Source organism: Cupriavidus taiwanensis (assembly GCF_900250075.1).
Lineage (GTDB): Bacteria > Pseudomonadota > Gammaproteobacteria > Burkholderiales > Burkholderiaceae > Cupriavidus > Cupriavidus taiwanensis_C.
In genome coordinates, this window is sequence record NZ_LT977070.1 from 2,752,555 (window position 1) to 2,807,729 (window position 55,175).

Consider the following 55,175-nt stretch of genomic DNA (forward strand, 5'->3'; position numbering starts at 1 on the left):
CAAGCTGCCCGAGCCCAATGCCATGACCCTGGCCACGGTCGACGCCGACGGCCAGCCCTCGGCGCGCATCGTGCTGCTCAAGGGCATCGACGACCGCGGCTTCACCTTCTTCACCAACTATGAAAGCCGCAAGGGCCTGGACCTGGCGGCAAACCCGCGCGCCGCGCTGCTGTTCCACTGGGTCCAGCTGGAACGCCAGGTGCGCGTCGAAGGCCGCGTCGAGAAGGTCTCCGACGACGAAAGCGACGCCTATTTCGCCACGCGTCCGCTGGGCTCGCGGGTGGGCGCCTGGGCTTCCGCGCAGAGCCGGGAGGTTCCCGGCCGCGATGTGCTGGAGCAGCGCGAGCAGGAATACCGCAGCAAGTTCGGCGAAAACCCGCCGCGCCCGCCCTACTGGGGCGGCTACCGCCTGGTGCCGACCGCACTGGAATTCTGGCAGGGCCGGCCGTCGCGTCTGCACGACCGCATCGCCTACCGGCTCCAGCCGGGCACGGGCTGGCAGATCGTGCGGCTGTCGCCCTGAGCCGGCCGGCGGACGCCGCGCGCGTCCGCGCTGATGCCTCTACGTCTCTCCCGGGACGACCGCAGGGTCTTCCGGGGGTGCGCTGCACGGGCTGCGGAATTGGACTAAAGTGAGACAGGCGTCGCTTGGCTACTCTTTTCTTGCAGCGCTCGCGATGGATCGGGCAAGGTTTGCGCGCAGTTTCTCCTTGCCGGATGCGTCCGCCGAAGCGTGTGCCGCAACCATCGGGAGGTAAAGCGCATGTTTTTCAAGCAAACCCTGGAAAAGCAACTCGACAACTGGATCGCCGACCTGCGCGAGAACGCCAATCTCCCGGTCAGCCTGCGGCTGTGGAATGGCACCGAATACCCGCTGGGGCAATTCGACAAGCCGGTGGTGACGCTGACCGTGCGCGAAGCCGCGGCCCTGCCGCTGCTGCTGACCCCAAGCCTGGACAACCTGGGCGAGGCGTACGTCCAGGGCAAGATCGATTTCGAGGGCCGGCTGGCGGACATCATCAAGGTGGGCTACGGCTTCTCGGCCGCCGCCACGCGCCGCGCCGGCGGTGCCCTGTACAAGGTGGCGCAGCACTTCTCGCATACCAAGCAGGAAGACAAAGAGTCGATCCAGTACCACTACGACGTCTCCAACGACTTCTACCAGCTCTGGCTCGACCCCAACATGGTCTATTCCTGCGCCTACTTCGAGCACGGCGACGAAGACCTGGCCACCGCGCAGCTCAAGAAGATCGACCATATCCTGACCAAGATCCGGCTGCAGCCGGGCCAGACCCTGCTCGACATCGGCTGCGGCTGGGGCGCGCTGGTGCTGCGCGCGGCGCAGAAGTTCGGCGCGCGCTGCGTGGGCATCACGCTGTCGCAGAACCAGTTCGACCTGGCCACCGAGCGCGTGCGGGCCGCGGGCCTGTCCGACCGCATCGAGATCCGGCTGCAGGACTACCGCGACACCACCGGCACCTTCGACCGCATCACCAGCGTCGGCATGTTCGAGCACGTGGGCAAGAACAACCTGGCCGGCTATTTCGGCCGCATCCGCGAACTGCTGGCCGACGACGGCTTCGCCATGAACCACGGCATCACCTCGCCCGACCCCGACAACGGGGCGACGCCGATGGACGGCGCCGAATTCATGGACCGCTACGTGTTCCCGCAGGGTGAGCTGCCGCATATCGGGCTGGTGCTGCGCACGCTGCAGCAGGGCGGCCTGGAAGCCTTCGATGTCGAGCTGCTGCGCCGGCACTACGCGCGCACGCTGCACCACTGGGCCGACAACTTCGAGGCGCGCGGCGACACCATCCGCAGCATGGTCGGCGAGAAGAAATACCGCATCTGGCGCGTCTACCTTGCCGGCTGCGCCCACGCCTTCGAGACCGAGAAGATGTCGATCTACCAGGTGGTGTGCCACAAGTCCGGGCTGCAGGCCGACTCGCTGCCGTGGTCGCGCCGCTATATCTACGAACAGCCCATCGGCCGCAACGACTGAAGGCAACCGAAACGATTGACTGAAGACCTCTTCGGCGGGCTGCCCCTGCCCGCCCCCGCAGCCCCTCCCGGGCGGCCAGCGGCGCCAGCCGGCGCGGCCACCCAGCCCGACGCCCCAGGCAGACCGGCGCGCGGCAAGAGCGTGCAGCCGGTTACGGCAGCGCCGGCGCTGCAGGCGCTTGCTGCGCAACTGCCGCCCCACCTGTATTTCGGCACCTCGTCGTGGGCCTATCCCGGCTGGAACGGGCACGTCTACGACGGCGAGTACAGCGACAGCCTGCTGTCGCGCAAGGGCCTTGCCGCCTATTCGCGCCACCCGCTGCTGCGCGCCGCCGGCATCGACCGCGGCTTCTACGGGCCGATCCCGCTGGCCGATTACCTGTCCTACGCGGCGCAGGCGCCGGAGGGCTTCCGCTTCCTGGTCAAGGCCCCGGCCAGCGTCTGCGACGCGTGGCTGCGCGGCCCGGACGGCGCCGGCCGGCTCGCCAACGCCGCCTTCCTGGATGCGGAGATCGCGGCGCGCGACTTCATCGTGCCGGCCACCAGCGGCCTGGGGCACAAGTGCGGGCCGTTGCTGTTCCAGCTGTCGCCGATGGGGCCGCTCGCCGACAGCGCGGTATTCCTGGAGCGGCTCGACGCCTTCCTCGGCGCACTGCCGGCGCTCGATCCGGCGCTGACGCCGCATGCAGCCTATGCCGTCGAGCTGCGCGACCCGGCCCTGCTGACGCCGCGCTATATCCGGCTGCTGCGCCACCATGGCGTGCGCTTCTGCCTGTCGGCGCGCGACCGGCTGCCGCCGGTGCCGCGACAGGCGGCGGCGCAGGCGCTGATGGACGAGGCCGCGGCGGGCCCGCTGGTGCTGCGCTGGATGCTGCATGCGGGCCGGCCCTATGCCTACGCGGAGAAGCGCTATGCGCCGTTCGACCGCATCGTCGACGACGATCCCGACACCCGCCACGCGATTGCCGACGTGGTGGCGCGCACGCTGCGCGCCGGGCAGCCCGCCATCGTCATCGTCAGCAACAACGCCGAAGGCTGCGCGCCGCTGAGCTGCGAACGGCTGGCGGAGGCCATCGTGGCGCGGCTGGAGCGCTGAGCCCGCCGCCGCGCCGGCGCACGACTTTACTTGCGCACGACTTACTTGCGCAGCTTCGCGCCGAACTGCTTGCGGAATTTCGCCAGCTTGGGCGAGATCACGAACGCGCAGTAGCCCTGGCTGGGATGGTCCTGGTAGTAGTTCTGATGGCCGGCCTCGGCGCGCCAGTACGGCTGCTCCGGCTCGACCTGGGTCACGATCGGCGCATCGAACGCCTTGGCGGCGACCAGCTCGCGCATCACGTATTCGGCCGTCGCGCGCTGCGCCTCCGAGTGCGTGAAGATGGCCGAGCGGTACTGCGGCCCGACGTCGTTGCCCTGCCGGTCCGGCGTGGTCGGGTCGTGGATGGCGAAGAAGATCTCGAGGATCTCGCGGTAGCTGATCACCGACGGATCGAAGCTGACGCGCACCACTTCGACGTGGCCGGTGTCGCCTGCGCAGACCTGCTGGTAGGTCGGGTGGTCGACATGTCCGCCGGTGTAGCCGGACTCGACCCCGACCACGCCTTCGACCTGCTGGTAGACCGCCTCCAAGCACCAGAAGCATCCGCCGCCCAGCGTGGCGGTTTCCAATCCATGTTCCATTTGCGCCGCTCCCTTGCGTAATCGTCTGTCTTGCCAGGCCTCAAGCATAAGCGCAGATCGACGCGCTTGCAGCGGATTCAGCCGGGCTCGCGGCGCGCCTCCAGCAGCGCGCGCAATTGCGGCTTGAGCACCTTGCCCAGCGCGCTGCGCGGCAGGTCTTCCATCAGCACCACCTCGCGCGGCAGCTTGAAGCGGGCGATGCGCGCGGCCAGCAGCTCGCGCAGCGGCTCGGCCGCCAGCGCGCCGCGCGGCGCGCCCGGCGCCGGCACGATCACCGCCACCGGCACTTCGCCCCAGCGCGCATCGGCCACGCCGACCACCGCGCATTCCTGCACGCCGGGCAAGCCGGCCAGCACGTTCTCGATCTCGGCGGGATAGATGTTCTCGCCGCCCGAGATGATCATGTCCTTGCCGCGGCCCACCACCTCGATGCAGCCGTCGGCATCGCGGTGCGCAAGGTCGCCGGAATGGAACCAGCCGCCCGCCAGCCCGTTGTCGATCAGCCCACTCTCGGGCTGGTTCCAGTAGCCCGCCATGACGTTGGCGCCGCGCACCCACAGCTCGCCCACCGCGCCCTGCGCCACCTCGGCCCCGTCGGGGCCGGCCAGGCGCACTTCGGCCTCGGGCTGCGGCCAGCCGGCGTAGCCGGGACGCGCCATGGCCTGTTCCAGCTTCAGCACCACCGACACCGGCCCGGTCTCGGTGGCGCCATAGACCTGCCCGAGCGGCACGCCGCGGGCGTGGAAGGCGTCGATATACGAGCGCGGGATGGTCGACGATCCGGCCATCACCCCGCGCAGCGCCGCCAGGTCGGCATCGGCCCAGCCCGGGTGCTCCAGCACCGCGCGCAGCGTCGCCGGCACCATCAGCGACAGGCTCGGCCGCGCCCAGGCCACCGCGTCCAGCCAGGCCTGCGGCGCGAAGCGGTCATGCAGCGTGACGCGCGCGCCGGCCAGCAGCGCCGGCAGGGTCTGGATGCACAGCCCGCCGACATGGAACAGCGGCAGCACCGACAGCACGTGGTCGTCGGCGCTCATGCCGTGCGCCCACCAGCTGGCGCGCGCATTGGCCAGCAAGCCAGCCTGGGTATGCACCGCGCCCTTGGGCTTGCCGGTGGTGCCGGAGGTATAGGCCAGCAGCAGCGGCGCATGCTCCGGCACGGGGGCATGGACCACGCCGGACGGCGCCGGACAGTCGACCAGGCGGTCGAGGTCAGCCACGCGGGCATCGCCACAGGCCTCGCGCGCCAGCGCTTCATGGTCCGGATCGTGGAACAGCAAGGCCAGTTGCGCGTGATCGCAGATCGCCCGCAACTCGGCCGGTGCCAGCCGGTAGTTCAGCGGCGCGAAGATGGCGCCGACGCGGGCGCAGGCGAACAGCAGCACCAGCTGCAGCTCGTGGTTCAGGCACAGCGTGCCGACCCGGTCGCCGGGGCGGATGCCCCAGGTCGCGGCCAGGTGGGCGCTGGCGCGCTCCACGCGCCGCCACAGCTTGCCGTAGGTGTAGGTGCGGCCCCGGTAGTGCAACGCCGGCCGGCCCGGCGCCGCGTCGGCATGGCCATGCAGCATGGCCGGCAGCGCGCCCAGGCCAGCGGCACCGGCGCGGATGGCCCGGCGGGGGGCGCTCATTCGTCGCGCTCGCCGGATTCGTACAGGGTCTCGCGGCCCATGCGGTCGAGGATCAGCTCGGCGGTCCACGGCAGCATCAGCGCGCCGCAGCGCGAATCGCGATAGAGCCGCTCCAGCGGCAGGTCCTTGAGCATCGACTGGCCGCCGCAGGTGCGGATCGCCAGCCGGGCGATATCGTTGGCGCCTTCCATCACCGTGTAGTGCGCGGCGTACAGGCGCAGGCGCTCGTCCTTGGACGGATTGGGCTTCGCTTCGTGGATCGCGCGCCAGAAGAGCGAGCGCATGGTCTCCAGCTGGATTCGCATCTGCGCCACCGCGATCTGCTTGGTTGGATACATGCGCCGCTTGACCGGCGGCTGTCCCGGAACCTCGCCGCGCAGGTACTGCACGGTGAAGTCGTACGCCGCCTGCGCCACCCCGAGGTAGGTCGGCGACAGCGTGAAGAACATCGCCGGCCAGGTCTGCGCGGCGCGATAGTAGACCCCGCGCGGCATCAGCTGCTCGTGGTCGGGCACGAACACATCCTTGAGCAGCAGCGTGCGCGATACCGTGCCGCGCATGCCCATCGGGTCCCAGTCGCCGGTCACGGTGAGGCCGTCCGCCTTTCCGGGCACGGCGATGTAGAGCGTGTCGCGCATGTCGGGATGCTGGTCGCCGCGATCCTCGGTGCACAGGATGCCGTAGTAGTTGGCCGCGCCGGACAGCGAGGCGAAGATCTTGCGACCGTTCAGCACCCAGCCGCCGTCGACCTTGCGCGCCGTGGTGCCGAACGGCGCCTTGCCGGCGGCCGCCGCCGAGCCTTCGGAGAACGGCTGTGCGTAGACCGCGCCGTCGCGCACCACCCGCGCGAAATGCAGCTCGCGGCGGGCCTGGTGTTCGTCGCGCTGTGCCGGGGTCATGTCGATGCCATCGGACAGCACGCCGGTCCACATGGTCGAGCAGATATGCATGTTGTAGGTGAGCGCGGTGGCGCCGCAGAAGCGGCCGATCTCGGCGCCGACCATGCAGTAGGTGGCAAAGTCCGCGCCCGCGCCGCCAAACGCCCGCGGCACGCACAAGGCCAGCAGGCCGGCCTCGCGCAGGTCGTCATAGTTGGCGAACGGGAAGCTGGCCTCGCGGTCCCAGGTGGCGGCGCGCGGCGCGAAGCGCTCGCGGCCCAGGCGGTTGGCCAGCGTCAGCCATTGCGCCTGTTCCGGCGAGAAGTCGGCCGTACCGACGGCGGGAATGAAGTCGAGCTGGCCGGATGGCATGTCGCGTCTCCTTTTTGTCCTGCTCGCGCCGGATGGGGAACGGGGGCGGCGCGGCGGTTGTTGTGTTGGCGTGGCCGGAAAGCGGCGCGCTTCAGTGCACGGGAAAGTGCCGGCGCAGGAACTCCAGCACCGCGTCGTTGAACAGCTCTGGGCGCTCCATGCCGGCCAGGTGGCCCACGTCGGGCAGGCAGCGGTACTCGGCGCCGGCAATGCGTTGCGCCATGCGCTGCATCACCTCGGGCGCGGCGTTGGTGTCGTGCTGGCCGGCCAGCGCCAGCACCGGCACCGCGATGCGGGGCAGCGCATCGCGCTGGTTGAAGCGCACCAGCGCACCCAGCGCGGCGCGGTAGGTCGGTGCCGGCACCGCCGCCATCACCGCGGTGGCGAAGGCCACGGCCTGCGCGTCGGCATCGGGCGCGACCATGGTGCGCACCAGCCCGGCCGCCATCTGCGCCATGGTCTTGCCGGCATCCAGCGGCGCGGTGCGCGCGGCGATGAACTCGCGCTGCCACGGGCCATCGCCCTTGCCGAAGGCGGGCGAGGTGCCGGACAGCACCATGCCGTCGACCAGCGCTGGCGTGGCCGCGCTGGCCTGCTGCGCCACCATGCCGCCCATGCTGTGGCCCAGCAGCACCACGCGCCGGCCGGCGTCGCGCTCGAACAGCAGCACGGGCGTCAGCGCCTGCGCCAGTCCGTCGAAGTCATAGGGATCGATCAGGGCACTGTCGCCATAGCCCGGCATGTCCCACGCCACCGCATGGTAGCCGGCCTGCGCCAGGGCCTCGCCCTGCGCGGGCCAGGCGGCCTTGCCGCCGCCGATGCCATGCAGCATCACCACCGCCACCGGCCCGTCGCCCCAGGCCAGCGTGGCGATGCCGTTGGCGTGGCGCTGCATCGTCGCGGCGGCGCTCATGCGGCCACCTCCACCAGCGTGCCGGCCTCGACCTCGTTGCGGCCGTCGAGCGAAATCGTGCAGTGTCGCAGCGGCAGGTCGAAATGGCCCAGCGTATGCCGCCCGGCGACCTCGTTGGCGCCGGTCGAGAACAGGAAGTTGCCGGCGAACGCGCGCAGCTCGGTGCCGTTGCAATCGCGCTTGTCGTAGAACGTCATCGCGTCCCAGCGCGCCATCCGGTTCAGGCCCCAGCCCACGTGCGAGACCGCATAGGCATCGCGCGTGCCTTCGCGGTCGGCCCAGGCCTGGTAGTAGCCGCGCATCATGTCGGCGTCGACGCCCTGGCCTTCGACCGCGACGATATAGTCGTCCTCGATATGGCACACCACGGTGTCGCGCAGGTAGGTCTTGAAGGTCAGGTTGACGTCGCCCGGCGCCAGCACCAGCGTGCCGTTGACCTGGCGCCCGGCCGGGAACGCCAGGCACAGTCCGCCAGGCCAGTGCGAGACCTGGCCGTGCTTGTTGCAGAAGCCCCAGACACCGCCCACGCGCGCCTCGGCCAGGCCGATGCGCAGCTCGGTGCCGGCGGCCGAATGCACGCGCATCTCGCGCGCGCCGCGCAGGCGCTTCATCGCCGCGCGCACGGTGGTCTCCAGCGACGGATCGGGCTGGCAGCGTTCCAGGATCTCGGGGTGCTCGTTGCTGACCATCAGCATGCGCGGCACCACGCCGTCGGCGCCGCGCAGGATCTGCGGCAACTCAGGCGCATGCAGCAGGCCTTCGACGGTGCAGTCGAGCACCAGCTGACAGCGCGACAACGCCGCCAGCACCGGGGCCAGATTCTGCAAGGCATCGCTGGCACCGGTCGAGCGCACCGGCGCTGGCGCCGCAAGCGCCGGGCTCGGCACCTGGATCCGAACCGGCGTGGCGCCAAGGCCCTGCACGGCCAATTCGGCCAAGGCCACGTTGACAGGGCGGGATTGGGACTCCGTTACAATTCCCACGACATCCCCGTGCCGCAGGGCACAGAGTTCCAGCGTGCGGCGGAACGCCGCCAGCCAGCGGTGTTCGATCTGCTCGATGAGCATGCGCTTGTCTCCTGCTGCTTGTTGCTTGTTATCGGCTTCTTGTTCTATGGGGCCCGGGCCGCCCAAGCTTTGTGGAGCGGCCAGCGCCGGCGGCGCCGGACTTGAACTCGCCGCCCCTGGCGCGAATAATATATATGAAATTTCATGAACTCCAGTGGAGCCCCCATGGGCATGCCTGAGGCCCAGCCACGGATCGCCAGCGTAGCCGCCGCCCCGGACTTCGATGCGATGCACTTCCGCCGCACCCTGTCGCAGTTCGCGACCGGGGTCACGGTGATCACCACGCGCGCCAGCAACGAGTCGGTTGCGGCCGGCGCGCCGCCCTTTATCGGCATTACCGCCAGCTCGTTCAACTCGGTATCGCTGGAGCCGCCGCTGGTGCTGTGGAGCATGGCTACGCGCGCCAACAGCCTGCCGATGTTCCGCGACGGCACCCACTACATCATCAACGTGCTGTCGGCCTCGCAGCTGGACCTGTGCCAGCGCTTCGCCACGCTCAAGGGCGACCGCTTCGCCGGTGTCGACTACCGGCTCTCGGCCACCGGCCTGCCGATCCTGTCGAATGCGCTGGCCTGGTTCGAATGCCACAACCGCAGCCGCTACGACGAGGGCGACCACGTCATCTTTGTCGGCGAGGTGGAGCGCTGTGGCGTGCTCGATGGCAGGGACGGCCCGCTGATATTCCAGGGCGGCCAGTTCACCACCACTACCCCGCTCGATCTCTGACCCCCACTGAGCCATCATGGCGGACCTGCCGGCAGTGCCCTCGCCCCAAACCTTCGTCGACGGCTACCTGGCCTACCTGCTGGCCCGCGCCAGCCATCTGATCTCGGGCGAATTCCATCGCGAGGTCGAGGCCAGCGGCCTGTCGGTGCAGGAATGGCGCGTGCTGGCGACGCTGGCCGACCGCCCCGACTGCACCGTCGGCGCGCTGGCGGAAATCACGCTGACCAAGCAGCCCACGCTGACCAAGCTGGTCGACCGCATGGCGCAAGACGGCCTGGTCCGGCGCCGCGCCGGCAAGGCCGACCGCCGCCAGGCGCTGGTCTCGATCACGCCGCGCGGCCTGGCGCTGGTGCAGCCGCTGCTCGAGCGCGCCGCGCAGCACGAGCGCGCGGTGCTGGACGACTTCGGCGCCCGCCAGGGCGCGCAGCTGAAGGAAACCCTGCGCCAGCTGATCGCGCTGCACACGCAGCGCTAGGCTTGTTCAGCGACCTTCAGGATCGCCAGCGGCGAACTGTCCACCTTGATCCGCTGCAGCACGATATTCGAGCGGATATCCATCACGCCCGGTGTGCGGTACAGACGGTTCACGATGAAGTCCGAGTAGTGCTTCAGGTTGCGCGCCTGCACGCGCAGGATGTAGTTGCTGTCGCCGGTGATGATGTACGCCGACAGCACTTCCGGCCACGACTGCACCGCGGCGATGAAGGTGTCGTGCCAGCCCTCGACGTCATGGCGCATCGACACCTGCACGATCGCCTCCAGCTCCAGCCCCAGTTGCTCGGCATCGAACCAGGCGCGATAGCCGCCGATCACCCCTGACTCTTCCAGCAGCCGGACCCGGCGCAGGCACGCCGACGGCGACAGCGCCACGCCGTCGGCCAGGTCCTGGTTGCTGATGCGGCCGTTCTCCTGCAGGCAGGTCAGGATGCGCAGATCGGTGGGATCGAGGTTCATTCGAATTTCCTTCGACTATTTGGCAATTTTTCGCATTATATGCGAAAGATGGACCGGATGACGGGCCATTTAGCAAGCCTCTTGCCCCCGATTTTGACTATGATTCCCGACATCGAGGCACACAGAAACGGCGCCCGCAGACGGCGCCGCGCAACCCATGACCGCCCCCAATCCCGACCCGCGCCGACTGTGGGACATCAGCCCGCCGCTGTCGCCCGCCACGCCGGTGTGGCCCGGCGACACGCCGTTCCAGCAGCAGCCGGCCTGGCAGATCGACGCACATTGCCCGGTCAATGTCGGCCGCATCACGCTATCGCCGCACACCGGCGCGCATGCGGACGCACCGCTGCATTACACCGCCGACGGCGCCCCGATCGGCGCCGTGCCGCTGGCGCCCTACCTGGGCCGCTGCCGCGTCATCCACTGCATCGGCGCAACGCCGCTGGTGCAGCCCCATCATGTCGCGCACGCGCTCGAGGCGCTGCCGCCGCGGGTGCTGCTGCGCACCTACCGGCAGGCGCCGCAGGTGCAGTGGGACCCCGGCTTTTGCGCGGTGTCGCCGGACACCATCGCGCTGCTGGCCGCGCACGGCGTGCAGCTGGTCGGCATCGACACGCCCTCGCTCGATCCGCAGGACTCCAAGACCATGGACGCGCACAACGCGGTGCGCCGCCATGGCCTGGCAATCCTGGAAGGCATCGTGCTGGACCAGGTCGATGCCGGCGACTATGAACTGATCGCGCTGCCGCTGCGCTTCGCCGCGCTGGATGCCAGCCCGGTGCGCGCGGTGCTGCGCAGCCTCGACTGAACCTTTTCCCGACACCCGCCTGGCCTTTCTGCACGACATGACGACCATTGACCGCGAGCACTGTATCCGGCTCGACCAGCAAGACCCGCTGCGCCCGCTGCGCGACCAGTTCGCGCTGCCCCAGGGCGTGATCTACCTCGACGGCAACTCGCTCGGCGCCCGCCCGCGCGCCGCCGCCGCGCGCGCCGCCCAGGTGGTGGCCGAGGAATGGGGCGACGGCCTGATCCGCAGCTGGAACACCGCCGGCTGGTTCGACCTGCCGCAGCGCCTGGGCAACAAGCTGGCACCGCTGGTCGGCGCGGGCCACGATGAAGTGGTGGTCACCGACACCACCTCGATCAACCTGTTCAAGGTTCTGGCCGCGGCGCTGCGCGTGCAGCAGACGCGCGACCCGGCGCGCAAGGTGATCATCTCCGAGGCCAGCAACTTCCCCACGGACCTGTATATCGCCCAGGGCCTCGCCGACCTGCTGCAGCAAGGCTATTCGCTGCGGCTGGTGGACTCGCCGGCCGAGATCGACGCGGCCGTTGGCGCCGACACCGCGGTGCTGATGCTGACCCACGTCAACTACAAGACCGGCGAGATGCTCGACATGACCGGGCTGACCGAGCTGGCCCACGCGCGCGGTGCGCTGACGGTGTGGGACCTGTGCCATTCGGCCGGCGCCGTGCCGGTCGAGCTGAAGGCGGCCGGGGCCGACTACGCCATCGGCTGCACCTACAAGTACCTGAACGGCGGCCCGGGCTCGCCCGCCTTCGTCTGGGTCGCGCCCGCGCTGCGCGATGCCTTCTGGCAGCCGCTGTCGGGCTGGTGGGGCCATGCGGCGCCGTTCGCGATGGATCCGCAGTACCGCCCGGTCGAGGGCGTGCGCCGCTTCCTGTGCGGCACGCAGCCGGTCACGTCGCTGGCAATGGTCGAGTGCGGGCTGGACATCTTCGCGCAGACCAGCATGCAGGTGCTGCGCGCCAAGTCATTGCTGCTGACCGACCTGTTCATCGAACTGGTCGAAGCCCGCTGCGGCCACCACCCGCTGACGCTGGTGACCCCGCGCGAGCATGCGCGCCGCGGCAGCCAGGTGAGCCTGGAGCATCCGGACGGCTATGCCCTGGTGCAGGCCCTGATCGAGCGCGGCGTGATCGGCGATTACCGCGAGCCGCGCATCGCCCGCTTCGGCTTCACGCCGCTCTACACCAGCTTCGCCGAGGTGTGGGATGCTGTGGAAATTCTGCGCGACGTGCTGGACCGCGGCGCCTATCGCGACGCGCGCTTCCAGACGCGCGGCCAGGTGACCTGACCGGGAGCGCATCATGAGCGATTTCAAGGGATGCCCCTTCTCCGGCGCGGCGCCGGCAACCACCCCGCAAGGCGACGGCTGGCACGGCGCGCAGATGGATTTCGCCAGGGACATGAGCTATGGCGACTACCTCGGCCTGGACCAGATCCTGAGCGCGCAGCATCCGCTGTCGCCGGACCACAACGAGATGCTGTTTATCGTGCAGCACCAGACCACCGAGCTGTGGATGAAGCTGATGCTGCACGAGCTGCGCGCGGCGCGCGAGTCGGTCAGGGCCGACAGCCTGCCGCCCGCGTTCAAGATGCTGACCCGCGTGTCGCGCATCATGGACCAGCTGGTGCAGGCGTGGAACGTGCTGGCCACCATGACGCCGCCGGAGTATTCGGCGATGCGGCCCTACCTGGGCATGTCGTCGGGCTTCCAGTCCTACCAGTACCGCGAGATCGAGTTCATCCTGGGCAACAAGAACGCGGCCATGCTCAGGCCGCATGCGCACCGGCCGGAACATCTGGCGCTGGTCGAAGCCGCGCTCAAGACGCCGTCGCTGTACGACGAGGCGATCCGGCTGATGGCACGGCGCGGCTTTGCCATCGACGCGGATTGCGTCGAGCGCGACTGGACCCAGCCGACCGCGTACAACGCCTCGGTCGAGGCGGCGTGGCTGGAGGTCTATCGCAACCCCGGCGCGCACTGGGAACTCTATGAGCTGGGCGAGAAGTTCGTCGACCTGGAAGACGCATTCCGGCAATGGCGCTTCCGCCATGTGACCACGGTCGAGCGGGTCATCGGCTTCAAGCGCGGCACCGGTGGCACCGAGGGTGTCAGCTACCTGCGCAAGATGCTGGACGTGGTGCTGTTTCCGGAATTGTGGAAGTTGCGGACCGATCTTTGATCCACGCGGTCCCCGTGCGCAGGGACCGTGCTACGGCCGGCGGGCTGCCTCAGCCCGCCGGTTCGGACAATCTTGCCGCCAGCGTCTGCAGCGCCGGCGCCAGCGTCTGGTGGAACACCGCCTCGTCCACCGCCCCGTAGGAGGCGCTGCAGCTCAGCATGTGCAGCTCCTTCTCCCCCACCGGCCGAAACGCCACCGCACAGGCATGGATGGCCGGATGCCAGTCGCGGAACGATGCGGCATAGCCGCGCTGCTGCGCCTCGGCCAGCGCGGCGCGGGTGGCGGCCTCCTGCTGCTTCCATTGCTCCGGGAAGGCCTGGCTGAACTCGGCCATCACGCGCTCGCGGCGCGGCGCCGGCAAGGCGGCCAGGTAGGCCCGCCCCATCGAACTCGACACCAGCGACAGCCGCGAGCCGACCCCCAGTCCGAGCATCACGCCGGCGTCGTTGCGGATCGACTCCAGGTAGATCACCTCCATGCGCTCGCGCTTGCCGAGCGACACCGAGACCCCGTACGACTGCGCGAACGCCAGCATGTGTGGGCGCGCCAGCGACACCACGTCCGACGCCGACAGGTAGGCATAGCCCAGCGCCAGCACCCCGGCATCGAGCGCGTACTTGCCCAGGCTCTCGTCATAGCGCAGGTAGCCCAGCTGCACCAGCGTACCCGCGAGCCGGCTCACGGTGGCCTTGGGAAAGCCGGTGCGCCGCACGAATTCCTGGTTGCCCAGCATCGCCTCGCCGGTGCGGAAGCAGCGCAGCAGTTCCAGGCCGCGTGCCAGCGCGGTGACGAAGTTCGGGTCGCTGTCGCGCACGGGTGCCGCGGCAGGCTCCTGGGAAAGCGTCGGATCGGGCTGGGGGTTGGGATTGAGGTTGGCCAAGGTTCGCGGCTCCAGTCGGCGCTTGTTCGTTCATCGCACAAAGGCGCGGAGGTTCAGGGTTTTGCCTGTTGCGTGGCAAGACCATTGCGATATACTAATTCAACGGAACACAGTTCCGCAATGCGGAACATCAAGGATCCCGAAAAAATCCTCCGCACGGATCACCGACCGATCACCAAACCCGTTACGAATGACGGAATCCGCCGGCGCGGACCGTGGCACACCAGCCGCCCGCCCGGCGCTTCCCCTGCGCTACCGAAGGAGACCTGCATGGCTGCCAACGCCGAATTCCACTGGGCCGACCCCCTGCTGCTGGACCAGCAACTGAGCGCCGACGAGCGCATGGTGCGCGACGCCGCCGCGGCGTACTGCCAGGACAAGCTGATGCCGCGCGTGCTGCAGTCGTTCCGCAACGAGAAGACCGACGTCGAGATCTTCCGCGAGATGGGCGAACTCGGCCTGCTCGGCCCGACCATCCCCGAGCAATACGGCGGCCCGGGCCTGAACTATGTCAGCTACGGGCTGATCGCGCGTGAAGTCGAGCGCGTCGATTCGGGCTACCGCTCGATGATGAGCGTGCAGTCGTCGCTTGTGATGGTTCCCATCTACGAATTCGGCACCGAGGCGCAGAAGCAGAAGTACCTGCCCAAGCTGGCCACCGGCGAATGGATCGGCTGCTTCGGCCTGACCGAGCCCAACCATGGCTCCGACCCGGGCTCGATGGTCACCCGCGCCAAGAAGGTCGACGGCGGCTACGAGCTGACCGGCGCCAAGATGTGGATCACCAACTCGCCGATCGCCGACGTGTTCGTGGTCTGGGCCAAGCTGCAGGGCGATGACGGCAAGGAAGACATCCGCGGCTTCATCCTGGAAAAGGGCTGGAAGGGTCTGAGCGCCCCGGCCATCCATGGCAAGGTCGGCCTGCGCACCTCGATTACCGGCGAGATCGTGCTCGACCAGGTGTTCGTGCCGGAAGAGAACATCATGCCGGGCGTGAAGGGCCTGAAGGGTCCGTTCACCTGCCTGAACTCGGCCCGCTACGGCATCGCCTGGGGCGCGCTGGGCGCCGCCGAATTCTGCTGGCACACCGCGCGCCAGTACACCCTGGACCGCAAGCAGTTCGGCCGCCCGCTGGCCCAGACGCAGCTGGTGCAGAAGAAGCTGGCCGACATGCAGACCGAGATCACGCTGGGCCTGCAGGGCTGCCTGCGCCTGGGCCGCATGAAGGACGAAGGCACCGCGGCGGTCGAGATCACCTCGATCATGAAGCGCAACTCGTGCGGCAAGTCGCTCGACATCGCCCGCGTGGCGCGCGACATGCTGGGCGGCAACGGCATCTCGGACGAGTTCGGCGTGATCCGCCATGTGGTCAACCTTGAGGTGGTCAACACCTACGAAGGCACGCACGACATCCACGCGCTGATCCTGGGCCGCGCCCAGACCGGCCTGCAGGCCTTCTTCTGATCGCAGCATAAAAAAGCCCGGCGATGAAGCCGGGCCAAGCACACTACCAAGGAGACGACGAGGCTGCCCCCGTCGATACAACAGCTGCCTTGCACACGGCCCCGCCCTGGCGGGGCCGTGTTCATTTGTTGGGCTGGGGCGTCAGGCGCAGGTACGGACGCACGGCCTGATAGCCCTTGGGGAATTTCTCGCGCAGCACGGCTTCATCCTTCAGCGACGGCACGATGACGACGTCGTCGCCGTCCTGCCAGTTGCCCGGCGTGGCCACGCTGTGGCTGTCGGTCAGCTGCAGCGAGTCGATCACGCGCAGCACCTCGTTGAAGTTGCGCCCGGTGCTGGCCGGATAGGTGATGATCAGGCGCACCTTCTTGTTCGGGTCGATGATGAACAGCGAGCGCACCGTCAGGGTTTCGTTCGCGTTCGGGTGGATCATGTCGTAGAGCTGCGACACCTTGCGGTCGGCGTCGGCCAGGATCGGGAAGTTGACCTCGGTCGACTGGGTCTCGTTGATGTCCGCGATCCAGCCGCGGTGCGAGTCGACGGTATCCACCGACAGCGCGATCGCCTTGACGCCGCGGCGCGCGAATTCGTCCTTCAGCCGTGCGGTGAGGCCCAGTTCGGTGGTGCACACCGGGGTATAGTCGGCCGGGTGCGAGAACAGCACGCCCCAGCTGTCGCCAAGCCACGCATGGAAGCGGATGCGGCCTTCGCTGGAATCCTGCTCGAAGTCCGGCGCGATATCGCCAAGTCGCAATGCCATGTCCTGTTCTCCTGATTTCACGGTGGAACCAGAGTAACCGGATTGATATCCAACCCAAACGAATATAAAGTCACTACAAAATCACTCGTAGTCATATAGACATTCTCTGACATTCATCACGCCCGCTTTCGTGCATGCTGCCAATACTTGGGCGTCCGACCCCGCAGCAACCCTGCAGCGAACCTCGTTCCGGGTGCGTTGCCTTGAAAGGGCGACGTGTCGCCACATATGCTAAGTATCAGACCGACAAATGCCGTTAGCCTCGGAGCGTAGAAAATGTCAGAATCCGCACAAACCGAACCAACCGCCCGCAAACAGGAGAAACTGATGAGCGATGTCAAGACCGTGCTGTCCGACGCCGAGGAACTGCTGAAGCAAGCCGCCTCGACCACCGGGGAAAAGGCCGCCGAACTGCGCGAGCGTGGCATGGGCCTGCTCAAGCAAGCCAAGGAAAAGGCCCAGGACCTGCAAGACGCCGTCGTAACCAAGAGCAAGGCCGCCGCGCGCGCCACCGACGACTACGTGCACGACCACCCGTGGCGCGCCGTGGGCGTGGCGGCCGGCGTGGGCCTGCTGATCGGTCTGCTGCTCAACCGCAAGTAAGCGCTGCAAATCCGGCGCGGCACGCCAAGGCCGCGCCATCGCGGCAACTCGCCCGGCGGGTTGCCAATGGCCGGGGCGCCCGGTGTGCCGGTAACGCTGTCGCGGTTGGCCCGTCAGGGCCAACCGGTCGTTGCCGACACGACCTGGCGCCGTCATCCGGCCCCGCCAGCTGGACAGGTGCGTACGGCCATGCCGGCGCACCGCTCTTTCACGCCGGAGCCGCATGAGCGAAGCCACCCCTTCCCCCAAGTTCCTCGACGCCGTGCGCAACCTCGCCGGCTCGCTCGTGGCGATGGTGCAGACGCGCCTGGAGCTCGCCAGCGTGGAGCTGGCCGAGGAGCGCACGCGCTTGCTGAAGGTCGCCCTGCTGGCATTGTTCGGGCTGGCGTTCTTCGGGCTGGGCCTGGTCACGCTGACCGCCCTCATCGCGATCCTGTTCTGGGACACCTACCGCTGGCAGGCCCTGGGCGCGCTGACGGTGCTCTACCTGGTGCTGTGCGCCGTCTGCCTGGCGTACGCCCGCAACGTGCTGCGCAACGCGCCGCCGATGCTGGAAGCCACCCTCGCCGAAATCGACAAAGACCGGGAGATCCTGCGCCGATGAGCACACTCGACCCTGACGACGCCACGCCCGCACGCGAAGGCGGCGAATACCCGCGCGCGCCCCGGTTCACGCAGGAGGTGCGCCTGCCGCTGGCGGTGCGCAAGGAACTGCTGCTGACCCGCGCCGCCCTTGAACGCCACGATTGCCGGCAGGCGCTGCACGCGGTGCGCGGCGGCGTGCACCGCCTGGGCACCGTCAGTGCCTGGCTGCCGCGGATCGCGCGGCCGGGCTCGTGGATGAAGGTGGTCGGGTTGACCAAGGACTACCCGCTGCTCAGCACCGCGGTGACACTGGCGTTGCCGCTGGTCAAGCGCGTGCCGGTGCTGCGCCTGACCTGGAAGCTGTCCAAGCTGGGCCTGGTCGCCGGCGCGGCCTACTGGGCCTACAACACCTGGCGCGACGCCAAGGGCCAGGCGGTGCCGCCGGCCAACGTGCCGACGCCGGCCCCGGCCGGCACCCCGCCCGCCGCCGACACCGGCTTCCGCGATCCACTGATCCCCTGACCCTCCTGCCGGCTCACCCGGCCAGCGCCAGCGCCGGCCGCGCGCCGGCTTCGGGGGCGGCCGGCGCGAACGGCACCGGCGGCGCAATGTGATAGCCCTGCGCCAGGTCCACGCCCAGCTCGCGCAAGCGCGCGAGCATCGCCTCGTTCTCGACGAATTCCGCAATGGTCTGCTTGCCCATGGCGTGGCCGATGCGCTGGATCACCTCGACCATCACCAGGTTGACCGGATCGGCCAGCATGTCGCGCACGAAGCTGCCGTCGATCTTCAGGTAAGCGGCGGGCAAGTGCTTGAGGTAGGTGAACGACGACATGCCGGCGCCAAAGTCATCCAGCGCGAAGCGGCAGCCAAGCTGCTGCAGCTGCATGATGAACGCCCCGGCCTGCGCCAGGTTGGCAATGGCCGCGGTCTCGGTGATCTCGAAGCAGACGCGGTCCAGCGCGATGTCGAAGCGCAGCGCCTGCTCGCGCACGAAATCCGGGAACTGGATGTCCGCCAGCGACGCGCCTGACAGGTTGATCGCGCAGGTCGCGATCTCGGCCTGGCGCCCCGCCAGCGTGGCAAACGCGGTCTCGACCACCCAGCGGTCGATCATCGGCATCAGGTTGTAGCGCTCGCAGGCCGGCACAAACGCCATCGGCGGCACCAGCCGGCCGCGCTCGTCGACCATGCGCAGCAACAGCTCCACATGGCGCCCCGCCGCCGGCAGCGTGCCCGGCTGCACCGGCACGATCTCCTGCGAGAACAGGCAGAAGCGTCCGGCGGCCAGCGCCGCGTGCACGCGGCTGACCCACTCCATCTCGCCTTGGCGCGCCTGCACCACGCTGTCCAGCGGATGGTAGACCTGGACGCGGTTGCGCCCGCCCTCCTTGGCCACGTAGCAGGCCGCGTCGGCCGCGCTCAGCGCCTCGGCCACGCTGCCGGTGTGCCGGTCCAGCGTGACCAGGCCGATGCTGACCCCGACCGCGAAGGTGCGCTGCCGGTGCGCAAAGCGGAAGCTGGCAATGGCGTGGCGCAAGCCCTCGGCCACGCGCTCGCCGTCGGCGCTGCCGCACTGCTCGAGCAGCACGCCGAACTCGTCGCCGCCCAGCCGCGCCAGCATGTCGCTGCGGCGCAGCTGGCCGCGCATGATCTCGGCCATCTGCCGGATCAGCTCGTCGCCGGCGGCGTGGCCGCAGGTATCGTTGACCACCTTGAACTGGTCCAGGTCCAGGTACATCAAGGTATGCGGGGTGCCTTGCGCGCGCGCACGCTCGATCGCCGCGGCCAGCCGGCGCTCGAACTCGGCGCGGTTGACCAGGCCGGTCAGCGCGTCATGGCTGGCCTCGTACGCCAGGCGCGCGGCATGCGCGCGTTCCTGGCTGATGTCATGCAGCACCACCACCACGCCGATGGCCAGCGCGGCACGGTCGCGGATCAGCGCCACCGAGGGCTTGACCGCGAGCGCCTGGCCGGGCTGCCCGGCGTCGTCGCGCCGCACCAGCTGGGCCGAGCGGCTGTGCCAGCGCTGGCGCAGCGCCAGCGGGACGATATCGGGCAGCGGCGCCAGGCTGTCCTCGTCGCGCAGCACGCAGACCTCGCTCAGCGGCAGGCCCCGGGCCTCGGCTTCGCGCCATCCGGTAAGGGCTTCGGCAGCGGGGTTGAGCGACTGCACGCGGCCCCACACATCGGCGGTCACCACGGCGTCGCCGATGGCCTGCAGCGTGACCTGGGCGCGCTCCTTTTCGGCAAACAGCTGGGTCTCGTAGCGCTTGTGCTCGGAAATGTCGGTCAGCGAGCCCGCCATGCGCGCGCGCCGGCGCCCCGCGCCGCGCACCAGCCGGCCGCGCGCCCGCACCCATAGGTAATCGCCGGCCCGGTTGCGCAGGCGAAATTCGGCGTCGTAGGGCTCGCCGCTGCGCAGGTGGTGCGCCAGCTTGGCCTCGAACGCCGCCAGCTCGGACGGATGCAGCAGGCCCAGCACGGTTTCGCGCGCATGCGGCAGCTCGTCGGCGCGGTAGCCCAGCATCTGCGCGCAGCGCGGCGAGAAATACAGCTCGCCGCGGCCAAGATGCCAGTCCCACAGGCCGTCGTTGCTGCCTTCGACCGCGAGCAGCAGCTGCTCTTCACTTTGCGCCAGGGCCTCGCGCAACCGGCGCTCGCGCCGCAGCGGCCCGACCGACAGCAAGATCGCCGACATCAGCAGCGCCGCCGCCATCACCGCGCTGCCGGTGGTGAGCAGCCGCGTGACCCGGCGCGACGCCTGCCCCAAGTGGCCCGAAAAGGCGCGCTCCAGCGGCGTCAGCCGGGCGTCGATCTGCGCGATGTTGCGCAGCACCGGCGCAACGCAGGCGTCATCGCAGTCGGGCCGGGCGGCCAGGCGCCGCAGTGCCAGCGCCTGCTCATGCAAGGCAAAGATCTCGAGATCGCCCTGCGCCCACACGCGGATGGCGGCATCGACTTCATGGATCTGGCGGAAATTCCGGTACAGGCGCACCATCCGCGGGATGTCTTCGGGGTCATTGCCGCCGGCGAGCAGGCCCTCGTGCACGCGTTCCAGGTCAGGCTCGGCACGGTCCAGCTCCAGGCGCGCGCGATGGTCGCCGAACGGGATCGCGATGGACGCAAGGTAGGCGTCGAAATCCGCCGGATCGCGGTCCTCGCCGTAGCGCAGCAGGTGCAGCACGGCGTTCTTCTGGCCCTTGGACCACTGGCTCTCGCCCGCCACGAAGGCGCGCGCGGCCGACAGCAGGTCCAGGCTGGCGATGCTGAACAACGCCAGCGCGACCACCACCGGTACGAACGGCCAGATGATGCGCAGCACATGCCCGCTGGCCGGCAAGGAAACGCCTGCTCGCCGCATAGGTCTGGTTCGAGGGGCCGTGTCTCGCGGCCGTTCCGAGGGCCCGCGGTCCACACGCCGCGGTCAGACCCATTGTGCTGCGCTGGCCGGGCGTGCGTCTCTACCTCGAACTAGTTAAAGCACCCCCCACCCTCGGGGCATGCCGGACGGAAAAAATGCAAAAAGGGCCTGTGACGTGCGCCACAGGCCCTTCGTAATGCTGGTGGGTCGTGCGTGACTCGAACACGCGACCAACGGATTAAAAGAATTCAAGCCTATTCCCAACCCGTTGATTGCAAAGGATTTTTCGATGATCGCATCTGGTAGCGAATCGGATAAACCGGGGCACGTCCCCACGAATCTCCCCACGGTCGCCATGCCCGTCCCTGTCGGTCCCAATGACACGGCGGCGCAGCGCGAGTGGGAACACTTCCAGGTCGCCAAGGGTATCGAGCGCTATCGCCGGTCCCTGGTCCGCACCAAGCGCGACGGCTCGACCGTCGCCAAGGGCCTGGAAGAAACTACGCCAGGGCACAGGATTGCGACCGAACTCATCGGCCCAATGGTGGCGGCGGTACAGGAAGCACAGAAGGGCTACGCCGGGGCGCTCCAAGACCCGAAGCTCTGCAAGCTGCCGGTCGAGATGACCGTGCTGTCCATGCTCCCTGCCGAGACCATCGCGGCGTGCGCCGTCCTGACTGCCCTGGCGGTAGGAAATGAAGCATCGTACACATCGGTCCGCGTGAACTGCGCGTTGCGAATTCGCCACGAACTTGAGTACCAGGAGTGGCGCCGGGCCGAGGCCGAGAAGGAAGCCGAGCGGAAGGAATTGGGCGAGGACGGGATCAACATGTTCAAGCTCATGCTCCACCGCAACAAGGGCGAGGTGAACAAAAAGGTCTTCGACAAGTGGTCCAAGAAGGCCGGGACCCTCATCAAGCTCGAATGGACCCACGCCCAGAAGATTCAGGTGGGCGCCGCCGTCATGGACCTCCTGGTGGGGTCGAACGGCTGGTTCCAGGTCTGGCTGAAGTCCGAGGGCGGCTCCAAGCACCCGAAGACGATGTTTGGCATGACCGAGACCGCCCTCGCCCTGACGTCCGCTCTGGGCGCTCAGTGCGAACTCCAAAGGCCGTTCATGGCCCCGATGATTTGTGAACCCGCCGACTACGAGTTCATTGCCGATCAACCTGCTGATAAGTGAAGCGTTTCGCCCACATGAACACACGCAACCAAACGCCCGTGACCGTCCTGGTCGGGCCAACTGCCATCGCCGGGTCGTGGACCCACATGATCCGCGCCGACATCCCGGCCATCCGCGTAGGCGACCCGGCCTGGGTCCACGAGGCGGCCAAGGCCATCGCCCTCAGCCTCACCGAACACTTCGAATCCAAGGAACAAGCATGAAGACCAAGCAAGCAATCGCCAAGCTCATCGCCAATCGCAAGAGCGACATTCGGCCCCACGCATTCGAGACCGGGAACGGCGCCGTGATCGAGGTGGTGCTGGATGGGACCGCCTCGCGCCCGGCAAAGCTGACCTTGGACGGGGAATGGGTCTCGGTGCAGGACCTCCGAGAGCTCTCCAAGCTCGCCAAGAAGCTGGCCGAGGCCCTGGAGGCCGCCGGCGCAGACGCCGACGCCTGACCCGCCCGCATCACCGCAACACCTGGGGAGGCTCCGGCCTCCTGTAACCCGAACGACTGAGACGCTGAGATGACGAAACTGAACGGTGGATACCTCACCCTGAAGACGGACGCTGTGAAGGCCACGGAATACTCGAACGCCCACACGTCCGCCCTCGACCGCCCGATGACCGGCGCACACCTGGAAGCACTGAACTGGATTCAGAAGACTCGGTGGCGCGTCAACCGCAACGTTCTCGCAGTGGCCCTGGGCCTCAAGGAGCGAGGGTGGGCGGTCGAGGGATGGCCCTCGGCTGAAGAGATTCCGGCGCCGGTATGGCAAGGCCCCGGCGAGATGGATCGTACGACCGACGATGGCAAGGCGTTCCTCCGCGAGCGCGAAGAGGTCCACTACCAGAACGCCCGGAACGCCGGGATTCGCAAGAAACTCTGGGACATGCTCGGCATGGCCGAGGAACTTGCAACCTTCCCCGCCATCTGGTTCCCGCACTACGCGGACTTCCGGGGCCGGTTCTACCCGCGCCCCCAGGACCTCCACACGCAGGGCGACAGCCTGGTGAAGGGGCTCCTGGAGTTCTCGGAGCCGCAGGCCCTGGGCGACAACGGCCAGTACTGGACCTACGTCAACGCCGCTAACTACTACGGCGAAGACAAGCTCCCGCTGGACGACCGCGCCCGCTGGACCGCCGACCACATGATGGGCATCCTGGCCGCCGCCGAGGACCCCTTCGGGGCAGGCTTCGAGTTCTGGTCCAAGGCGGATAGCCCCTGGGAGTTCCTGGCCGCCTGCTATGAGCTCAAGCGCCTCCGGGACTGGCTGGCCGTCGGCAACCTGCCCGAGGACTTCCAATCGACCCTGGTCTGCCGCTACGACGCCACGTGCTCCGGCATCCAGCACCTCGCAGCCCTGATGAAGGACGAGGTGTCGGCCCTCCAGGTCAACGTGGTCTCCCAGGGTCCTGGCATCCGCGCCGACATCTACACGAAGGTGAAGGACGCCGTGGTCAAGCTGGTGAACCTGGACCGCGTGGACTCCCGCTTCCGGGAAGCCGCCGAGCTCTGGGTGGACCGCGTGGTCCGTGGGACCGTCAAGCGGGCCGTCATGACGACGCCCTATGGCGTCTCGGAGCGCGGCATCCTGAACCAGATCATCAACGATGGGTTCGCGGACCACGTGGAGAAGGGCAAGGCCCGCTACGCGGCGGCTGAGTACCTGACCCAGAAGATCGTCTCGGCCCTGGACGAGTCCATCGACGCCCCGCGCCGCGCCATGGCGTACTTCCGCGAGGTGGCGAAGTTCCTGGACAAGAAGGGCCTCCCCCTGGTCTGGGACACCCCGAGCGGCTTCACGGCCAAGCAGGCGTACTACAAGACGAACCAGAAGCAGGTGCGAACCCTGCACGGGGACGTCCTGATGCGCTTCGAGATGCCCGAGGCCGGCTTCGCGCCGGGCAAGCAAGTCCTGGGGGCCGCGCCCAACGTGGTCCACTCGTTCGATGCGGCTCACCTCGCGCTCGTGGCCGTCGCCATGAAGCGTGAAGGCGTCCGTGACCTCGCGTTCGTGCATGACTCCTTCGGGTGCCATGCTGGTAACAGTGACCTCCTGCTGCGGGTCACCAAGGAGCAGTTCGTCGCCATCTACAACCGGGACACCCTGGAAGAGTGGCGGCAAAGCGTCATCAAGCATTCGGGTTGCCCCGACATCCCTGAAGTACCTCCCCTCGGCTCGCTGGACGTCACCAAGGTCCTTGAGTCCGAATTCTTTTTCTCCTAACTGAAGCGTTTCGCCCACATGAAAAAGCTGCACTACACCTCCTTCGCCGCCCTGATCGCCGCCTTCAACTCGGGCAAGCGTTTCCAAGTTAGCCGTGACGGCCGCATCGAGACCGTCAGGAGCATCTCGATCAACCGCTACAACGAGAGCCGGATTGACGTTCGGACCGTCGAGACGCCGGGGTCCTACGGGCGATTCCGCCCCGATGGCACGAACGAATCGGAGCCGAACTGGTTCCTGATCGAAGTCCCGGTGGAGGCCGCCTTCCCGTTCTCGTCGGCGGACGCCCTGGTGGCCGCCTTCAATGCCGGCGTGAAGTTCGAGGTCGTCAATGCGGGCGGTAAGGTATCGCCCGTCACGAAGATCGAGAAGACCGGCCTCGGACGCGCCGGCTTCTATGTCGAGGCGAAAGGTGACGGCCCCTGGTCGCAGTTCGACCTCCGTGGCAACAACGACTGGCTGAGCGACAAGCTGCGCGTGAAGGTGGAGATCACCGATACCGCCAGCGCCGCCCCTGGCCTCCAGGTGTTCAACGCCGATGGCGCGAAGGTCATGGAGATCGGCGCCCGCTTCGGCCTGAACCCTCTGCGCGTCACCGAGTCCGGCTCGGTCACCTCGGCGCCCGCTCCTGCGCCGGCCCCGAAGCGTGCCGTGGACTTCCCGAACTGGCTGGACGAACTGGCGAAGGGCACGAAGTTCTACTGCCCCGCGACCAACGAGGACGTCACGGGCATCAACGTGAGCGCCAAGGGCTTCCAGGTCATGCTGGCGAAGGTCGGCGTCACCGGAGCTACCCCGCGTCACTCGACCAACTACCGCCTGAACGGTAGCCACAAGCACGTCAGCGCCCGCTCGCTGGTCGTGAAGCCCGAGCCGGTCGCTGCGCCGGCCCCGCGCGTCGGCAAGTCGTCCCGCGCCGCCATCTTCAAGAACCGCCTGAACGGGCAACTGTTCGTGGTCCGCGAAGGCGAGGTCCTGCCCCCGATCCGTGGCGTCCGCGACGCCGCCCTGGTCGGTGAAACGACCATCGTGGAGTAATCCACGTCATCCCCTGGCCCCTCTTCGGAGGGGCTTTTTCATTTCTACATCACAACGGAAGCAAATGGCTGACGCTAAGAAGAAGTCCAAGATCATCGAGAAGGCCGTGACCCCGAAGGGCACGCTCATCTACGCATGGGTGGACAAGCCGGACAACTCGGAGTACGGCAAGGGCAAGTACAAGTGCGGCATCCTGCTGGAGAAGGGCGTCAAGGCGAACGACGAGTTCGCCAAGAAGCTGAATTCCCTGCACAAGGCCGCCAAGGGCAAGAGCGACGCTCGCCCGGCCAAGGACGGCGACGAACTGGCCGAGGACAACGAGAAGAAGGAAAAGCTGCGCGGGTATTGGGTCATCACGGCCAAGTCGCAGAACAAGCCGTCGCAGAAGGCCGCCGACGGCAAGACCGACCTGAAGGAAACCGCCCGCTCGGGTGACTTCGGTCGCCTGTCGGTCGCCATCGCGGAGTACGACGCAGGCGCCAACAAGGGCGTCACGCTGTACCTGAACGGCCTGAAGCTCCTGGAGCGCCGCGCCGGCCACGATCTCGGCTTCGAGGACGAGTCGGACGACTACGAGAACGACGCCGCCGAAGGTAGCGACACCTCGGAAGACGACGACGGCGACAACGGCGGCAACCAAGGCGCTGGTGACGACTCGGACTTCTGAGGTCCGCCTGGACGTGGTGCCCCTGCCGGCGCCGCGTCCTCGCGTGTTCCAGAACCGGGCTTACATGCCCGCGTCGTACACCGCGTTCTGCAAGGAAGTCGCAGCCGCACTCCCGCAGACCGATGAACCCCCGCTCGACGGCGAACTGAAGATGTTCATTGAGTTCGTCTGCAAGCCCATTGCGAAGTCGAAGTTCACCACGCCTGCGGGCGACCTGGACAACCTCGCCAAGGGCGTCATGGACGTGCTCACCAAGGAAGGCTGGTACGGCGACGACCGCCAGATCATCCGCCTCGTGCTGTCCAAGCGGTTCCCCGAAGCCGGCGAAGTCCCGCACATGAAGTTCCAACTGTGCCGGATGCTGCCGCAGACCTGTCGTCTCTTCCCCCTCGAATCCGAATGATCGCCATCCTCATCAAGTTCCTGCAACGCCTCGCGCAGGCCCTGGACAAGCTCGCCCAACGCGAAGCCGCCAAGGCCGAAGAGAACCTGAAGCAAGCCGCCGAGCTCGTGGCGCGTGCCAACGAGCACCGCAAGACCTTCGGCCACGCCTCGCGCACTGCCAGCGCACTGAAAGACCTCGTGTCGTGATCGACGTCCGTCCCATGGACGGCCGTCCGATGCCCTGAACCCTGAAAGGAAAGACCCCATGCTGCCCCGTTTCCCCGTCACTGCCCCCGTCGCCCCGCGCGGCCCGCTGTCCCCCCAGGCTCGCCTCGTGCTGAAGCACCTGCAAAGCGTGGGGTCGATCACCAACGTCGAAGCGAACGCCGTGCATCGCGTGCGCTCCCTGTCGCGCCGCATCACCGAACTGAAGGACGCCGGCCACAAGGTCCGCAAGGACTTCCGCAAGGACACGACCGGCCAGCGCTACGTGCGCTACAGCCTGGAGAAGTGATGGGCTACCGCACCGAGCACGAAGATTTTGAGCCCGTGCGTAGCTCCGACGCTTGCTGCGAGGGCTGCGCGTTCAGCAACTCCGACACCTGCGGCGACATGGCCTGTACCGGATGGGACTTCCCCGCCGGACATCCGCTGAAAGACGCAGGCGTGCGGATCATCTGGGTGGAGAAGCAATGAAGCTCTACCAGAAACGCAAAGACGGTCCCCTGGCCGCCCTGTGCACCCTCGGGTGCTATGCGCTGTTCCCGCCCGCGCTGCTGATCCTCCTGATCGAGCAGGCCTGTGAGACGGTGCGCGACGAGTGCCGCGGAGTCCCTGGCCCGCGCGAGACGTACCGGGACTTCCTGGGCGAGATGAGCTACCGCCGCGCCAAGCGCGAGGCCAAGCGGAAGAGGTTGCTGTGACCGACCCGCGCCCCGTTGATCGCTTCGTAGTGGTGGACCCGGCGACCGAGAAGGTCTACGGGAAGCCCTACGCCACGCAAGGCGGCGCGACCGCCCGAGCCAACTGGCTGATGGGTAAGCGCAGCAACGCCTTCTACCGCCGCAACGTGACGCCGCCGGCCCCGAAGCTGGAAATCCGGCGTATGCGCTACGAGCTAGCCGAAACCCGCGTCATGAAGACCATCGACGCACCTACCGACTGACCATGCGCAAGCTCCTGTTCGTCTTCATCCTCGCCCTGGGCCTCGCCGCGTGCGGCCAAGAGGCTCCGGCGCTCAACCCGGACGGCACCCCTGCCCCGCAGCAGTCCATGGGCGGCGGCTTCTGGTCGTCCATGGGCGGCGCCTTCGCCGGCTCCATGCTCGGCAACATGCTGTCCCGCCCGAGCGCCCCGGCGTACCACGCGGCGCCCACGACCGTCGTGAACCGCACCACGGTCATCAAGCAGAAGGTCTACGTGGCCCCCAAGCCGGCCATGAAGACCCCGAGCTACACCCCGCGCCCGAGCGCGTCCCGTTCGTTCTCATCGAGCTCGTCGTTCCGCTCGGGAGGCCGGCGCTGATGTACGAAATCTACGACGACCCCTGGTATGTGCAGTTCATCCGGTGCGTCCTGCGGCTGGCCGTGATCGGCGCGGCGGTCTATGGCCTCGTACGTCTATTCGCCTGGGTCGATAGCCGGCCCGGAGTGGTAGCGGCCCGCGAGGCGCAGGCCCGACAGGAAGCGGCGAATCGAGTCCCGGACGGCTGCACGGTCTACACGTTCTACAACGGCGACCGCTGGCAGTTCTTCACCAAGTGCCCGAGCGCCTCCACGACAACCCTGAACACCCACACCGAATCCTGCGGCAAGACCTGTAGCCGGACGGTGGAATCCCCCATCACGAACTGATCCCATGCGAAACGCTGACAACCTTCTGCACTATAGCGGCCTGACGCTGCATGTCTCGTCGTGGTTGAACCAAGAGTTCACCCCGGAACAAATCAAGCGAGAGCCGATGTTCTTCCGGGCCTCCGCTGACTTCGCCAACCGACACGGGAGCCTGCTGACCGGCTCGTTCCTCCTGTCCGCCGAAGCCATCTGGGGTGACCTCTCGAACGTCATCATCGACTCCCGGCACCACATGCTGATGCCTGGGATGTACCCCTGCATTCCCGGCTGGCACACCGACGACGCGCCGCGCTCCCCGGCGTACTGCGACGGCCAGCCGAACATCTTTACGCCGCACTACGAGACCGAGCACCTCCTGTGCGTGGTCGATTGCGGCACGGAGAGCCTCACCGAATTCCTGGTGGGCGACGTCGAGCTCCGGCGTAGCTACGTCGAGGCCAAGTACCGCTCGGATGGCGCGAACTTCTACAAGACCTGTGACGGCTTGCTGGAACGTGCCCTCACGCTGCCGGACAACCGCCTGGAGCGCGTCCAGGTGAAGTCCGGCCAGATCGCGGAGTTCAACGTCCACTCCTGGCATCGCGGGATGCCGGCGAAGACTCGTGGTTTCCGCTGGTTCATCCGCATGACTCGCTACTCGAAGCACAAGGTCGAGAACGAGATTCGCTCGAACGCCCAGGTCTACCTGACCGACGCAACCTACGGGTGGTGACAAATGGAAATGACCCGACACATCTGCGTCCAATGTCGCCATCACAAGGCTGAGAACGAGCGGCCGCCGAGTGGTACGGGGGAGCGACTCCCCGAGGTGGTCGTGCATCTGTGCTTCGCCAAAGTTCGGCAGCCGGCCATCGTAAGTCTGGTTACCGGGCAGATCGAGCGGCAACCCGACGCCGCGCCAGCCCGCTGTGAAGCAAAGCGCAGGCGCCTCGGCAGCAACACCTGTCCCGACTACAAAGCCTGCGAATGACGCTCCGCTACAGGGACACCATCGTGTCCCGCAATAGCGATCTCTATCGCGCACTGGAGGCCGGGGACGGTTCCCTGGCCTCTCGCATTTACACCGAGGCGAACGCTGAGTTCGCCAAGTTCTTTCAAGGATTCGAGCATCTATGGCAAAGCAAAACTACACCGTCACCCTCAAGTTCCGTGGCTACTTCGCCGGCAAGCGTGACGACGGTCGCTACGACCTCCGTGGCCGAGGCCAGCGCAGCATCGTGACGCTGGACGAGCTCCAGGTCCTGCTGAACGCTCGTCCGAAGGGTCGCCGCTGATGGGCGCCACGCACGACACCGAGTCAGTCCTGCTGCACAAGGGTCCGTGCGATAAGTGCGGGTCCAGTGACGGTCGGGCTGTCTACGATGACGGTCACTCCTACTGTTTCGCGGGATGCTCCGATGACGACCGATACGAAGGTCCAACTGGTGAAGGCACTGGCCGCCCTGCGCCGGAACGAAAGCCCCACAAAGACCTTCTACCTGTTGGTGAGTACCGCGACCTTAACAAGCGTGCCCTCACTGCGGAAACTTGCCGACGATTCGGATATTCGGTGGGTCGTGATCGAGACGGAGAACCCGTTCAAATCGCCACCTACTGTGACGCCACGGGTGCCCCGGTCGCCCAAAAGCTACGGACCCCGGACAAGGACTTCGCGGTACTAGGCGACCTGAAGAAGGCCGGACTGTTCGGGCAGCACCTGTGGCCGGCGAAGGGCAACAAGATCGTCATCACCGAGGGCGAGATCGACTGTCTGTCGGTGGCCCAGGCGCAGGCGCTCAAGTGGCCCACTGTCTCCATCCCGAACGGCGCCCAGGGCGCGGCGAAGGCGATCACCAAGAGCCTGGAGTTCCTCCGGGGCTACAACGAGATCATCCTCTGGTTCGACAACGACGAGCCGGGCCGCAAGGCCGTGGAGGAATGCGCCCTGCTACTGCCCCCTGGCAAGTGCAAGGTGATCGTGACGCCCGACGATCTCAAGGACGCCAACGATCTCCTACGGGAGCGCGGGCCGGCTGCCGTGGTCAAGTGCATCTTCGATGCGCAGACCTACCGACCGGATGGGGTCATCGGCGGCGAGCAGTTGACCGTCGAGCGCCTGAAGGCGAAGGCGGCGCCGGGCTGGCAGACGCCGTACCCGAAACTCAACGAGATGACCCGAGGCATCCGGCCCCGGCAACTGTGGATGATTACCGCAGGGACCGGGGTCGGGAAGTCCACGGACGCCCGTGAGTGGATGTATGCGGCCCTCTGCGAAGGTATGCCATGCGGCGCTGTCTTCCTGGAGGAAAGCGTCGAGGACACGGCGAAGTACCTCGTGGCCCTGGACCACAACGTGCTGGCTGAGGACCTGGAGGACAACCCGGAGATTCTCACCGACGCTCAGTGGGCCGCAAGCCACGCCAAGCTCTTCGCGCCGCCGGGTCTGTACCAGGCATACGACCACTTCGGTGCGATGGATTCCGACTCGCTCATTGCGAAGCTGGAGTTCATGGCGGCCAACGGGGCGCGGCTCCTGTTCCTGGACCACATCACCATCGCCGCGACGGGTCTCGACCTGGAGGGGGTCGATGCGCTGATGGTCAACCTGCGGTCCCTGATCGAACGCACCGGCTGTTCCATCGTCTGCATCTCGCACCTCCGCAAGACGCCCACGGGCGCCAAGGCGGCGGAGGAAGGCGGGCAGATTAGCCTGGACGACCTGAAGGGGTCGGGCTCCATCAAGCAAATCCCCGACGTCATCATCGCCAAGGAGCGGAACCAACAAGCCGAGAACGAGGCCGAGCGGGACGTGGCGCAACTGCGCGTCCTGAAGGTCCGACGCGGTGGCAAGACTGGCCCCGCCGACAAGGTGAAGTACGACACCATCACCGGACGGCTGACTCCCTTCGTGGAGCCGGACCCGATGGAGTGCCCGGAGGACGATGACGACGTGCCGTTCTGACGGCATTGCTCGCCTGCTGCTGAAGTCCTCTCGATACCGCGCCAAACGTGGCGGCCTACGCCACACGCTGACCCTGGCGGACATCTATGTCCCCGACCGCTGTCCCGTCCTGGGGCTGCGGCTCATCCCCTCCAAGGGCCGCGCAGGCCCGAACTCCCCGTCACTAGATCGCATTGACTCACGCAAGGGCTACGTCCCAGGCAACGTCATCGTGGTCTCGTGGCGGGCCAACGAACTCAAGAAGAACGCCACCCTCCTGGAAATGGAGCGGGTCGCCGCGTTCTATCGACAACTCGCAGACCGGAAATGAAGACCGATGAAGTCTACGTGGACCCGAAGGTGGCCTACGCCTCCTTCCGATTCACTGACGGGGGCGACGTGCTCCCGAAAATCCGCGCGGCGGCTGAGTCTGCCGTGAAGGCATGTGTCGCCGCTGGCCGCACCCCGAAGATGGTCGAGGTCGTGATCCGTGTGGCACCGTGAAGACCACGTAGACGACATCCTATCGTTTGACCTGGAGACCGATGGGTTCCTGAAGGAGCTCACGCGTATCTGGGTGATGGCGATTGGCGTCGTAGGCTCCGATGACATCCTTACCTACACAGACCACGACCCGGCCTACCCTTCGGTTGCCGAGGGCATCGAGCGCCTCCGCAAACACCGAGACCGTGGCGGAAGGTTCGTGGCTCATAACGGGATCGGCTTCGACCTCAAGGCGATCCGCAAGGTTTCTGGACTGGACATTCCGTGGACTCAACTGTGGGACACCATGGTCCTGGGTCGGCTCCGTAACCCTGAGCGGCCCGGTGGTCATAGCCTGGAATCCTATGGGGTCGAACTCGGAATTCTTAAGGGCTCCCACAACGAGTGGGACAGGTACTCGGAAGCGATGCGTTCGTATAACGCACAAGACATCGCGGTCACGAATGCCCTGTTCCTGAAGCTCAAGCCCGTCCTGTCCTGGGGCGAGAGCGCCCTGCTGGAACACTACGTCGCGTACCTGATCGACCTCCAGATGGAGAACGGCTTCCCGCTGAACATGAAGGAAGCCATCGAGCTCGCGGCTCAACTGTGGGAAGAGCGCGAAGGCTATCTCGCGGAGATGCAGCGGGTCTTCCCGCCGATCTACGTGAGCGCCGGCCTGAAGCAACCAAAGGTCACCCGCAAGTACAAGGACAAGCAAGGCCGCGTCTGGGAGTACACCAAGGGCGCGGAGTACACCGAGGTCACGCTACAGGAGTTCAACCCCGGCTCCGAGTATCACATCGACCGTCGCCTGTTCCGCAAGTACGGCTTCCGGTTCCCTCTGACCAAGGCCGGCAACCCGAACGTCACCGAGAAGATTCTAAAGAAGCTCGACTTCCCGGAGGTCCAGCCGCTCATCAAGTACGCGCGGGTGGACAAGATGTGGACCCAGGTCGCATCGCCTCCGAAGAAGAAGGGCGGGAAGCTCGTGGGCGGCGGATGGATTCACCACGCCGACGAGAACGACCGCGTGCATGGCTACGTGAACTCGAACGGCGCCGTGACGGGCCGCATGACTCACCGGATGCCGAACTCCGCAAACATCGACAAGGACGCGCGTATGCGTGCCCTGTGGATTCCGGGCGTGGGCTACGTGATGGTGGGCTGCGACGCCGAGGGCCTGGAGCTCCGCGTGCTCGCGCACTACCTGTACCCGTTCGACAAGGGCCGGCTGGTGGTGGCGCTGCTGGAGGGCGACAAGTCCAAAGGCACCGATGCGCACTCGATGAACCGGGACTCGACCGAGCTACCGGACCGCGACTCCGCCAAGACGCTGCTGTACGCGGCGATGTATGGCTCGGGCGATCCGAACCTGGGCGAGATTTGGCTGAACGCGTGGCGTGCCACTGGCAAGCCGATCTACGAGTGGCCGACCTGGGCCTGGACGAAAGCGCCAGGCAAGCCCCGACCCGCCAAGGTCATCGGCAAGATCGTCCGCGAGAAGCTCGTGGGCGGGATGGTCGGCTTCGGCAAGCTCATCGACGCCATCAAGAAGGCGGCCAAGGAGCGCGGCTACGTCAAGGGAATCGACGGGCGTCGCATCCGCGTCCGCTCGCAGCACGCTGCCCTGAACTCCCTGCTGCAAGGGACCGGCGCAATCATCATGAAGAAGGCCCTGTGCATCTTCCATGACGCGATGCTGGCGCGGGGCTATCAGCACGGAAAGCATTGGGGGTATCTGGCTAACGTTCATGACGAATGTCAAATGGAAGTTCTCCCGGAGCTCGCGCAGGAAGTAGGTGCGCTGTTCAAGGATGCCATCACGCGGGCCGGCGAGCACTTCAACTTCCGGTGCCGTCTCGATGGCGCCTACGACGTCGGCGCGAACTGGCACGAGACCCACTAATGGCGCAGCCGAAGCGACCACTGGATTTCCATGTGGGTCGGAACGGGTGTTGGCACTGCATCTCGCACGCGCGGAACAACGACGGCTACGTCCGAATCCGGTGGCCGTGGGGTCACGAGATGCTGCACCGAACCGTATGGCGGCTGCGAAACGGGGACATCCCAGAAGGCCACGAGATCGACCACACGTGCGGAAGCCGCGACTGCTGCAACCCACTCCACCTCCGCTGTATCACTCGCGCGGAGCACCTCGACTCCACGAACCGCGAGCGGTACTCGGCGCGAAACGCTGACGCCCGCCGCTATTGGCTACTTCACAAACCTACCGGCGCCGCCTTGGGCGAACTCTTCGGAGTCTCGTTCAGCGCGGCGTGCGAGTGGATTCGTGAGTGGCGAAAGGAACAACATGAAACTTCCTGACCTTCGAATGAAGGATGACATCGCAGTGGCCTGGGTCCTGGGCCTGATGTTCGGTAGCTGCCTCGCTGCCGGCGTCACTGTGTACATCTGGGCGTTCGGGAAGCTGGCCGCCTGATGCTGGCCCTGATAGACGGGGACGAGGCCATCTACAAAGCGTGCGTAATCAAAGTGGAAGACACCGATTGGGAATCGGAGACGATCATTGATCGTCCCCCGACTCTCGAAGAAGCGGTGGACGCCCTGAAGCGCATGTTGGATTCGTGGATGGACTTGGCCCTGGCAGACGAGTTCACGTTCTGCCTCAGCCCGACGAACCGCACGTTGTTCCGTCGAGGCATCTACCCGCAGTACAAAGGCGGGCGCAGCGAAAAGCCGGACGTCTTCTGGCAACTGGAGGAATGGGTGAAGGCCAACATGGACTGCACCGAGTTCCCTGGCCTGGAGGCCGATGACGTCATGGGCTGCATGAGCGGCGACGGGTTCGTCATCGTCTCGTCCGACAAGGACATGAAGACGGTCCCCGGCCGCCTCGTGAATCCCGGCAAGAAGGAGAAGGGAGTCATCTCGCCGGCCCGCGCGGACTGGCAGTGGATGTACCAGACCCTCATGGGCGACGCGACCGACGGCTTCAAGGGCTGCATCGGCTGCGGCCCGAAGGCCGCCGAAGACATTCTCAACGAATGCTCGGGCATCAAGGAGATGGCCGTGGCTGCCCGCGAGAAGTTCCTGGCGCCCAAGAAGGGCAAGTACAAGGACATCACCCAGACCGTCCACGACTTCCGAGTCAACGCTGTCATGGCCCGCATCCTGCGCCCTGGCGACTACAACCCGGCGACCGGCGATGTGAAGTACGACATCCCCGGCGTCAAATCCGTGAGTTTCAATGCAGACGAAAAAGCTGCGTAAGCCCCTGATCGGCCTCGCCGGTCGCGCTCGTTCGGGTAAGGACACCGCCGCCCAGGTCCTCATCGACTGGCACGGGTATCGCAAGGACTCCTTCGCCCGCCCGATCCGCGAGTTCGTGGCGGGCCTGTGCGGGATCACCGTCGAAGAGATGGACCCGATCAAGGAGTCGCCGCATCCGCGCCTCTGTGGCGTGTCCCCGCGATACGCCATGCAGACCCTCGGGACCGAGTGGGGCCGGCACACCCTCGCCAAGAACATCTGGCTGGAACAGTGCCGCGCCCGAATCATGGACAACGCCGAAGAGGGCGTGCCGACCGTCATCACAGACGTGCGCTTCGACAACGAGGCGGACCTGATCCGGGCTATGGGCGGCACGATCATTCACGTCGCCCGCCCGGATGCGCTCGTGGTGGCGGCCCACGTGTCGGAGGCCGGCGTCACGGCTCAACCCTTCGACATCCGCATCCTGAACGACGGCTCCCTGGACGCGTTCCAGCACGCCGTCATCCGCGTCTACCAAGACATCCGATGACCAACCTCACCCTGCCCCGATGGGTCTGGTACTGCCTCGCGGCGGTCCTGGTTCTGACGGGCGGGCTCGTCTACCGATCCCATGTCTATGAGTCAGGCTACGACGCTGGCCGGGCCGCCGCAGAATCCGCAGCCGCTACCGCCCTGGCAAAGGCCCGCGCCGATGACGCTGCCGCAAGCGCGGACGCCGAGGCCCGCCTACGCGCTTCACTGAAGGTTTCCGAATATGAACACCTCCGAATCCAAGCCGATCTCAAGTCTCGCCTGGCTGCTAGTGATCTCCGCGTCACTCGCCTGTCTGCTGACATCGCAAGGCTGCACGACGAAGCCGCAGGTAGTGCGCGACTTCCCCCCGATCCCGCCGTCCCTGGCGGAGCCGCCGGAGCCGATGAAGCCGATTACTCGGTGGCGGATTTGATCCTGACGATGGAGCAAAACTATGCGATTTGCCAACGCAATTCGGCTCGCCTGGAAGGGCTTCAAGTCTGGTATCGGTCTCTCGGGAAAGGCCCCGAGTAAATACGTACATGTTAGTGCCGACCCTATGCTCCTTAAGATAGACGAGGAAGGAATCCCCATGGATTGCCCCTCGTCCAAGGACCTCAGGATCGCCGCTGAGTACATCCGATTCCTCTTCCCCCTCCAGGACTTCAAGACCCTGGTGGAGGCCCAACAGTACCAAGCCGCCCATGAACTCGCTGGTATCCACGAGGGAGCCAAGTCCCTCGATGAGCTCGCGGACGCCCTGGACGAGCGCAACTCCCCCACTCGCCTATGAACTCTTTGAGTTCCTTCGTCGGACTGGTTACCCATGTGTGGGTGACTGGACTGTCGATCTATTGGGCCAGTGTGCGATATGCGCTTTCCACGATGGAGGCGGCATTAGTGCTGCGGTTTGGTTCGAGCCTATGGGTAATCGAGCCGCCCTCCATGTCCACGCTCGACCGGACGTCCGAGGGCGATGGGTCACACCGATGGTCCTGCGACGGCTTAACGCTGTCGCCCGTGGCCTCGGAGTCCACGAAGTCGTGGCCGACCCACTGCCGGAACACCGTGGGTATCTGAGGCGCTTGGGGTTCCAACGTCTCACCTCCCACTTCCACCTCGATGTCCAAGCCTAAGCAACAACCGACACCCCAGGCCCCGCAGCCTGACGCACCGGCCCCCGTCGCCGTCTTCGGTCAAGAGGACAGCCCGGCGACCGCCGTACAGAAGAAGGCGCTCCAGCGCCGTTACCTGACGGCTGGTCCGTCCGCCGCCCCCTCGACCTCCACCAATGGAGTAGGCGTGAACCTGTGAAGCTACAGGACCGATACCAGGAGCTATCCCCGGAACGGGATATGCCCCTGCGACGGGCACAAGCCTGTGCCGCGCTCACGGTCCCTGCGATTTGCCCTATGCCGGGCCAGACCCCGGCGAACGCTCTCCCGCAGACCAATACGTCCTTCGGATACCGAGGGGCAACCAATCTAGCCTCGAAGCTCATGATGGCGTTCCTCCCGCCTGGGGACTCCGCGTTCGACATCAACGTCAGCGTGGGGCTCCTGATGCGCGAGGGCGTCCTGTCGCCTCCCCCGGACATCATCAAGGGGCTCGCTCAGTGCGAGCAACTGATGAACACCAAGATCGAGGCGCTGTCATGGCGCCGGTCCACGTTCACCTCGTTACTGCACTGCATCGTGGCCGGCAACGTGGTCGAGTACATCCAACCGGACGGCAAGCTGAAGCTGTACCGCCTGGACCAGTTCGTCTGCGTCCGCGACTTCACGGGCAAGGTCCTGGAGATCGTCACGGCGGAGAAGCTGAAGGTCCGGGGCCTGAGCCATGACCTCCGCACGCGGACAGCGAAGAAGGAAGACGAGGACGTGATCCTCTACACCCGATTCGAGTTCATCCGCGAGGGGTTCTACGCTGTCCAGCAAGACCTGGACGACGTGACAATCATGCCCCACAAGGTTCACCAAGGCATCATGCCGGCCAACGCGATTGCCTGGGAGCTCGTCCCTGGCGAGACCTATGGCCGCTCGCACGTCGAGGCGAACTACGCGGACCTCCTGGCGCTCGACAAGACGTCTCAGCATCTCCTGGAATCCGGAGCCATCGCGGCGCGGAACCTGATCTTCGTGAAGCCCAATGCGGCTGGCGGCAACCTGCGCAAGCGGATCGCTGAAGCCCGCAATGGCGCTGTGCTGTCCGGCAACGGCGGCCAGAACGGGGACATCCAGCCGTTCCAGTTCAATAACGCGAACGCGATGCAATCGCTGAACGTCGAGAAGCAGGACCTGAAGCGGGACCTCTCGGTCGCCTTCCTCCTGACGAACGACTTGCGGCGAGACGCCGAGCGCGTGACGGCCTACGAACTGGAGATGCTGGTCACCGAGATCGAACAGAGTCTCGGCGGCGTCTATTCGTACCTCGGCCCCGAGATGATGGGATGGCGCCTGGAGAAGCTCATGGCGATCATGAAGTCCCGCAAGGAGCTCCCGCCGATTGGCGACGGGGACACCGAGATCACCGTCACGACGGGTCTCGCGGCCCTCGGTAAGGACGCCAAGATCAAGCGGGTCCGGTCCTTCTTCAGCCTGCTGAACGAAACGCCTCAAGCCTTCCAAGAAGAAGCTGCCGGCTACGTCAAGTTCGACACGATCCTGACGCCCGCCGCTGCTGCCCTCGGGTTCCCGCAGTCCATCAAGTCCTCGGATGAGGTGGCGAAGGAACAAGCCCAACGACAACAGGCGGAGATGGTCTCCCAGATGGCTCAACGAGCCGCTGGTCCGATGGCCTCCGCCGCAATGCAACCCGCATGACGACTCCCAATGGAACGCCTGCCGCGCCCGTAAGTGGCGCACCCGAAGTAGTGGTGGTGGCAACGCCCCCCGCCCTGGTCCCTGACTCCCCGGAGTACAACGCCGCAATGGTGGCGAAGGCCGACGGCCAAGTGCCGAACGCAGGAAACACGGAGCCGCCCAATGGCGCAACTCCGCCTGCCGCACCTGCCGAGCCCGAGAAGAAGGAAGGCGACGGTACGCCGCCCGAGAACACTGAAGTCAAGCCCGAGGGCGACAAGCCCGCCGACGAGAACAAGGAAGGCGACAAGCCGACCGACGAACCCGTCGAGGCTGCACCCGACTTCGCCAAGATGTTCGAGGACGGCTCGTTCGCCCAAGCGTTCAATGCCGAAACCCTGGACCCGAAGTTCCGTGATGGCCTCGCCAAAGCGCTGAACGTCAAGGGCGAGGACGTGGACGGCATGGTCGCGCAGTTCAAGGCGGGCCAAGCTGCCCTGGCGCGTGAAGCGACCGCGAACCTCTTCAAGGCCGCTGGCGGTCAAGAGGCGTTCGAGGCCGCGGTGGCCTGGGGTCAGAAGAACCTGACGCCGGAACAGCAACAGTGGTACGACGCGCAGTTCAACGGCCCGAATGCAAGCGACGCTGTGGCGCTGCTGATGCAGAAGGCCGGCGCCTCGCGTGATCCGAGCCTGCACGTCCCGAGCGGCGCCAGTGGCACCCAAGCCCTGCAACCGTTCCGCGACCAGTCCGAGGTCACGCGTGCGATGGCTGATCCGCGCTACCGCACCTCCGAAGCGTACCGCAACGAGGTCGAGTCCCGCCTGCGCATCTCGACGTACTAAGCATTACCCCTGAGCCGCTGTCCCTGACAGTCAAGCCGTAGAGCCACGCACAAGCGCGTCATCCCGATAAGGGTGGCCGGCTCGGGGTCTCCCCTTCCATCCCCAGGTCCGCTCCGATTCCCAACGGACGCCTGGGGGTAAATCCCTTCCCTCAGAGAGAAACACTCTACATGGCATTCTCGTCCAACGCCGGCTCGCCGGTAGCTTTCGGTACTGGTCAATCGTCCCCGGCTGATGATCGCTCGCTCTTCCTGAAGAAGTTCACTGGTGAGGTTCTGACCGCGTTCACGCTGGCAACCGTCACCAAGGGCAAGTTCAACGAGCGCAACATCCAGGGCGGCAAGTCGGCGCAGTTCATCCGCACCGGCGACTCGATGGCCGAATACCTGACTCGCGGTCAGGAGATGATGGGTAACCCGTACGCGACCGGCGAAGTGGAAATCACTCTCGACGGCCTGCTGGTTGCTCACCACGCCCTGTTCGACCTGGACACCCTGATGTCGCAGTTCGACATCCGTGGTCCGATGACGACCTCGATGGGTCAGGCCCTGGCCGAGGTCTACGACCGCAACAACTACCGTGCTGCCATCCTGGCCGCGCGTCAGGCTGCTGTGGGTCCGTTCCCCGGCGGTTCGCGCATCGTGGCGGCTGACCTGCTGACCTCGGGCGTAATCGACGGCATGGCCTGGATGGCTCGCATCCGCGAAGCCAAGGCGGCGCTGTACGCCAAGAAGGTCCCGCTGACCTCGACCATCTACATGGCCGTCCCGTACGCCGTGTTCGATGCGCTGAAGTACGCGCGTGACTCGGTGTCGGGCCACTTCGTGAACCTGACCACGACCATCCAACTGGCCGCTGCCGGCGAAGGTGCGAACGTCACCGAAGCGATCCGCTTAGAGGGCGTGAACATCTACCCGACTCAACTGGTGCCGAACACCAACGAATCGGCTGCTACCTCGGTCTACCCGAAGTACCGTGCCGACTACTCGAAGACCTCGGCGGTGATGTGGACCCCGGACGCCGTTGGCGTTCTGACTCTGCGCGGCATGTCCACCGAGGTCGAGCGCTCGGCTCGTCGTCAGGAAGACTTCATCGTGACCTCGCAGGCTTCGGGCCACGGCACCCTGCGTGCCGAGTGCGCGGTGGAGTTCGCCCTGCCGGCGGCCTAAGCCTTTAGTAACCCCATGGGGAGTTCTGGATTTTCCAGGGCTCCCCTTTTTCGTTTCTTTCCCCAATGCCTCTTTCCCGTCTCGAAGCCGTCAACATGATGCTGTCGGCTGTGGGCGAGTCCGTGATCCTTGTCGAAGTCGAAGGGGCCGGCGACTTCGCCAACTGTTCCGCGATTCTCGACGCCGCAACCAAGGCGGTATTGGCGAAGGACTACGACTTCAATACCGAGGTCCGCACGCTGGTGCCTGACGCCAACGGCAACCTCCTGGTCGGTCCCGAGGTCCTGAAGATCGACCCGGTGGACCCGTACCTCAAGGTGGTCCAGCGCGGAACCAAGCTCTACAACAAGGCGGACCGCACCGACGTCTTCACGGACTCCCTGGACGTCAACGTGACGCTCTACTTCCCCTTCGAAGAGTGCCCGTACCACGTCCAACAGCGCATCGTGGCCGACGCCACGGCCAAGTACCAGACGTCCTACGTCGGCTCGGTGGCCGCTGACAACTTCCTCCAGCGTGATCGCGGGGAGGCCATCGCAGACTCCCAGGCGTCCGAGTCGGATGTCGATGACTACAACATGCTCGACAACCCGGACCTTGCGTTCCTGCGCCGGCGCACCTACCCGAACGGATCAATCCTGTAAGTGCCAATCGACAACATGCTCCAGCCGCGCATCGGCGCACTCCATTCCGGGGTGAACCGACAAGCGCCGCTGCTGCGGTCTCCTTCCTCCATGGAAGAGATCGTGAACTTCCTGCCTTCCGTCGAGGTGGGCGGGCTCGTGGATCGCATGGGGACCAAGTGGATCGCCGGCCTGAACCGGACGTCCTATGCCCTCACGGGTCACACGATGTTCCGCACTAAGGGCGGTCAGCCCTGGGTGATGCTCAAGCGAGCAGAGGCCGGGCAGATCGAGGTCCGCAATCTGGTCACGGGCGACATCGCCCCGGTCACATACGGGCCATGGGTCCAGAACTACCTGGGCGACGGCTCTACCCTCCGATTCCTGCCCGTCACCGATACCGTCTTCATCCTGAATACGGCGGTCACGGCGACGGTCACAGAGACCGCCAAGCCGGCCATGACCCGCGCGTACGTCGTCGTCAAGAAGCTCAACTCTGCCAGTCAGTCCTTCTACCTGTCGTCCAACGTCGGCTCCGCCAGCGTGTTCTACGACGGCTCGGGGGGCGCGAAGACCCGCGATTGGGTCGCCTCGCAGCTGGCGGCGGCGATTGGCGCCAACATGCCCGGCCTCTTCGTGTCCCGGATCAATAACGTGATCCGTATCGAAGGTCCGACCAACGTCGTCTCGACGCTCTCGGGCTCGAACGATTGGGACGAGACCGCTATGACGGTCCTCAAGCAGCGGGCGTCCGTCATCACCGACCTCCCGAACGTGGGCTTCCATGGCGAGCCGATCCTGATCGACCAGAACCAGGGCGACCTCAAGTCGTCCTACTACGTCGCCTACGACCAACCGACGAACGCTTACCGCGAATGCTCCTACCTGGACGCCTTCGGGACCTCAGGGCGGATCGAGCCGGGCACTATGCCTATCCGACTGCACCAGACTGGCGCGAACTCATTCGAGCTCCAGCCGTGCGATTGGACGCTGCGGAAGACTGGTGACTCGGACAGCAACGCCCCGCCCCCGTTCGCCGGCAAGCAGATCACGGACATGGCCCTGTGGAAGGGTCGTCTGTGGCTGGCCGCCGACGACTGGATCATCGGGAGCCAACCCGACGACCTGTTCAACTTCTGGAACGCCAGCGCCCGCGAGATCGTGGCGAGCGACCCCGTGCCGCTCCAAGCCGACGCGGACAGCGGGAAGATTCGCTACCTCCGCGCGATCCGTAACTCGCTCATCGTCGTCACCGAGTCGGCCCAGGCCGCAGTGGACGGCGGTCAGGCCATCACCCCGATGGATGCCTCGATGGGCGTGGTGACCCGCTACGAGCTCGACGGCGAATGCCCGCCCCAAGTGGTCGGTGATGTCCTGTACTACACCGGCTCGTCCGAGGGCCGCTCGGTCCTGTGGGAATACTCCTACCGCGAGGCGTCGCAGAACAACTACGCGGAGGACATGAGCAAGCACGTGCCGGACTACTGCCCTGGCGCGGTCCGGCGCATCTCGGGCTCGGCCCAGGCGGGCCGGAACTTCCTGTGGACCGGCCTCGCCCCCAACAAGCTGTGGGTGCAGACGAACTACTGGAAGGACGCGCAGCGCCAGCAGAACGCATGGGCTACGCTCGCCTTCGATGGGGTCTCGTACATCCGGCTCCATTGGGTAGACAAGGGCTGGTTGTACCTGCTGGCCGACGTGGGGAACTACGTGCAACTGCTGAAGGTGAGCATCGAGGCCGTTCAAAGCCTGGATGCGCAGCGGCTGGACTTCCTGGTCCCGGCCCAGATCACCTGGAACGTGGCCCGGAATCGCTCCGAGGTCATCGTCCCGACGCCGCTGGCCGGCCTGGACAACATGGTCGTCCTGGTCCCCAACGATTCCGGCTGGTACTCCGAGTACCCGGCCACGGTCGTGTGGGACGGCTCGCAGCACGTGGCCCACTTCCAGACGCACGTGACGGCGCCCCAGGGATTCCTCGGGCGGCGCTTCGAGCGGTACTGGACGTTCTCCCCGTTCTACCCTGCCGCAGGCGAAAGCCAGACGCCGATGGGCCGGCTCCAGGTCCACAAGGTCTTCCTGGACGCGCTACGCGCCGGGGACTTTAAGGCCACGGTGGTTCGCAAGGACCGCCCGCCGATGGTCGTCCAGTTGTCCCCGCGAGTCGTGGGGGAAGCGCTGGTGGCCGACAACGGCGAGAACCAGACCTTCGGTATCCCGTTCAACGCGCAGGGCCACAAGGCGCAACTGACGGTCTCCACGACGTCCTCTGCCCCCATGGCCGTCACCGGCTACACCCTGGCCGCCCGCTACGCCAACCTCTTCGCATCGCAATGAAACTCGTACCGCCGACTCTCGCGCATACCGACGCCCTGGCTCAGAAGCTCCGCCGCGCGGACTGCTATGAGCTCGTCCTGGCCCGTCCAGGCGAGCATCCGCTGGACGTCATCCGGGAGTCGGTGGACGACTCTGTGATCGCTGAGACCATCCTGACTCCCCGTGGCCGCGTCGCCGGCATCTGGGGAGTCACCTCGCATCCTCAGGACGGCGTGGGCTCCATCTGGATGCTCGCTACGCCGTACCTCCTGGAGGTCGCTACGCCCTTCCTCAAGGTATGCCATCACCGGATCGGGCAGGCCCACTTCCACTTCCCTACGCTCGTCTGCGCCCCGTGGCGACAGAACGCGCTCCACCTCAAGTGGCTCGCATGGTGCGGCTTCCAAGCCGTAGACCTGGGCCACGAACACTTCCTCCCGCATGTGCGAACCTACAACCATCGTGATGCTCACGACGCTGGCAGTGTCGGCGGCGGGGGCGCTGATGCAGAACAACGCGCAGAACAGGGCCATCGAGGCCCAACAGACTGCGCAGAACCGGAACATTGAAGAAGGCTACCGCGTCGCTCAAGAGCGGCAGCGGCAAGCCGAACTCAAGGCGTTCGAGCAACGGACTGACCGCGCCCAACAGGCGAACCGACAACTGGCGATGGCCCGAGTCGGAGCCGCCGAGGGCGCGGGGTCTCTCGCTGCGAGTGCAATGAACATCTCCGCTGCGGCTGCGGCGGACCTGGGTCGTATCGACGCCGGCCTCGACAACGAGCGCTCGGGCGTCAGTGACCAGATGGCGGCGCTCCAGGCGGGCGGCGCTGACGCTGCGGCACAGGCTGCGGCTGCCGGTCGCGTCTCGCAAGTCCAGGCCGGCGCCCAGATCGGGCAGGCCCTGGTCGGCGCGGGCGCTCAATACTTCCAGCGTCAGACGCAACTCGACGTGGCGAAGAACTACCGCATCCAGAACCCTCCTAAGTAACCATGGCCGGACAGAAAGCAAACGCATTTGCCGCTACGCCGGCTTATGAAACCCCGAAGGTCGATGGCGCGGCGCGGGAGGTCACTGACCTCTATCGCCCCGTGGCCGCACAGGTCCAGGGGACGGGCCAGCAACTCGCCCAACTCGGGAACGTCTTCGGCTCGTTCTTCGGGAACCTCGCGCGGACGTCCGAGGCAATCGGGCAGACGCTCCACCAGGAGCAACTGAGCGAGGTCCACAAGGAGAACGCCGCCCTGAAGGAACTCGCCATGAGCGACGTCCAGAAGGGCGTGGCGCGGCGCCCGGAGTACGAGAACCGCCAAGCCTACTTCGGCATGTACCAGGAGGCCAGCGCTGACCGTGCGTCCACCCAGGACGTCACCAAGCTCTCCGAGGAAATGGCGAAGGGCTACATGCTCGACGGGTCCACCGGGACGCCGCGCGAGTGGGTGGACAACTGGATCAAGAACAACCTGGGCGAAGGCGGGACCGGCGACCCTACCTACGACGCCCGCTACCTCTACTCGATCAATAAGGCGGCTGACGGCCTCGTCGCCCGCTACGGCGAGAAGACGCAGCAGAACATCGAGACCATTGCGACCCAGGACATCACGGGCGACCTGATGGACCAGATGCAGAACAGCACCCTCACGCAGGGGTCGCTCGCCCTGGGAATCTCGAAGGCCACGACGATCTTCAACGGGGATCGCGTCGCCGCCGACAAGTTCGTCCTGAACCTCGCCTCGCAAGTCACGAACGCTTCGCAGGGTACGGCCCTGTGGGAGCGGCTGCATGACCTGGGCTACGACAAGACGCACCCCGAGCTCATGAACGACATCGGGGAGCGGCTGGTCGCCCGGACGCAGCAAGTGAAGACCATGGAAGCGCGGGAGGCCGTGAACAACTGGAACCTCCGCGTGGCTGGCCTCGCCGCCAACCCGAACGCCACGACGAAGGATTGGGCCGACGCGATCTACGACTATCAGCGGATCGACTCGATCCACGGCGTCGGCATGGCTGGCGTGGGCCAAGCGCTTCACGGCCTCCAGCAGGCGGCCAAGGTCACTGCCGGCGTCAACCTCGCCCGGTACGCCGTGGACAACAAGGTCGATCACACGCTAGTCGGAGATCACTTCGGGGTCTCTGCGGCTGACGTGGCGAACGAGCACCAGGCCAAGATGCTGTCCGAGGATGCACAGCGCGGCGGCGGAGCCCTGGGTCAAACCACGGACCCGCTCGGCAACGTCCACCCGACCAAGACGGCGGAGGCCATGCAAGAGTTCGTGGCGTACCAGACGTCCGACCGAATTCAGCGCGTCCTCCCGGCGCCCCCGCCCTACATCAAGGCGGAGATGTCGAACGCCCTACTCGGTAAGGACTCGGCCCTGGCCGTCAACGCCTACTCCGGGATCAAGGCGATCCAGGCCAAGGTGGGCGATGCCGGCCTTTCGCATTACCTGACGCCCCAAGCTGAGGCCCGGTGGCGTGCCCTGGACGCTGCGGCGCCGATGTACGGCGATCCGACCGCCGCGTTCAAGTACGTGACCGACAACCCGAAGGCCGAGGACACCCTGTCCAAGGCGCAGCAGGGCGGCAAGGTCGAATGGTCCTCCCTCCTGGGGCGCGACAAGAAGGCGTTTGAAGTCGAGAACGACCTGATGTCCGCCGTCGGCAAGGAGGTCCTGGAGAAGACCGGGCGCGACGGGTTCATCCGCAACCCGAAGGTGGGCTTCCACCCGGACGTCCAGGCCGAGATCATGGGAATCGCTGCGATCCAAGCAGCGGAGCTCAAGGCGCAGGGCATCGTTGATCCTGATCGGGTCTACGAGGCCACGGCCAAGATTCTCGCAGGACGCTACGTGACGGTCCCCGGCAAGGACGGCAACTTCCAACTGGCGAAGAACCCCAACGGCTCCCGAGGCATGGCGCTGGCCGACCCGCTGAACGCGGCGCCGGATCACCCGTTCTCGGTCCAGAAGGGCTACAAGCCGTTCTACGCCGGCACTGCGTTCAAGAACGCCCTGGGCGAAATCGAGGACCCGGTGGATCACTGGAAGGCCGACGCCAAGAAGTTCAAGGAGTCGTTCCCTGGGATCGCCCCGGACGTCGGTGAGCTCTACCTGGACGCCACGCAGCGCAACGGACTGCGGGCCGTCTACGGCTCCGACCAGACGCCGCTGATGTTCCGCCCTGGAATGTCCGTGGCGGTCCCTACGACCGTCGAGCACGCCTACGACTCGGCAGTGGTCGGCCTGGGCGGGAAGATCGTGGAGAAGACCACGAAGGCCGTGAAGGTCCCTGACGATCCCGCGAAGGCCGCCGAGTTCTTCAAGCAATACCTCCCTCCCGGCATGTACGCCATGTACGACTCCAGGTCCAACACCTACGGCGTCATGTATGGCTACCGGATCGAGGGGACCCAGGCCGCCGCCGACGCCCGCCGCGCTTCCAACGAGAAGCAACGCACGTGGGAGGACAAGCCTGAACATCAAGCCGTGGGGGTTATGCGACGCCCACTGCGTTAAGGAGAGCACATGCTTCCAGCAGACGTGCTCCCCGAGAACGTCATGAGCAACGCAATGCAGCAGGTAGCTCAGGAGCGGTTCCAGTCCGGTGAACTCCGGACTCCCCCGCCGCCCAAGACGCTCTGGGACCCCCAGAAGTTCTTCGACTATCTCGGTGGAGCGAAAGCAATCACCCAACCATTCCGGGGCGCCAAGGCCCCGCAGGGCGGCTGGCTCGACATGGTGAAGCAAGGCGTGGCCGGCTCGGAAGGATTCGAGTCCCGCGCCTACCATGGCGTCTTCTCGCCCAAGCGCCGGCCGGGCGACATCTACGTTCGCCCCGGCGACTACGTGGACGGCCAGAAGGATGAGGTCTCCATCGGCTACGGCTGGAACATCCCTGGCAACCCCGACTCCGAGAAGGTCTTCAAGGAGGTCCTCGGGATCGACGCCGACGGCTTCAAGGCCATCAAGAGCGGAACGGGGACCATCACCCAGGGGCAGGCTGACAAGCTCCTGGAGTACGGCATCTATCGCGCCAACGGCTACGTGGACCACATGGTCAAGCGTGACCTGAAGGACCACGAGCGGGCCGCCCTGGTATCCCTCATGTACAACCTCGGACCCGGCGGCTTCAAGGCTCGCGGAATCGCTGAGGCCATCAACTCCGGCGCTTCGCCTGAGAAGGTAGGCGAGATGATCCGCAATTCGTCCCCGTCAGCCAAGAAGCTCCAGCCGCGCCGTGCGGCGGAAGCGAACCTATGGCTAGGCGTGGCCGGCGCATCGAAGTCACTGGCGTCCACTGAATCCAATGGACTCCGATGAAGCTCACGCAACGTGACGTGGATCGACTCAAGGGGGTGCACCCCGACCTAGTGAAGCTCGTCAAGGCTGTATCGGACATGCTACTCGGCCCCATGACCTTCATGGTCATCGAGGGTCTTCGGACAGCCGAGCGCCAGCGCGAGCTCGTGAAGGCCGGCAAATCCCAGACGCAGAACTCCCGGCACCTGACGGGACACGCTGTGGACCTGGGCGTGCTGATCGACGGCAAGCTCACCTGGGACTTCAAGGTCTATAAGACCATCGCTGACATCGTGAAGGCGCACGCCGCACGGCTCGGCGTACCCATCGTTTGGGGCGGGGACTGGAAGACCCTGAAGGACGGTCCCCACTTTGAACTCGACCGCAAGGTCTACCCTTAACAACTCGACATGGCTGATACTCCCGTCGTCCTGAATCAACCGGCCAACGATATGCTGGCCGACTCCAACCCGGCGCAGGGCGGCTACGTCCCTGTGGACCCGGTAGCGGAGAAGCTGAACCGCCCGGACGCCTGGGATGTCGCTGGCGCCACGTGGCGCACCGAGACCGTCATCGGTCAACTGATGAACCGCTCCGGGGGCGGCGTTACTGCCCCCGATCCCCAATTCAATCCGTACGCCTTCCTTCGTGAGAACGAGCAGGAGTACGAGTTCCTGAAGCCCCTGGCCGCCCAAGGCGTCTTCGGCTTCGACAAGCTCCAGTCCAAGGAAGAGTTCGCGCAGTACGCCCAGGCGATGCAGCGGAACCTGAAGGACCGCGAGATCATGGCAACGGGCAACAGCAATGCCCTGCTGAACTTCGGCGTGTCCCTCCTGGACGCTACCACTCTCGTGAGCGGCGGCGCCGCGCTCAACGGCGTGAAGGCCGCAACCCTCGCCGGTCGCATGGCCCGAGGCGCCGCCATAGTCGGCACGGACGCCGCGATCCAGGAAGGCGCACTACAAGCGCTGGACTCGACTCGCCCGGCCAGTGACGCCTTCATGAACATCGGCATCGGCGCAGCGCTTGGCGCGGGCGTCGGCCCGTTCCTGCGGCACATGCCGGCTGACTCGGTACTGCGTCCCGCCCATCCCGACAATCCCCTGCGCCCGGAGAACTTGGACAAGGCGGAGATGGTCGAGATGCGGATCGGTGAGACGCCCGCCGACAGCATCGGCGCCATGCGGGCGACCACGGGAACTGAGGACACGGAGATCGCCGTCGGCAAGTCCAAGATCGCCCAGGCGGTCGATTGGGCGCTGGCGCCGCGCTGGACCCCTCTGGGACGCGCCACGAACTACGTGTCCGAGAAGGCCCGGCAATACCTCTTCGCCGCCTACGACACTGGCGGCCTCCTGACGAAGGGCGACGTGGCAGGCCACGCGCGTCCCGTGGAGGCGGAGACCCTCAAGACGATCTACGACCAGGAGACGGCAAGCGTCCTCCGGGACGTCGATTCGATCTACAAGGCCGCGAACATGGACCTGGGACAATCCGCCCTGGAGACCTCCGCGAAGGGGCTGGTGAACACCTGGACCCTCGGGAAGCGCTCCGCCAACACGATTGGCGAGGACGTCTTCAAGACCGGCGTGACGATCATCCAGCACGGCTCGAACGCCGGCATGACGTCGGCGGACATCTCGAAGAAGGTCATGAAGCATCTGACCGACGCCGGCCTCACGCCCGAACAGGCGGCCCTCGTGCACAAGCGTGTCTACGAGGCCGAGGCTCGCTACCATGAGTCCTATGAGGCCATGTGGAACAAGGCAGTCAAGATGGGGCTGGCCGACCCCGCGCTCAAGGGCGAGGGCCGCTACGGTATGCCCCAACTCTGGCAGAAGGGCGCCATCGACTCGAACCCCGAGGCGTTCCGCGCCTTCATGCAAGAGCACCTGGGCTCCCGTCCGATGGACGAGTGGCTCATGGAACAGGGCTACATCAAGAACCCCAATGCCGAGCCCAAGCTCGACGCGGACGGCAAGCCCATCGAGACGACGCCGCACGCGTCCTGGCAGGACATCTTGGACTCGGGTGATGACACCCTGAAGAACGACATCCTGAAGGACTGGCGCGGCGAAGAGAACGACTACTTCAACGCCCGCGTGGCCGAGGAACTGGCCGACGCCGAGCGCCGCCACAAGCGGAACATGGAGAACCTCTCCGACGTCCTGAGGCAACTTGGGAAGTCCGAGACCGAAGCCCGTGCGGCTCGCCTGTCCGAAGTGAAGGCCCAGGCCCGAGAGATGGAGCGCGGCATCGTGTTCCGCCGGGTGGCCGCAGGGTCGCTCAAGGCGGAGCGTGCTGAAGCCAAGGTGGTCTCGGCGCAGCGTCGCCTGGATGCCATCGGCGGCGGGGACGTCTCCGACCTCCAAGCGGCTCTCCGGGAAAGCGGGGAAGCCCTGGACTCCGCGGGGCCTCGTGAGGCTGCGGCCACTGCCCGTGTATCTGAAGCCGACGCCCTGGTGGCGGACCTGAAGGGGCAGAAGGCGGACGTGATCGCTGAGAAGAAGCAGGTGACTGCCGACTTCCCGCCGAACACGGCCCAGAAGACGCACCACATGATGCCGCTGCGGGACGAGCACTATCGTCTCAAGGCGGAACTGCGTGACGCCCAGGCGGAGCTCAAGGCCGCCCAGGACGAGCTCGCAGAGGCCCAGGCCGACTTCGACCTCCTGGCGAAGACCCAGGCGGACACCCGCCGCTGGCTCGACGCCGCCGCGAAGGACATCGACACGATCAAGTCCAACGAGGCGGACTCGCTGCTGGCCCCTGGGTTCCGCGCCCAGGAGATCGACAACATGGCCGCCCTGGAGGAACTGAAGCGCATCGCTGACGAAGCGACCGCGACCCGTAAGGCGGTCTACGAGAAGCGCCGGATGCTCGGGGACGACGTGAAGGCCGCTCGCAAGGCCGCCAACCGTTCGGTCTCCCAACTCCGGGTGGCGAAGTCCCGTGCCCGTAAGGGATCACACGAGGCGCCGCCGCTGACGAAGTACGTCCAGCAACTCTCGGAGAACCTGCGCGGCCAAGCCCAGGCTCCACGTGGGCTCCTGCTGGAGAACTCGCCGGTCACTGGCCGGCTGAAGGAGCGCAAGTTCCAGTTCAACGAGCAGGAGTACGACCGCCTGCGCGAGCTCGGCTTCCTCGAATCGAACGCCGCCGACGCCTTCCAGAAGTACATGCAAGACATGGGCGGTCAGATGGCCCTCCACCAGGCGTGGGGAGGCAAGAAGATCGAGGACGTCATCCGCGAGGTCGAAGAGGACCTGGACCGCATGATCGGCTCCGCGAAGCCCGAGGACCGCAAGGCCCTGGCGCAACAGCGCGACCTGATTCGGGACGACCTCAAGGCCGCCTCGGATCGTCTCCTGGGGCGCTACGACGTCAAGGACCAGAACGGGGTCGTGTGGATCGCTGACTCCCTGCGACAACTCGGCCTCGTGCGGTTCATGGGTGGGTTCATCTTCGCGGCCATTGGCGACATCGCTACGGCTGCGTGGGCCGCCCCAGGCTCAGTCACCCGCGCCCTCACCGGCTCCGCCGTCCGCGATATGAAGTACATCGTGGAGCAGGCCGCCAAGGGCGACAAGGACTTCAAGCAACTGGAGCGCATCCTGGGCTCCTTCGAGACCGGGCTGCACATGAGCCAGTCCGACAAGGCCCTGGGCCTGGGGGCCGTCCGCGATCACATCGGGTTCGGCACCGGGAAGACCAAGGAGATCACCGGGAACATCACGAAGTACCTGGACCTCGTGGCCGACGCGGGCAACCGCCTGTCCGGTCTCGCGGCCTACTCCAACGTGGTGCGCCGCGCTGCCGGCCTCGCCCAACTGGCGAACATCGCTGAGTGGACGAAGGGGTACGACAAGCTGTCGCCCGGAATCAAGGCGGACCTCGCAGCCGTCGGCATCGGTGAAGTGGAGGCCAAGCGCCTCGCGGAGCTATTCGCCAAGCACGGCTCCGAGGAACGTCGTGGCCTGTTCAACCCTGGGATGTCCAAGTGGCTCTCCGAGCCGGACGGCGACGAGATGAAGGAGGTCCTGGAGGCCGCGCTTGTGAAGGCGCAGAAGCGGGCCAGCTACACGTCCGGCTACGGCAATCAGCCGCTGCTGATGGACAAGTGGTACGGCAAGCTCTTCCTCCAGTTCCAATCGACCGCCTTCCAGTTCACCAACAACTTCCTACGTGCTGGCTTCCAGCGCGGGGCGGTCACTGGTGAGCACGCGAAGTTCGCTCAGGCCCTGGGGATCGTGATGGCCGCTGGCGTCGTCATGAACGTCCTGTCGTCCATGCGGAAGGGTCAAGACCCCACTGAGCAAACGCCGCACGAGATGGCCTACAACACCATCCAGCGCTCGGGCGTCCTGGGTTACCTCGGGTCGTTCGTGGACGCGGGCGTGAAGCTCTCGGACCCCGTGACGAAGGAGCACCTCGGCTTCACCCTTGCTGGTAAGGGGTCGCGGTACTCCCAGGGATCGTGGGCCTCGAACCTCGTGGGGCCGTGGTTCGGAAACCTGGAGACTCTCTCCCAGGCTGGCGCGAACGCCGTCAATGGCGACCTCGACCAGTTCGGGAAGAAGATGCGCTCCCTGGTCCCGCTGCAACAGCAGTACGGGTTCATCAAGTACATCTTCGGAGCAAACGACGACGACTGATGCTGTCGGTTTATGTAACCGATGGGACGCGGACGGACTACACGATTGACTGGCCCTACCTGGAACGGTCGAACATCGTGGTCACTGCGAACGAAGCGCCTCGTGCGTTCACGTTCGTGGATGACCACACCGTCCGCGTCGTCACCATCTTTGGCGAGCCCCTACCGGCTGGCCAAACTCTCAAGATCATGCGGGTTACCCCGGACCTCGTGGACTACGCGAAGTTCGTGGATGCCGCAAACCTGACTGCCGATGACCTGAACCGCGCCCGCCTCCAATGCCTGTTCCTGATCCAGGAGCGGAGCGGAGGCATCACCGGCTCCATCGGGACGGTCATCCAACTGATCCAGAACGAGATCGAGACGGTCTCGGGCGCCCTGGATTCCATTGCGCAGTCCCAAGCCATCCTCACGTCCGGGCTACAGACCCTGGACGACCTCTCGGCTCAGATCACGGTCATCGGCAACGAGGCCGATGCGCTGCACCAACAGATTCTCAAGGAGATCGAGGACCGCGAAGCGGCAACGTCATCTCTTTCGCAGCGCCTGGATGTGGTCGAGCTCGACGCTCAGAACCTCAGGGCGTCGGTGGCGTCGGACATCAACCTCCTGACCACGCAGACCTCCGCGCTGGCCGCCAAGACCGACACGATCCAGGCAACCCTGGACAACCTGGAGCTCTCAGGGGAGGACGGCGACGGGGAAGACGACTCCGACCGGCTGGCCGCGTCTATCATCAACTCCGCTGTCGCGTCGGTGAAGCAAGACTCGGCGCTGGCAAAGCGCGTCGATACGCTCCAGGCGACGATCAATGAGGACATCACCGCCCAGATTCAGACGGAGCAGATTGCTCGTGTGAGCGCCGACGAAGCGCTGGCGCAGCAGATCACCTCCCTTCAGTCCCAGATCGGTGAGGACCTCGCCCAGGTCATTGAGGACATGCAGACGTCCATCACCGCCGTAGACGGCAAGGTGACCGGACTGAATGCGCAGTACACCCTCAAGGCCCAGGTGCAGCGTGCCGACGGCAAGGCTGTCATGGCCGCCATCGGGCTCGCCGCGACGTCGAACGACGACATGAGCGGCTCCGAGATCGTGATGATGGCGAACCGCCTCGTCTTCGCGGACCCGGCGTCTGTCGATGGCCCGCTCAAGCCGCTCTTCACGGCGGGCAACGTGGACGGCTCACCGACCTTCATCATCCCGGCGAACGTCATGGGGGACCGTACGTACCCTGGCCGTCTCCTGGTGGACGGGTCGGTCGAGGCTCGCAGCATCAAGGCCAACGAGATCACCGGCGACAAGATCAAGGCCGGCACCCTGACGGCCCGCGAGGTCAATGTGAACTTCGGGGGCAACCTCGTCCCGAACGCCTCGATGGTGGACGTCAACGGTGGAGTCCCGAACGGATGGGGCTCGTGGAACGGAATCCCAGGGGCCTCAGTCTCGTTTGGGGACAGTGACGGCGGGGGCGTGTCCGTATGGTTCCCCAATGGGACCAAGGGACTGTTCATCCGGCAACTAGGACCCACGGGGAACATTGGTGCGCAGCAATACGCCCTGTTCTCAAGCACGGTCTTCTCTGTACAGGAGGGCACCGACTACGAGTACTCAGTCTACTCAGGCGCTCACCGCTGCACGACCCTGGTGATGCTTGAGTACTTCACGGCGGCGGGGGCGTCCCTGGCAATCTCTCCGCTCGACAAGGTGGCCTATCCAGACCTGTTCAACCCGGCTCAGTTCGGTGGCGGGCAGAACATGGCCCTGTTCAAGAGGATCGGGGGGATTCACCGCGCCCCCGCCGGAGCGTGCTCCGCGCGGCTGCATGTCGGGAAGTACGACACCTACGCAGGCAACGCCGACAGTTGGGGCTTCTTCATGAAGCCCATGGTGGCCGAGGCCAGCCCAGGGCAGACCCGCCTGACGCCGTACAAGGAAAGCGGACTCGGCACGAAGATCACCCCCGGCGGCATCACGACCCCAAGCCTCTCGGCGCTGAGCGCGAACATCGGGCTGCTGCGCACGGCGACGTCCGGGCAACGCTCCGAGCTCGATTCCTACTCCTACCGCGTCTATGACGGGAACAACGTCATGCGCGTTCGCCTGGGGGTCTGGTGATGCCGGCGGGTCTTCAAGTGTTTGACCAGAACGGCGCCCTGGTTCTCGACATCGGGCACCGGCTCGCCCGGATCACGGGGATGTTCTACACCGGCAAGAACACCGGGTACTACGACATCCCTGGGACGAACACAGGCGACCCGTGGTTTGCCGCAGTGGCAACGAACCGTCCAGCGGAACCCGTCGGGGAGGCATCGTTCTCCCTCTCAGGCAACCGACTCTTCTGGTCGTTCCCGCTGCCCGACGGAGTTCCAGACGGCACGGGGCGCTACTACAACAACATCAACTACATGGTCTTCACAGGAGTTCGATGACCGCAGGACTTACCGTGTGGAACACATGGGGAACTGTGCAAGTCGATGATACCTGGGCGAATCTGTCGCTCCGGTACAAGGTCCAGGTCAACACGACCGTCACGGGCGTCAATGGATCACGGGGATACGAAGGGACGCTCACGCTGCCCTGCGACACCCCGCTGCTATTCATGAAGCCTACGGCGTCGGCGTGCATCAAGGCTTGCCAGAACAACGGCAACGGGACGTGGACCTGGACGTTCGGGACGCTGGACCCGGCGACCATCACGACCTACGTGTTCGACAAGCCCGTCTGGCTCGCGCAGTCATTCGGGCTGGAAATCTACGACGCCAATGGCAACAAGACGTTTGGGGACCAACACAAGCCCCTGAGGGTGGCCGGAGTCGTTCAGCCGGGCGCCGCGTCGGTCCAGCCTATCAACTTCTACGAGACGCCCTGGATTTACGCGGGCCTCCCTGCGGGCTCATACGCCGTCTGCGCGTCCAACCCAGGCTCCGGGGAGCAACTCGCGTACGACAACGCTGAGGCCCAATTCTCCCAGGCGCTCTACGCGGGGATACGTGATCGGCAGGACGGGTGCCAGATGGCCTACGTGCCGGTCGCCTCGATTCCTGGGGACGCCTCTCCGGGCTCATTCGTCCCTCCCCAATTCATCATCATCGCAGACGTCA

Annotated in this window: 61 protein-coding genes and 1 tRNA gene (2 of these 62 only partly in view); 51 read left to right on the forward strand and 11 right to left on the reverse strand. The window is 66.1% G+C overall.

Annotation, left to right across the window (positions count from 1 at the left end; all coding sequences use genetic code 11):
• The 3 genes from pdxH to CBM2588_RS12750 form a co-directional block, all read left to right on the forward strand.
• Nucleotides 1–523 carry the 3' portion of a pyridoxamine 5'-phosphate oxidase gene (pdxH, locus tag CBM2588_RS12740; RefSeq protein WP_115680802.1) on the forward strand. It extends 116 nt beyond the left edge of the window, so 523 of the gene's 639 nt are visible here — the last part of the coding sequence; its start codon lies beyond the left edge, outside the window; it ends in the stop codon at nucleotides 521–523.
• Between the two features lie 240 nt (nucleotides 524–763).
• A complete protein-coding gene (locus tag CBM2588_RS12745) occupies nucleotides 764–2,005 on the forward strand; it encodes an SAM-dependent methyltransferase (protein WP_115680803.1) in 1,242 nt (413 codons plus the stop codon).
• A 15-nt stretch (nucleotides 2,006–2,020) separates the two neighbouring features.
• On the forward strand, nucleotides 2,021–3,100 hold the full coding sequence (locus tag CBM2588_RS12750) for a DUF72 domain-containing protein (RefSeq protein ID WP_115680804.1): 1,080 nt from the start codon (nucleotides 2,021–2,023) through the stop codon (nucleotides 3,098–3,100).
• 41 nt (nucleotides 3,101–3,141) lie between these two features.
• Here CBM2588_RS12750 and msrA read toward each other — a convergent pair whose 3' ends face one another.
• From msrA to CBM2588_RS12775, 5 genes are all read right to left on the reverse strand, one after another.
• Nucleotides 3,142–3,684: a peptide-methionine (S)-S-oxide reductase MsrA gene (gene msrA / locus CBM2588_RS12755; protein ID WP_115680805.1), complete on the reverse strand. Its 543-nt coding sequence runs from the start codon at nucleotides 3,682–3,684 to the stop codon at nucleotides 3,142–3,144.
• Between the two features lie 77 nt (nucleotides 3,685–3,761).
• Complete coding sequence (locus CBM2588_RS12760) at nucleotides 3,762–5,312, reverse strand: class I adenylate-forming enzyme family protein (RefSeq protein ID WP_115680806.1); 1,551 nt, start codon at nucleotides 5,310–5,312, stop codon at nucleotides 3,762–3,764.
• The gene (locus CBM2588_RS12765) at nucleotides 5,309–6,562 is read right to left on the reverse strand and encodes an acyl-CoA dehydrogenase family protein (RefSeq protein WP_115680807.1); all 1,254 of its coding nucleotides are present in this window, start codon (nucleotides 6,560–6,562) and stop codon (nucleotides 5,309–5,311) included. The genes CBM2588_RS12760 and CBM2588_RS12765 overlap by 4 nt, the downstream gene beginning before the upstream one ends.
• Before the next feature lie 91 nt (nucleotides 6,563–6,653).
• Complete coding sequence (locus tag CBM2588_RS12770; protein WP_115680808.1) at nucleotides 6,654–7,475, reverse strand: alpha/beta fold hydrolase; 822 nt, start codon at nucleotides 7,473–7,475, stop codon at nucleotides 6,654–6,656.
• On the reverse strand, nucleotides 7,472–8,542 hold the full coding sequence (locus CBM2588_RS12775) for a peptidase M29 (RefSeq protein ID WP_115680809.1): 1,071 nt from the start codon (nucleotides 8,540–8,542) through the stop codon (nucleotides 7,472–7,474). The genes CBM2588_RS12770 and CBM2588_RS12775 overlap by 4 nt, the downstream gene beginning before the upstream one ends.
• A 165-nt stretch (nucleotides 8,543–8,707) precedes the next feature.
• On the opposite strand from CBM2588_RS12775, the gene CBM2588_RS12780 reads away from it, so the two are divergent.
• Entirely contained in the window at nucleotides 8,708–9,268 is a 561-nt protein-coding gene (locus tag CBM2588_RS12780; protein WP_115680810.1) for a flavin reductase family protein, read from the forward strand.
• Between the two features lie 16 nt (nucleotides 9,269–9,284).
• Nucleotides 9,285–9,743 (forward strand): MarR family winged helix-turn-helix transcriptional regulator, encoded by a 459-nt coding sequence (locus tag CBM2588_RS12785; protein WP_115680811.1) that lies wholly within the window; start codon nucleotides 9,285–9,287, stop codon nucleotides 9,741–9,743.
• Here CBM2588_RS12785 and CBM2588_RS12790 read toward each other — a convergent pair.
• A complete protein-coding gene (locus CBM2588_RS12790) occupies nucleotides 9,740–10,222 on the reverse strand; it encodes an Lrp/AsnC family transcriptional regulator (protein WP_115680812.1) in 483 nt (160 codons plus the stop codon). The genes CBM2588_RS12785 and CBM2588_RS12790 overlap by 4 nt on opposite strands.
• A 157-nt stretch (nucleotides 10,223–10,379) precedes the next feature.
• Between CBM2588_RS12790 and kynB the strand changes: the two genes are divergently transcribed.
• From kynB to kynA, 3 genes are read left to right on the forward strand one after another with little or no spacing between them, the layout of a single operon-like run.
• Nucleotides 10,380–11,030 carry an arylformamidase gene (kynB, locus tag CBM2588_RS12795; RefSeq protein ID WP_115680813.1) on the forward strand — a complete coding sequence of 217 codons (651 nt, stop codon included), beginning with the start codon at nucleotides 10,380–10,382 and terminating at the stop codon, nucleotides 11,028–11,030.
• Between the two features lie 37 nt (nucleotides 11,031–11,067).
• Nucleotides 11,068–12,324 carry a kynureninase gene (kynU, locus tag CBM2588_RS12800; RefSeq protein WP_115680814.1) on the forward strand — a complete coding sequence of 419 codons (1,257 nt, stop codon included), beginning with the start codon at nucleotides 11,068–11,070 and terminating at the stop codon, nucleotides 12,322–12,324.
• 13 nt (nucleotides 12,325–12,337) lie between these two features.
• The gene (gene kynA, locus CBM2588_RS12805) at nucleotides 12,338–13,216 is read left to right on the forward strand and encodes a tryptophan 2,3-dioxygenase (RefSeq protein ID WP_115680815.1); all 879 of its coding nucleotides are present in this window, start codon (nucleotides 12,338–12,340) and stop codon (nucleotides 13,214–13,216) included.
• Between the two features lie 49 nt (nucleotides 13,217–13,265).
• Here the strand turns inward: kynA and CBM2588_RS12810 are convergent, their stop codons facing one another.
• Nucleotides 13,266–14,096 carry an IclR family transcriptional regulator gene (locus CBM2588_RS12810; protein WP_439897433.1) on the reverse strand — a complete coding sequence of 277 codons (831 nt, stop codon included), beginning with the start codon at nucleotides 14,094–14,096 and terminating at the stop codon, nucleotides 13,266–13,268.
• A 270-nt stretch (nucleotides 14,097–14,366) separates the two neighbouring features.
• Between CBM2588_RS12810 and CBM2588_RS12815 the strand changes: the two genes are divergently transcribed.
• Nucleotides 14,367–15,560 (forward strand): acyl-CoA dehydrogenase, encoded by a 1,194-nt coding sequence (locus CBM2588_RS12815; RefSeq protein WP_115680816.1) that lies wholly within the window; start codon nucleotides 14,367–14,369, stop codon nucleotides 15,558–15,560.
• 121 nt (nucleotides 15,561–15,681) lie between these two features.
• On the opposite strand, the gene CBM2588_RS12820 is transcribed toward CBM2588_RS12815, so the two are convergent.
• Nucleotides 15,682–16,320 (reverse strand): peroxiredoxin, encoded by a 639-nt coding sequence (locus CBM2588_RS12820; RefSeq protein WP_012353545.1) that lies wholly within the window; start codon nucleotides 16,318–16,320, stop codon nucleotides 15,682–15,684.
• Between the two features lie 276 nt (nucleotides 16,321–16,596).
• Between CBM2588_RS12820 and CBM2588_RS12825 the strand changes: the two genes are divergently transcribed.
• The 3 genes from CBM2588_RS12825 (at nucleotide 16,597) to CBM2588_RS12835 (ending at nucleotide 18,030) form a co-directional block, all read left to right on the forward strand.
• Entirely contained in the window at nucleotides 16,597–16,923 is a 327-nt protein-coding gene (locus CBM2588_RS12825; protein ID WP_010813729.1) for a DUF883 family protein, read from the forward strand.
• A gap of 223 nt (nucleotides 16,924–17,146) precedes the next feature.
• Entirely contained in the window at nucleotides 17,147–17,527 is a 381-nt protein-coding gene (locus CBM2588_RS12830; RefSeq protein WP_115680817.1) for a phage holin family protein, read from the forward strand.
• A complete protein-coding gene (locus tag CBM2588_RS12835) occupies nucleotides 17,524–18,030 on the forward strand; it encodes a DUF3318 domain-containing protein (protein WP_115680818.1) in 507 nt (168 codons plus the stop codon). The genes CBM2588_RS12830 and CBM2588_RS12835 overlap by 4 nt, the downstream gene beginning before the upstream one ends.
• 13 nt (nucleotides 18,031–18,043) lie before the next feature.
• On the opposite strand, the gene CBM2588_RS12840 is transcribed toward CBM2588_RS12835, so the two are convergent.
• Nucleotides 18,044–20,851 (reverse strand): EAL domain-containing protein, encoded by a 2,808-nt coding sequence (locus tag CBM2588_RS12840; protein WP_172583586.1) that lies wholly within the window; start codon nucleotides 20,849–20,851, stop codon nucleotides 18,044–18,046.
• 221 nt (nucleotides 20,852–21,072) lie between these two features.
• Nucleotides 21,073–21,217, reverse strand: a tRNA-OTHER gene (locus tag CBM2588_RS12845).
• Between the two features lie 10 nt (nucleotides 21,218–21,227).
• Here CBM2588_RS12845 and CBM2588_RS12850 point away from each other — a divergent pair.
• From CBM2588_RS12850 to CBM2588_RS12995, 31 genes are all read left to right on the forward strand, one after another.
• On the forward strand, nucleotides 21,228–22,055 hold the full coding sequence (locus tag CBM2588_RS12850; RefSeq protein ID WP_150124168.1) for a hypothetical protein: 828 nt from the start codon (nucleotides 21,228–21,230) through the stop codon (nucleotides 22,053–22,055).
• Nucleotides 22,056–22,069: 14 nt separating this feature from the next.
• Complete coding sequence (locus CBM2588_RS12855) at nucleotides 22,070–22,258, forward strand: hypothetical protein (protein ID WP_115680820.1); 189 nt, start codon at nucleotides 22,070–22,072, stop codon at nucleotides 22,256–22,258.
• Entirely contained in the window at nucleotides 22,255–22,497 is a 243-nt protein-coding gene (locus CBM2588_RS12860) for a hypothetical protein (protein WP_115680821.1), read from the forward strand. The genes CBM2588_RS12855 and CBM2588_RS12860 overlap by 4 nt, the downstream gene beginning before the upstream one ends.
• Before the next feature lie 69 nt (nucleotides 22,498–22,566).
• On the forward strand, nucleotides 22,567–24,270 hold the full coding sequence (locus CBM2588_RS12865; protein WP_115680822.1) for a DNA-directed RNA polymerase: 1,704 nt from the start codon (nucleotides 22,567–22,569) through the stop codon (nucleotides 24,268–24,270).
• A gap of 18 nt (nucleotides 24,271–24,288) precedes the next feature.
• A complete protein-coding gene (locus CBM2588_RS12870) occupies nucleotides 24,289–25,308 on the forward strand; it encodes a hypothetical protein (RefSeq protein WP_115680823.1) in 1,020 nt (339 codons plus the stop codon).
• Nucleotides 25,309–25,372: 64 nt separating this feature from the next.
• Nucleotides 25,373–25,975 (forward strand): ssDNA-binding protein, encoded by a 603-nt coding sequence (locus tag CBM2588_RS12875; protein ID WP_115680824.1) that lies wholly within the window; start codon nucleotides 25,373–25,375, stop codon nucleotides 25,973–25,975.
• Nucleotides 25,976–25,991: 16 nt separating this feature from the next.
• Nucleotides 25,992–26,378, forward strand: a complete 387-nt coding sequence (locus CBM2588_RS12880; protein WP_269462419.1) for a RusA family crossover junction endodeoxyribonuclease — start codon at nucleotides 25,992–25,994, stop codon at nucleotides 26,376–26,378.
• Nucleotides 26,375–26,566: a hypothetical protein gene (locus CBM2588_RS12885; protein ID WP_115680825.1), complete on the forward strand. Its 192-nt coding sequence runs from the start codon at nucleotides 26,375–26,377 to the stop codon at nucleotides 26,564–26,566. The genes CBM2588_RS12880 and CBM2588_RS12885 overlap by 4 nt, the downstream gene beginning before the upstream one ends.
• A gap of 58 nt (nucleotides 26,567–26,624) precedes the next feature.
• A complete protein-coding gene (locus tag CBM2588_RS12890) occupies nucleotides 26,625–26,873 on the forward strand; it encodes a helix-turn-helix domain-containing protein (protein ID WP_115680826.1) in 249 nt (82 codons plus the stop codon).
• Nucleotides 26,873–27,055, forward strand: coding sequence for a hypothetical protein (locus CBM2588_RS12895; protein WP_115680827.1), 183 nt, complete (start codon nucleotides 26,873–26,875; stop codon nucleotides 27,053–27,055). The genes CBM2588_RS12890 and CBM2588_RS12895 overlap by 1 nt, the downstream gene beginning before the upstream one ends.
• Nucleotides 27,052–27,282: a hypothetical protein gene (locus tag CBM2588_RS12900; protein WP_115680828.1), complete on the forward strand. Its 231-nt coding sequence runs from the start codon at nucleotides 27,052–27,054 to the stop codon at nucleotides 27,280–27,282. Before CBM2588_RS12895 ends, CBM2588_RS12900 begins: the two co-directional genes overlap by 4 nt.
• Entirely contained in the window at nucleotides 27,279–27,524 is a 246-nt protein-coding gene (locus CBM2588_RS12905) for a hypothetical protein (RefSeq protein WP_115680829.1), read from the forward strand. Before CBM2588_RS12900 ends, CBM2588_RS12905 begins: the two co-directional genes overlap by 4 nt.
• Nucleotides 27,525–27,526: 2 nt before the next feature.
• On the forward strand, nucleotides 27,527–27,883 hold the full coding sequence (locus CBM2588_RS12910) for a hypothetical protein (protein ID WP_115680830.1): 357 nt from the start codon (nucleotides 27,527–27,529) through the stop codon (nucleotides 27,881–27,883).
• Complete coding sequence (locus CBM2588_RS12915) at nucleotides 27,883–28,212, forward strand: hypothetical protein (RefSeq protein WP_115680831.1); 330 nt, start codon at nucleotides 27,883–27,885, stop codon at nucleotides 28,210–28,212. The genes CBM2588_RS12910 and CBM2588_RS12915 overlap by 1 nt, the downstream gene beginning before the upstream one ends.
• Nucleotides 28,213–28,216: 4 nt before the next feature.
• Nucleotides 28,217–28,924 (forward strand): hypothetical protein, encoded by a 708-nt coding sequence (locus CBM2588_RS12920; protein WP_115680832.1) that lies wholly within the window; start codon nucleotides 28,217–28,219, stop codon nucleotides 28,922–28,924.
• Between the two features lie 400 nt (nucleotides 28,925–29,324).
• A complete protein-coding gene (locus CBM2588_RS12925; RefSeq protein WP_154676088.1) occupies nucleotides 29,325–29,486 on the forward strand; it encodes a hypothetical protein in 162 nt (53 codons plus the stop codon).
• Complete coding sequence (locus CBM2588_RS12930) at nucleotides 29,486–31,153, forward strand: DnaB-like helicase C-terminal domain-containing protein (RefSeq protein WP_115680833.1); 1,668 nt, start codon at nucleotides 29,486–29,488, stop codon at nucleotides 31,151–31,153. Before CBM2588_RS12925 ends, CBM2588_RS12930 begins: the two co-directional genes overlap by 1 nt.
• Nucleotides 31,134–31,463: a hypothetical protein gene (locus tag CBM2588_RS12935; protein ID WP_062801402.1), complete on the forward strand. Its 330-nt coding sequence runs from the start codon at nucleotides 31,134–31,136 to the stop codon at nucleotides 31,461–31,463. Before CBM2588_RS12930 ends, CBM2588_RS12935 begins: the two co-directional genes overlap by 20 nt.
• Nucleotides 31,460–31,636 carry a hypothetical protein gene (locus CBM2588_RS12940; protein WP_154676089.1) on the forward strand — a complete coding sequence of 59 codons (177 nt, stop codon included), beginning with the start codon at nucleotides 31,460–31,462 and terminating at the stop codon, nucleotides 31,634–31,636. The genes CBM2588_RS12935 and CBM2588_RS12940 overlap by 4 nt, the downstream gene beginning before the upstream one ends.
• A complete protein-coding gene (locus CBM2588_RS12945) occupies nucleotides 31,623–33,524 on the forward strand; it encodes a DNA polymerase (protein ID WP_115680834.1) in 1,902 nt (633 codons plus the stop codon). The genes CBM2588_RS12940 and CBM2588_RS12945 overlap by 14 nt, the downstream gene beginning before the upstream one ends.
• A 119-nt stretch (nucleotides 33,525–33,643) precedes the next feature.
• Nucleotides 33,644–33,943: an HNH endonuclease signature motif containing protein gene (locus CBM2588_RS31535; RefSeq protein ID WP_197717960.1), complete on the forward strand. Its 300-nt coding sequence runs from the start codon at nucleotides 33,644–33,646 to the stop codon at nucleotides 33,941–33,943.
• A complete protein-coding gene (locus CBM2588_RS31350) occupies nucleotides 33,930–34,058 on the forward strand; it encodes a hypothetical protein (protein WP_269462411.1) in 129 nt (42 codons plus the stop codon). Before CBM2588_RS31535 ends, CBM2588_RS31350 begins: the two co-directional genes overlap by 14 nt.
• A complete protein-coding gene (locus tag CBM2588_RS12955) occupies nucleotides 34,058–34,849 on the forward strand; it encodes a hypothetical protein (protein WP_115680836.1) in 792 nt (263 codons plus the stop codon). The genes CBM2588_RS31350 and CBM2588_RS12955 overlap by 1 nt, the downstream gene beginning before the upstream one ends.
• A complete protein-coding gene (locus CBM2588_RS12960; RefSeq protein ID WP_115680837.1) occupies nucleotides 34,827–35,381 on the forward strand; it encodes a hypothetical protein in 555 nt (184 codons plus the stop codon). The genes CBM2588_RS12955 and CBM2588_RS12960 overlap by 23 nt, the downstream gene beginning before the upstream one ends.
• Entirely contained in the window at nucleotides 35,378–35,899 is a 522-nt protein-coding gene (locus CBM2588_RS12965) for a hypothetical protein (RefSeq protein ID WP_147298403.1), read from the forward strand. The genes CBM2588_RS12960 and CBM2588_RS12965 overlap by 4 nt, the downstream gene beginning before the upstream one ends.
• Before the next feature lie 58 nt (nucleotides 35,900–35,957).
• A complete protein-coding gene (locus tag CBM2588_RS12970) occupies nucleotides 35,958–36,158 on the forward strand; it encodes a hypothetical protein (RefSeq protein ID WP_147298404.1) in 201 nt (66 codons plus the stop codon).
• 517 nt (nucleotides 36,159–36,675) lie between these two features.
• A complete protein-coding gene (locus CBM2588_RS12975; protein ID WP_269462412.1) occupies nucleotides 36,676–38,187 on the forward strand; it encodes a portal protein in 1,512 nt (503 codons plus the stop codon).
• On the forward strand, nucleotides 38,184–39,011 hold the full coding sequence (locus CBM2588_RS12980; RefSeq protein ID WP_147298405.1) for a capsid assembly protein: 828 nt from the start codon (nucleotides 38,184–38,186) through the stop codon (nucleotides 39,009–39,011). Before CBM2588_RS12975 ends, CBM2588_RS12980 begins: the two co-directional genes overlap by 4 nt.
• A 170-nt stretch (nucleotides 39,012–39,181) precedes the next feature.
• Nucleotides 39,182–40,180, forward strand: coding sequence for a hypothetical protein (locus CBM2588_RS12985; protein ID WP_115680842.1), 999 nt, complete (start codon nucleotides 39,182–39,184; stop codon nucleotides 40,178–40,180).
• Nucleotides 40,181–40,245: 65 nt separating this feature from the next.
• Nucleotides 40,246–40,824: a hypothetical protein gene (locus CBM2588_RS12990; protein WP_115680843.1), complete on the forward strand. Its 579-nt coding sequence runs from the start codon at nucleotides 40,246–40,248 to the stop codon at nucleotides 40,822–40,824.
• Complete coding sequence (locus tag CBM2588_RS12995; RefSeq protein WP_115680844.1) at nucleotides 40,825–43,140, forward strand: hypothetical protein; 2,316 nt, start codon at nucleotides 40,825–40,827, stop codon at nucleotides 43,138–43,140.
• On the opposite strand, the gene CBM2588_RS13000 is transcribed toward CBM2588_RS12995, so the two are convergent.
• Nucleotides 43,113–43,544, reverse strand: a complete 432-nt coding sequence (locus CBM2588_RS13000; protein WP_147298406.1) for a hypothetical protein — start codon at nucleotides 43,542–43,544, stop codon at nucleotides 43,113–43,115. The two genes, CBM2588_RS12995 and CBM2588_RS13000, sit on opposite strands and share 28 nt — an antisense overlap.
• A gap of 16 nt (nucleotides 43,545–43,560) precedes the next feature.
• Between CBM2588_RS13000 and CBM2588_RS13005 the strand changes: the two genes are divergently transcribed.
• The 8 genes in view from CBM2588_RS13005 to CBM2588_RS13040 are tightly spaced (at most 17 nt apart) and all read left to right on the forward strand, a layout consistent with a single transcriptional unit that may run on beyond the window.
• Nucleotides 43,561–44,109 carry a virion core protein, T7 gp14 family gene (locus CBM2588_RS13005; RefSeq protein WP_062801416.1) on the forward strand — a complete coding sequence of 183 codons (549 nt, stop codon included), beginning with the start codon at nucleotides 43,561–43,563 and terminating at the stop codon, nucleotides 44,107–44,109.
• A 2-nt stretch (nucleotides 44,110–44,111) separates the two neighbouring features.
• Nucleotides 44,112–46,634, forward strand: coding sequence for a hypothetical protein (locus tag CBM2588_RS13010; protein ID WP_115680846.1), 2,523 nt, complete (start codon nucleotides 44,112–44,114; stop codon nucleotides 46,632–46,634).
• Between the two features lie 9 nt (nucleotides 46,635–46,643).
• Complete coding sequence (locus CBM2588_RS13015) at nucleotides 46,644–47,438, forward strand: glycoside hydrolase family protein (RefSeq protein ID WP_115680847.1); 795 nt, start codon at nucleotides 46,644–46,646, stop codon at nucleotides 47,436–47,438.
• Entirely contained in the window at nucleotides 47,435–47,818 is a 384-nt protein-coding gene (locus CBM2588_RS13020; protein ID WP_115680848.1) for a M15 family metallopeptidase, read from the forward strand. Before CBM2588_RS13015 ends, CBM2588_RS13020 begins: the two co-directional genes overlap by 4 nt.
• 9 nt (nucleotides 47,819–47,827) lie before the next feature.
• A complete protein-coding gene (locus CBM2588_RS13025; protein WP_231942139.1) occupies nucleotides 47,828–52,072 on the forward strand; it encodes a hypothetical protein in 4,245 nt (1,414 codons plus the stop codon).
• Nucleotides 52,072–54,189, forward strand: coding sequence for a phage tail fiber domain-containing protein (locus tag CBM2588_RS13030; protein WP_115680849.1), 2,118 nt, complete (start codon nucleotides 52,072–52,074; stop codon nucleotides 54,187–54,189). Before CBM2588_RS13025 ends, CBM2588_RS13030 begins: the two co-directional genes overlap by 1 nt.
• A gap of 17 nt (nucleotides 54,190–54,206) precedes the next feature.
• Nucleotides 54,207–54,503, forward strand: a complete 297-nt coding sequence (locus tag CBM2588_RS13035) for a hypothetical protein (RefSeq protein ID WP_147298408.1) — start codon at nucleotides 54,207–54,209, stop codon at nucleotides 54,501–54,503.
• On the forward strand, nucleotides 54,500–55,175 hold the 5' portion of the coding sequence (locus CBM2588_RS13040) for a hypothetical protein (RefSeq protein WP_062801423.1). It continues 11 nt past the right edge of the window; only the first 676 of its 687 coding nucleotides appear in the window; it begins with the start codon at nucleotides 54,500–54,502; its stop codon lies off the right edge, out of view. Before CBM2588_RS13035 ends, CBM2588_RS13040 begins: the two co-directional genes overlap by 4 nt.

Bases quoted from the DNA above. Each gene is read 5' to 3' on its own strand.
- CBM2588_RS12745 (WP_115680803.1), top strand. From the start codon at position 764: ATGTTTTTCAAGCAAACCCTGGAAAAGCAACTCGACAACTGGATCGCC.
- msrA (WP_115680805.1), bottom strand. From the start codon at position 3,684: ATGGAACATGGATTGGAAACCGCCACGCTGGGCGGCGGATGCTTCTGG.
- CBM2588_RS12760 (WP_115680806.1), bottom strand. From the start codon at position 5,312: ATGAGCGCCCCCCGCCGGGCCATCCGCGCCGGTGCCGCTGGCCTGGGC.
- CBM2588_RS12765 (WP_115680807.1), bottom strand. From the start codon at position 6,562: ATGCCATCCGGCCAGCTCGACTTCATTCCCGCCGTCGGTACGGCCGAC.
- CBM2588_RS12770 (WP_115680808.1), bottom strand. From the start codon at position 7,475: ATGAGCGCCGCCGCGACGATGCAGCGCCACGCCAACGGCATCGCCACG.
- CBM2588_RS12775 (WP_115680809.1), bottom strand. From the start codon at position 8,542: ATGCTCATCGAGCAGATCGAACACCGCTGGCTGGCGGCGTTCCGCCGC.
- CBM2588_RS12780 (WP_115680810.1), top strand. From the start codon at position 8,708: ATGGGCATGCCTGAGGCCCAGCCACGGATCGCCAGCGTAGCCGCCGCC.
- CBM2588_RS12785 (WP_115680811.1), top strand. From the start codon at position 9,285: ATGGCGGACCTGCCGGCAGTGCCCTCGCCCCAAACCTTCGTCGACGGC.
- CBM2588_RS12790 (WP_115680812.1), bottom strand. From the start codon at position 10,222: ATGAACCTCGATCCCACCGATCTGCGCATCCTGACCTGCCTGCAGGAG.
- kynB (WP_115680813.1), top strand. From the start codon at position 10,380: ATGACCGCCCCCAATCCCGACCCGCGCCGACTGTGGGACATCAGCCCG.
- kynU (WP_115680814.1), top strand. From the start codon at position 11,068: ATGACGACCATTGACCGCGAGCACTGTATCCGGCTCGACCAGCAAGAC.
- kynA (WP_115680815.1), top strand. From the start codon at position 12,338: ATGAGCGATTTCAAGGGATGCCCCTTCTCCGGCGCGGCGCCGGCAACC.
- CBM2588_RS12815 (WP_115680816.1), top strand. From the start codon at position 14,367: ATGGCTGCCAACGCCGAATTCCACTGGGCCGACCCCCTGCTGCTGGAC.
- CBM2588_RS12820 (WP_012353545.1), bottom strand. From the start codon at position 16,320: ATGGCATTGCGACTTGGCGATATCGCGCCGGACTTCGAGCAGGATTCC.
- CBM2588_RS12825 (WP_010813729.1), top strand. From the start codon at position 16,597: ATGTCAGAATCCGCACAAACCGAACCAACCGCCCGCAAACAGGAGAAA.
- CBM2588_RS12830 (WP_115680817.1), top strand. From the start codon at position 17,147: ATGAGCGAAGCCACCCCTTCCCCCAAGTTCCTCGACGCCGTGCGCAAC.
- CBM2588_RS12835 (WP_115680818.1), top strand. From the start codon at position 17,524: ATGAGCACACTCGACCCTGACGACGCCACGCCCGCACGCGAAGGCGGC.
- CBM2588_RS12850 (WP_150124168.1), top strand. From the start codon at position 21,228: ATGCCCGTCCCTGTCGGTCCCAATGACACGGCGGCGCAGCGCGAGTGG.
- CBM2588_RS12855 (WP_115680820.1), top strand. From the start codon at position 22,070: ATGAACACACGCAACCAAACGCCCGTGACCGTCCTGGTCGGGCCAACT.
- CBM2588_RS12860 (WP_115680821.1), top strand. From the start codon at position 22,255: ATGAAGACCAAGCAAGCAATCGCCAAGCTCATCGCCAATCGCAAGAGC.
- CBM2588_RS12865 (WP_115680822.1), top strand. From the start codon at position 22,567: ATGACGAAACTGAACGGTGGATACCTCACCCTGAAGACGGACGCTGTG.
- CBM2588_RS12870 (WP_115680823.1), top strand. From the start codon at position 24,289: ATGAAAAAGCTGCACTACACCTCCTTCGCCGCCCTGATCGCCGCCTTC.
- CBM2588_RS12875 (WP_115680824.1), top strand. From the start codon at position 25,373: ATGGCTGACGCTAAGAAGAAGTCCAAGATCATCGAGAAGGCCGTGACC.
- CBM2588_RS12885 (WP_115680825.1), top strand. From the start codon at position 26,375: ATGATCGCCATCCTCATCAAGTTCCTGCAACGCCTCGCGCAGGCCCTG.
- CBM2588_RS12890 (WP_115680826.1), top strand. From the start codon at position 26,625: ATGCTGCCCCGTTTCCCCGTCACTGCCCCCGTCGCCCCGCGCGGCCCG.
- CBM2588_RS12895 (WP_115680827.1), top strand. From the start codon at position 26,873: ATGGGCTACCGCACCGAGCACGAAGATTTTGAGCCCGTGCGTAGCTCC.
- CBM2588_RS12900 (WP_115680828.1), top strand. From the start codon at position 27,052: ATGAAGCTCTACCAGAAACGCAAAGACGGTCCCCTGGCCGCCCTGTGC.
- CBM2588_RS12910 (WP_115680830.1), top strand. From the start codon at position 27,527: ATGCGCAAGCTCCTGTTCGTCTTCATCCTCGCCCTGGGCCTCGCCGCG.
- CBM2588_RS12915 (WP_115680831.1), top strand. From the start codon at position 27,883: ATGTACGAAATCTACGACGACCCCTGGTATGTGCAGTTCATCCGGTGC.
- CBM2588_RS12920 (WP_115680832.1), top strand. From the start codon at position 28,217: ATGCGAAACGCTGACAACCTTCTGCACTATAGCGGCCTGACGCTGCAT.
- CBM2588_RS12925 (WP_154676088.1), top strand. From the start codon at position 29,325: ATGGCAAAGCAAAACTACACCGTCACCCTCAAGTTCCGTGGCTACTTC.
- CBM2588_RS12930 (WP_115680833.1), top strand. From the start codon at position 29,486: ATGGGCGCCACGCACGACACCGAGTCAGTCCTGCTGCACAAGGGTCCG.
- CBM2588_RS12935 (WP_062801402.1), top strand. From the start codon at position 31,134: ATGACGACGTGCCGTTCTGACGGCATTGCTCGCCTGCTGCTGAAGTCC.
- CBM2588_RS12940 (WP_154676089.1), top strand. From the start codon at position 31,460: ATGAAGACCGATGAAGTCTACGTGGACCCGAAGGTGGCCTACGCCTCC.
- CBM2588_RS31535 (WP_197717960.1), top strand. From the start codon at position 33,644: ATGCTGCACCGAACCGTATGGCGGCTGCGAAACGGGGACATCCCAGAA.
- CBM2588_RS31350 (WP_269462411.1), top strand. From the start codon at position 33,930: ATGAAACTTCCTGACCTTCGAATGAAGGATGACATCGCAGTGGCCTGG.
- CBM2588_RS12955 (WP_115680836.1), top strand. From the start codon at position 34,058: ATGCTGGCCCTGATAGACGGGGACGAGGCCATCTACAAAGCGTGCGTA.
- CBM2588_RS12960 (WP_115680837.1), top strand. From the start codon at position 34,827: ATGCAGACGAAAAAGCTGCGTAAGCCCCTGATCGGCCTCGCCGGTCGC.
- CBM2588_RS12965 (WP_147298403.1), top strand. From the start codon at position 35,378: ATGACCAACCTCACCCTGCCCCGATGGGTCTGGTACTGCCTCGCGGCG.
- CBM2588_RS12970 (WP_147298404.1), top strand. From the start codon at position 35,958: ATGGATTGCCCCTCGTCCAAGGACCTCAGGATCGCCGCTGAGTACATC.
- CBM2588_RS12980 (WP_147298405.1), top strand. From the start codon at position 38,184: ATGACGACTCCCAATGGAACGCCTGCCGCGCCCGTAAGTGGCGCACCC.
- CBM2588_RS12985 (WP_115680842.1), top strand. From the start codon at position 39,182: ATGGCATTCTCGTCCAACGCCGGCTCGCCGGTAGCTTTCGGTACTGGT.
- CBM2588_RS12990 (WP_115680843.1), top strand. From the start codon at position 40,246: ATGCCTCTTTCCCGTCTCGAAGCCGTCAACATGATGCTGTCGGCTGTG.
- CBM2588_RS13005 (WP_062801416.1), top strand. From the start codon at position 43,561: ATGTGCGAACCTACAACCATCGTGATGCTCACGACGCTGGCAGTGTCG.
- CBM2588_RS13010 (WP_115680846.1), top strand. From the start codon at position 44,112: ATGGCCGGACAGAAAGCAAACGCATTTGCCGCTACGCCGGCTTATGAA.
- CBM2588_RS13015 (WP_115680847.1), top strand. From the start codon at position 46,644: ATGCTTCCAGCAGACGTGCTCCCCGAGAACGTCATGAGCAACGCAATG.
- CBM2588_RS13020 (WP_115680848.1), top strand. From the start codon at position 47,435: ATGAAGCTCACGCAACGTGACGTGGATCGACTCAAGGGGGTGCACCCC.
- CBM2588_RS13025 (WP_231942139.1), top strand. From the start codon at position 47,828: ATGGCTGATACTCCCGTCGTCCTGAATCAACCGGCCAACGATATGCTG.
- CBM2588_RS13030 (WP_115680849.1), top strand. From the start codon at position 52,072: ATGCTGTCGGTTTATGTAACCGATGGGACGCGGACGGACTACACGATT.